This window comes from Micromonospora sp. IBSANI012 (assembly GCF_052814045.1).
On sequence record NZ_CP199933.1, the window covers coordinates 6569115 to 6625903 of the forward strand.

A 56789-nucleotide genomic window follows, 5' to 3' on the forward strand; every position below is an offset into this window, starting at 1 on the left:
GCCACTTCTCCGGCACCGCGGCCATCCAGTTCATCAAGCAGCTGCGCCGGCACCGCCCGGCCTACACCGGGCCGATCTACGCGCCCGGCTTCCTCACCGAGGGCAGCGTGCTCAACGAGGTACGCGGCGTGCTGGTGAACGACAAGGAGGACCGGCTGCTGCCCGGCCCGATCCAGACGGTGTCGAACTACTCGGCCGACCTGAACAACAACGCCAACCGGATCTTCGCCTCCGCGTACCGCAAGACGTTCAACGTCTCGCCCAGCACCTACGCGATGGCCTCGTACGACGCCGCCCAGGTGCTCGACGGGGCGATCCGGATCGCCGGGGCGAACCCGACCCCGCAGCAGGTCAACCTGGCCCTCGGCAAGGTGGGCCAGATCGACAGCCCGCGCGGGGTGTGGCAGTTCAACCAGCCCCGCACGCCGCAGCAGCGGTGGTACCTGCGCACCGTGCAGTTCGACGGCCGGCTGCTGTCCAACGTCATGCTCAACGAGATCGCCACGCTCGGCTGAGCGCCGGGCCCCGTACGCGCCGAGGGCCGGTCTCCCCGCGGGGAGGCCGGCCCTCGGCGTACGCCGTGGTGGCGTCAGTGACGCAGCTCGGCGATGCAGCACTTCACGCTGCCGCCGCCCTTCTTCAGCTCGGCCAGCTCGACCGGCACCGGGTGGTAGCCGGCCGCCTTGAGCTTGCCGGCCAGCCGGGTCGCCTCGCTGTTGAGCACGACGTTGAGCCCGTCGCTGACCAGGTTCAGGCCGAAGGTCATCGCGTCCTCGTCGTCCGCGATCACCGCGTCGGGGAAGAGCTGGGTGAGCACCTTCTGGCTGGCCGCCGAGAAGGCGCCCGGGAAGTAGACGATGTTCTCGTCGTCGATCGAGGCGAGCGCCACGTCGAGGTGGTAGAAGCGCGGGTCGACCAGGCGCAGCGACACCACCGGCCGGCCGAGCGCCTCCTGCGCCTCGGCGTGCGCGGGCAGCTCGGTGCGGAAGCCGTGGCCGGCGAGGACCAGCCCGCCGTGCGCCTCCGGCAGGTACGCGAAGTCGCCCTCGCCCTCGTTGGTCTCGCTCGGCGCAATGAACCGCCAGCCCTGCGACTCGTAGAACGCCCGGTGCGCGGCGGCCTCGGCGGCGCGCTGCTCGTGCTTGAACTGGGCGCCGTAGACCGTCCCGTCCACCACGAAGGCGCCGTTGGCGGCGTAGACCATGTCCGGCAGCCCGGCCTCGGGGGTGAGCAGGTGCACGTCGTGGCCGAGACCGACCAGCGTCTCCCGCAGGCGGTCCCACTGCTTGACCGCCAGCTCCGCGTCGACCGCGGTGGTGACGTCCATCCACGGGTTGATGGCGTACTCGACGGCGAAATGCTCGGGCGAGCACATGAGATATGTCCGCTTTCGCGGCACTCGCTGCTGGTTCACGGTCACCAAGAGTAGGTAGCGTAGAACTTTGGTAACAGCCAGAACTCTTGCTTTCTGAAGGCGGAACGTTGCAGATAGATGCGGTCGACCAGCGAATCATTGCGTTGCTCGTGGCGGACGCCCGCGCGTCGTACGCCGACATCGGCAGCCGGGTGTCACTCTCCGCTCCGGCGGTGAAGAGACGCGTCGACCGGCTCCGCTCCGCCGGGGTGATCCGGGGCTTCACCGCGGTGGTCGATCCGGCCGCCGTCGGCTGGACCACGGAGGCCTTCGTCGAGCTCTTCTGCGCCGGCCGGACCACCCCCGCGCAGATCGGGGTGGCCGCCCGGCGGCACCCGGAGGTGGTCGGGGCGTACACCGTCTCGGGCGAGGCGGACGCCCTGGTGCACCTGCGGGCCGCCGACATCGCCCACCTGGAGGAGGCGCTGGAGCGGCTGCGGGCGGAGTCGTTCGTCACCTCCACCCGGAGCACCATCGTGCTCTCCCGCCTGGTCGAATCCCCCGGCGTCGGCCCGTCCACCGGCTGACCCGCGCTTGACCTCAACCCCACTTCATGTCGTCGACTGGGTCGGACGGCGGCGTGAGGGGGGATCGTGCGGGCGGTGTGGCTGCGGGAGTTCGGCGGGCCGGAGGTGCTGGTGCCGGGAACGGCGCCCGACCCGACGCCCGGGCCGGGGCAGGTGCTGATCGAGGTGGCCCACGTCAACCTCACCTTCGTCGAGACGATGTTCCGGGCCACCGGGTTCGGGCCGTTCCGCGGCCCGTTGCCGGTGATCCCCGGCAACGGGGTCGGCGGCGTGATCGGCGCGGTTGGCCCGGACGTGGACCCCGGGCTCGTCGGCCGGCGGGTGGTCAGCGGCACCGGCGGCTCCGGCGGGTACGCCGAACGGGTCGTGGTGGACCGGGCCGCGCCGGTCGAGGTGCCCGACGCGCTGGCGCTGGACGACGCGGTGGCGCTGCTCGCCGACGGCCGTACCGCGCTGCTGCTGGCCGACGCCGCCGCGCCCAAGCCGGGGGAACGGGTACTGGTCGAGGCCGCCGCCGGTGGGGTGGGCGGCCTACTGGTCCAGCTCGCCGCGCGGGCGGGAGCACGGGTGGTGGGCCTGGCCGGCGGCCCCCGCAAGACGGAACTGGTCCGGGCGGCGGGCGCCGACGTCGTGATCGACTACCGGGAGCCCGACTGGGCCGACCGGGTACGCGCCGCGGCCGGCGGGGTGGACGTCGTCCTCGACGGCGTCGGCGGCGACGTGGGCCAGGCGGCGTTCGACCTGCTCGACCCCGGCGGTCGGATGCTCAGCTTCGGGCTCGCCTCCGGCAGCTGGACCGACGTGCCGACGGACACCGCCACGGCGCGCGGGGTGGCCCTGCTGCGACCGACCGCCGGCCCGGACGAGCTGCGCGCGCTCACCGTACGGGCGCTGGCCGAGGGCGCGGCCGGGCGGCTGCGCCCGCTGATCGGGCAGCGGTTCCCGTTGGAGCGGGCCGCCGAGGCGCACGCCGCGATGCAGTCACGGGCCACCGTCGGCAAGACCCTGCTCGACGTCGGCTGACCGGCCGGCGCACGGGCCGAGCGTGCGCCGACGGGGTCAGAGGTACATGCCCGTCCGGTGCTCGGAGTCCGCCGGCCGGCTCGGCTTGTCGCCCTCGCCGAAGAACCGCTTGCCGCCGAACTCCCCGTGCAGCCGGTCGTCCAGCTCGTCGGCCAGCCCGGTCATCACCTGCACCGCGAGCATCAGGTGGGTGGCCTGGAAGTTGCGGCCGAAGACCGGGATGGAGGCCCAGACGGTGTCGTCGGCGCAGTAGAGCCGGCCGATCGGCATCCGGTTGGTCAGCTCGGAGAGCTTCACGTAGAGGCGCTCGGTCGGCTCCACCTCGGTGAGCACCGGGGAGAGGACGTCGACCAGCGGCGGGTTGTCGCGGACCCGGACGAACACCATCGCCGAGCCGGCCCGGATGTTGATGTCGCCGTCCGAGTCAACCTGGAGCTGGTCGGACTTCGACTTGAGCATGGTCGACACGACCGTGCGGACCCGCTCCTCCAGCGCCAGCACGTCCTCGCCCTCGTCGCTCTTCTGCGCGCTCGCGGCGGCCGCCAGCGCCTCGTCGAGGTCCGCCTCGACGTCGCGGTCCGGACCGAACTCGCTGCGCGCGGTGCCGAGCGGTTCGGCCGGCAGCGGCTCCCCCTCGGCGTCGTGCACGAGGTAGACGAGGAAGGCCGGGTGCGGGGCGCCGTAGACGTCGCGCAGGGTGCGGGAGAGCAGCGCGGCCACCTTGCTGGCGTCGGCGGTCGAGCCCTCCAGGCCGAACTGGTCCCGGGAGCCCTCCAGCACGCCCGGCGGCGACCAGCCCAGCGCGATCATGTCCGCGACGGCGGCCCGGTCCAGCCGGTAGCCCTGCGGCAGGGTGGCGTTGCCGACCGCCCGGGCGGAGACCCGCCCCCCGTCGCCCACGTCCACGCTGATCGAGTAGACGGCGTTGCCGGTGCCGGAGGCCGTCGGGTCGAGGGTCAGCTCGACGTGCGCCCCGGTGGGCAGCCCGCGCAGCCGCTCGGCCAGCGCGCGGGCGAACTCCCGCCACGCCTCGGTCACCTTGGCCCGCAGGTCGGCCGTGCTCGGCTCGTCCAGCAGGACCGACTCGTGCTGCTCCGGCGAGCTGCCGGGCTGATCACCGGTCGGCTTCGAGGGGTGGTCTGCCGTCATGATCGCCTCCGTCCGTCAAGGTCACCCTACCCAGGCCCACCCGGTGTCGAATCCACCGCGACCGGGATCGGACAACGCGGCGGGTGCGACTCAGTCGGGACGGTCGCCACCCAGCTCCACCGGCCAGGTCGCGGCCAGGGCGCTCAGCCGCGCGGCGGCGCCCGCCGGGTCGGCGCCGCGCCCGACCGCCACCCCGAGCAGGTACGCGCTCACCGGCGCGCCCGGCCGCAGCACCTGGTGGGCGACGTCCCTGGCCAGGTCGAGCACCGTCGGCACCGGCACCTCGGCCGGGTCGAGCCCCAGCTCGGCGCAGGCCGCCGTGACCCAGTCGTCCATCACCGTCATCGCGTCCACTCCTCCGCCCGGCGTACGTCGGAGTCAGTGTCGCAGTCGAACCACGGCGGCGGGCCGCTGCCGGACCACGCCAGGTCACGCACCCTCAGCTCGGCGAGCAACTCCCGCATCGAGGCGCCGTCGGGCGTACCGCCCCGACGCCCGACGAGGCGGGCCAGCGCGTCCCGCAACGCTGCGGCCCGCCACACACCGCACAGCGGCTGTCGCCGGCCCCGGTCGTCGAGGAGGCAGACCCCGTCCGGCCCGTCGTCCACGTGACCGCGCGGCGGCGCCCCGTCGGGCTCCGGGTGCAGCGCGCGCAGCAGCACGCCGACCGCCTCCCGGGTGAGCAGCGGCAGGTCGGCGGCGAGCAGGGCGACGGTGGTCGTGTCGGGGGGCAGCAGGACGAGCCCGGCCGCGGTCGCCGCCACCGGGCCACCGCCCGGCGGTCGCTCGCGGGTCACCAGCACGTCGCCGGGGACCGCGTCGGCCGGCCCGACCAGGATCCGCGGGGCCGCGTCGGCGACGGCCGCCAGCACCCGCTCCCGCATCGGCATGCCACCGACCGGCAGCGCCGGCTTGTCCCGCCCGCCCATCCGGCGCGCCGCACCGCCCGCGAGCACCACCGCCGCGTACGCCGTCACCGGGCCACCGTAGCCTCGCGCCGACCCGTCCGTCCGCCCGGCCGGCGTCGTCGTCCGGCTCGCCCGCACGCCGGTCCTCCGCCACCGGCGCGGGATCGGCAGGCCCGCACGCCGGCCGGCGTCGCGGTGCGGGTGGTCGGCCCGTGCGCGCCCGACGCCACCGCCGAAGGGGATCGGCGGGCCCGCGTGCCGGCCGGCGTCGTGGTGCGCGTCGCCGAGCGGGCGGGGGAGGATGGCGGGATGGGACGGGCGACTGACCGGCGGAGCGTGCTCCGCATCGACCTCGACGCGGTGGCCGACGGACGCGCCCCGGTACGCCGGCCGGACACCCTCTCCGTGGAGGAGCCGCTGGAGATCCGGGTCGGCCCGGCCGGACCCGGTCGACGCCGGCCGCTCGCGGTCACCATGCGTACCCCCGGCGACGACATCGACCTGGCGATCGGGTTCCTGCTCACCGAGGGGCTGATCCGGTCGACCGAGGACGTGCTCACCGCCCAGCTCTGCGCCGGGGCGGAAACCCCGAACACCTACAACGTGGTGGACGTGGTGCTCGCCCCGGGCGTGCCGGAGCCCACCACCGACCCGTCGCGCAACTTCTACACCACCAGCTCGTGCGGGGTCTGCGGCAAGGCCAGCATCGAGGCGGTGCGGACCCGGTCGCCGTACCCGGTGGTGGACGACCCGCTCACCGTCCGGGCCGACGTGCTCGCCGCCCTGCCCGACCGGTTGCGCGCGGCCCAGCGGGCCTTCGACCGCACCGGCGGCCTGCACGCGGCGGGGCTTTTCACCGCCGAGGGCGAGCCGGTGGTGCTGCGGGAGGACGTCGGCCGGCACAACGCGGTGGACAAGGTGGTCGGCTGGGCGGTGCGGGAACGTCGCCTCCCGCTGGCCGGGCACCTGCTGCTGGTGTCCGGCCGGGCAAGCTTCGAGCTGACCCAGAAGGCGTGGATGGCCGGCCTACCACTGCTCGCGGCGGTCTCCGCGCCCAGCTCGCTCGCCGCCGACCTGGCCGAGGAGGCCGGGATGACGCTGGTCGGCTTCCTGCGCGGCCGGACGATGAACGTCTACGCCGGCGGGCATCGGGTGCTGGTCGACTGACCGGCGCGAGCGACGCCCCGCCGGACCCGACGTCGGCAGAAGTTCCCCACCACCTCATCCGAGGCCCCGCCGCACGTGTCGTCGGCGGCGGGGACGCCGCCGGACCACGCCCGGCTCTCCGACGGCCGGCCAGCCGTCCAGCTCGGACGGGGGTACGCCGCGGCGGAGCAGGTCGTCGAGGAGCTGGGCCAGGGAGTAGTCGGGGTGGACTGCCAGCGCCCGCTCCAACGCGACCGCGGCCAGCGCGCCCTGGCCGGCGCGCCAGGCGGCGAAGGCCAGCAGGCTCGCCGGCGCGGCGATCAGCTCCTCCTCGGCGCGGCGCAGCACATCGCCCCAGAGGTCGATGTCCTCCTCCCGCCCGTCGGTGCGTTCCCAGGCGTGGTCGCGCACCGGAAGGTGGGTCAGGAGCAGGCTGAGCCAGGCCACCTCGTCGTCGGTGAGCCGCTCGCCCCGGCGGTGCGCCCGCCGGGCGTCCCGCACGGCGGCGACGCCGGCCGCCCGGATCGAGCGACCGCCGAGCAGGTCGGCGGCGGGCGCCTCGGTCAGCAGGGTGAGCAGCCGCCGCTCGGCCCGGACGCCGGCCTGCCGCATCGCCGCCCGGTCCTGCCCGTCGGCGGCGGCCACCTGGGCGGTGAGCGCGGCCCGGTCGGGGAGCGCCACCTGACCGGCGTAGACCGCGGCGGCACTGACCTCGCTGCTGCCCGGGTCGTACGGGGTGCCGTCGGGCGGGCAGCACGCCGCCTCCGCGCAGAGGTACGACCAGTACCGGCCGTCGGTCACCCGCATCGCGTCGAGCACGGTCAGGCCGGCCGTGGTCAGCGCGGCGCGTACCGCGTCGACGGTCGGGGTGACCCGGTCGGCCGGGCCGTACCCGATGACGGTGGCGGCGTCGGCGTCCTGCCGGCCGAGGACGCCGCCGAGGTGATCGGCGGGCAGCTGCGGGTCGGCGCCACGGTCGGGCAGGTCGGCGCGGGCGGCGAAGACGACCCGCTGGGCGCGCATCGCCACCACGACGACGCTGTCGGCGGGGTGGAAGCCGAGCAGGTACGGCACGGCGGCGAGCAGGTCGGCGGGCGAGCGGACGGTGAGCCGGGGGCGGTCGGTCGCGGTCATGCCGGCAGCCTGCGACCCGGGGGACGCGCCCGACAGGCCCTGTGGACGACACGCGGGTTGTCCACAGACACGGAGAGTGTTCCCGCAGGTGACACGGATTTGCCGAGTTTCGGAATCCACCGGTGTCCCACCGAGCGGCTACCTTGCGCTGATGGACCTGGCGTACCTGCGGACGCATCCGGAGCACCTGCCGACGTTCCTGACCCACCAGCGGATCCGGGAGACGCCGGTCTCCGGCGGTGACGTCTGCGCCGCCTCCCGGCTCACCCTGGAAGACGGTCACTCCGTCTTCGCCAAGAGCTGGCCGGAGCGGGCCGACCGACCGGTGCCGGAGGGCTTCTTCGCCACCGAGGCGGCCGGGCTGCGTTGGCTGCGCGCGGCGGGCACGGTGGCCGTACCGGAGGTGGTGGTGGCGCTGCCGGAGCTGCTGGCGCTGGACTGGGTGGAGCCGGGCGAGCCGTCCCCGGAGGCGGCCGAACGGTTCGGCCGGGAGCTGGCCGGGATGCACCGGGCCGGGGCGTCCGCCTTCGGCGCCGACTGGCCCGGCTTCATCGGCCCGCTGCCGCAGGACAACACCCCCGACGAGGGCCCCTGGCCGGACTGGTTCGCCCGGCGTCGGCTGCTGCCTTACCTGGCGCTGTCGGTGGCCGGCGGCGCGCTCGCCGCGGCGGACGCCGCGCTGGTGGAGCAGGTCGTCGCCCGGATCGGCGAGTTCGGCGGCGACGAGCCGCCGGCCCGGGTGCACGGCGACCTGTGGCCGGGGAACGTGCTCTGGGGCGCGGACGACCGGGCCTGGCTGGTCGACCCGGCCGCACACGGCGGGCACCGGGAGACCGACCTGGCCCAGCTGGCCCTCTTCGGCGGCGCGCCGCACCTCGACCGGATCGTCGGCGCCTACCGAGAGGAGTGGCCGCTGGCCGACGGCTGGCGGGAACGACTGCCGCTGCACCAGCTTCACCTGCTGCTGGTGCACACCGCCGCCTTCGGCTCGGCGTACCGGGATGCGGTCACCCGGGCCGCCCGAGCAACGCTGGGCGGGACCGGCCGCGCTACGGTCGACGGGTGACCGTCGCCCCGCCCGCCGAGGGCGCCCTCGTCGACCGGTACGGCCGTGTCGCCCGGGACCTGCGCGTCTCGCTGACCGACAAGTGCAACCTGCGCTGCACGTACTGCATGCCGGCGGAGGGTCTGCCCTGGCTGGCCGGGCCGCAGCTGCTCGGCGACGACGAGATCGTCCGGTTGGTCCGGGTCGCCGTGGAACGGCTCGGGGTGACCGAGGTCCGCTTCACCGGCGGCGAGCCGCTGATCCGGCCGGGGCTGGCCGGCATCGTCGCCGAGGTGGCCGCGCTGGCCCCCCGCCCCCGGATCTCCCTCACCACCAACGGCATCGGCTTGGACCGGCTCGCCCCCACGCTGCGCGCGGCCGGGCTGGACCGGGTGAACGTGTCGCTCGACACCCTGGACCGCGACCGGTTCAGCCGGCTGACCCGGCGGGACCGGCTGGCCGACGTGCTCGCCGGGCTGGCCGGCGCCGCCGCGGCCGGGCTCACCCCGGTGAAGGTCAATTCGGTGCTGATGCGGGGCGTCAACGACGACGAGGCCCCGGCGCTGCTGCGGTTCGCCCTCGACCACGGCTACGAGCTGCGGTTCATCGAGCAGATGCCGCTGGACGCCCAGCACGGCTGGGACCGGGCCACCATGGTCACCGCCGACGAGATCCTGGCCTCGCTGGCCGGCGCGTTCGCCCTGACGCCCGACCCGGCCGAGCGGGGCGCGGCCCCCGCCGAGACCTGGCTGGTCGGCGGCGGGCCGGCCCGGGTCGGCGTGATCGCCAGCGTCACCCGGCCGTTCTGCGGCGACTGCGACCGGACCCGGCTCACCGCCGACGGCCAGATCCGGGCCTGCCTCTTCGCCACCGAGGAGTCCGACCTGCGCGGCGCGCTGCGCGGCGGGGCGGACGACGCGGAGCTGGCCGAGCGCTGGCAGGTGGCGATGCGCGGCAAGCGCGCCGGGCACGGCATCGACGACCCCACCTTCCTGCAACCGGCCCGGCCGATGTCCGCGATCGGAGGCTGAGCCGTGGACCTCACCGTCCGCTACTTCGCCGGGGCCCGGGCCGCCGCCGGCCGCACCGAGGAGACCGCATCCGCCGGCCGGTCCCTGGACGAACTGGTCGGTGAACTCGCCGAGCGCCACGGGCCGGGGCTGGCCGCCGTGCTGGAGGTGGCGAGTTTCCTGGTCGACGGGGTGCGCTGTCATGATCGTGGGACACCGTTGCCCGCCGGGGTCACGATCGACGTGCTGCCCCCCTTCGCGGGCGGCTGAGAAGGGCTGGCATGTTGGCGACTCTGGCGTTCGTGGCCACCCTGGCCCTGATCATCGGCCTGATCCACTTCTACCTGTGGAAGCGGCTGGTCAAGGACACCACCCGTCCCGGGCGGTGGCGGCGGATCGGCGCGGTCGCCGCGCTGCTGCTGGCGCTGCTCGTACCGGCGACGATGGCCGGCACCCGGGCGGTCGGGGCGTTCTGGCTGGCCTGGCCGGGCTACCTCTGGCTGGCGGTGATGTTCTACCTGCTGGTCCTGCTGCTGGTGCTGGAAGTGCCGATGGCGGGCGCCCGGCTGGTGCTGCGCCGCCGGTCGGCGATCGCCGAGTCGACCGCCGCCGCGCCGGAGCCGGTGCTGGTCGGGGCGGCCGGCACCGCTGACCCGCCGGCCGTCGAGGCGGTGGACCAGCCCGACCACGACGCCTCGCGCCGGCTGCTGCTGGCCCGGGGCGCGGCGATCTTCGCCGGGCTCACCGCGGCCGGCGTCACCGGCTACGGCGTCCGGGTGGCGACGGGCCCGCCCGAGCTGGACCGGGTCCGCATCCCGCTGGCGAAGCTGCCGCGCAGCATGGACGGGCTGCGGATCGCCACCGTCTCCGACATCCACCTCGGCCCGCTGCGCGGGCGGGAGCACACCGAGCGGATCGTCGCCGCGATCAACCGGCTCGACGCCGACCTCGTCGCGGTCGTCGGCGACCTGGTCGACGGCTCGGTCGCCGAGCTGGGCGAGGCAGCGGCGCCGCTGCGCGGCCTGCGCTCCCGCTACGGCAACTTCTTCGTCACCGGCAACCACGAGTACTACTCCGGCGTGGAGGAGTGGGTCCAGGAGGTGGACCGGCTCGGCCTACGAGTGCTGCAGAACCAGCGGCAGGAGATCCGCGCCCGGGGTGGCGTGCTGGACCTGGCCGGCGTCAACGACGTGACCGCCGCCGGCACCGGCCTCGCCGCGCCCGCCGACTACGCGGCCGCGCTCGGCGACCGCGACCCGAGCCGCCCGGTGGTGCTGCTGGCCCACCAGCCGGTCGCCGCGCACGAGGCGGCGAAGTTCGGCGTCGACCTCCAGCTCTCCGGGCACACCCACGGCGGCCAGATCGTGCCGTTCAACCTGGCCGTCAAGCTCCAGCAGCCGGTCGTCTCCGGGCTCGGCGAGGTGGACGGCACCAAGGTGTACGTCACCAACGGCGCCGGCTTCTGGGGCCCGCCGGTGCGGGTCGGCGCCCCGCCGCAGATCACCCTGGTGGAGCTGCGCGCCCCATAGCGCGACCGGGCGACGGAGTCCAGCACCGGATTGCTCTTCTCACGCGTACGCGTGGCGGCGGGCGGGTGGTGGACCGGCCGTGACAGGATGCGGCGTGCCTCCGTTCAGCGCCGCACCCCCCGGTGGCGTCCCGCCGTTCGTCGCGGACCTGCACATCCACTCGAAGTACTCGCGCGCGTGCAGCCGCGATCTCACCCTGCCCAACCTCGGCTGGTGGGCGCGGCGCAAGGGCATCGGCGTGCTCGGCACCGGGGACTTCACCCACCCCGCCTGGTACGACCACCTGCGCGAGACGCTGCACCCGGCCGAGCCCGGGCTCTACCGGCTCGCCCCGGAGGCAGAGCGGGACATCGCCCGCCGGCTGCCGCCCCGGCTGGCCAGCGAGGCGGAGACCGACCCGGTCCGGTTCATGCTCAGCGTGGAGATCTCCACGATCTACAAGCGGGACGACCGGACCCGCAAGGTCCACCACCTGATCTACCTGCCCGACCTGGACGCGGTGGCGCGGTTCAACACGGCGCTGGGCCGGATCGGCAACCTCGGCTCGGACGGCCGGCCGATCCTCGGCCTGGACTCCCGGGACCTGCTGGAGATCACCCTGGAGGCCAGCGGCGACGGCTACCTGGTGCCGGCGCACATCTGGACGCCCTGGTTCTCCGCGCTCGGCTCGAAGTCCGGCTTCGACGCGATCGCCGACTGCTACGCCGACCTGGCCGAGCACGTCTTCGCGGTGGAGACCGGCCTCTCCTCCGACCCGGAGATGAACTGGCGGGTCGGCAGCCTGGACGGCTACCAGCTCGTCTCGAACTCCGACGCGCACTCCCCGCCGGCGCTGGCCCGGGAGGCGACGGTCTTCTCCGCCGACCGCGACTACTTCGCGATCCGGGAGGCACTGCGCACCGGCGACGGGCTGGCCGGGACGATCGAGTTCTTCCCGGAGGAGGGGAAGTACCACGCGGACGGGCACCGGCTCTGCGGCGTCAACTGGTCGCCCGAGCGGACCCGGCAGGCCGGTGGACGCTGCCCGGAGTGCGGCAAGCCGCTGACCGTCGGCGTGCTGAGCCGGGTCGAGGAACTGGCCGACCGGCCGGCGGGGCACCGCCCCGCGCACGCCCGCGAGGTCACCCACCTGGTGCCGCTGGCCGAGCTCCTCGGCGAGATCAACAAGGTGGGTGCGCGGAGCAAGAAGGTCGAGGGGAAACTCCACGAGCTGGTCGCCGCGCTCGGCCCGGAGCTGGAGATCCTCACCCGTACCCCGCTGGACGAGATCGGGCGGGTCGGCGGCGAGCTGTTGGCCGAGGGCATCGGCCGGCTGCGCCGCGGCGACGTCCGCCGGGTGCCGGGCTACGACGGCGAGTACGGCGTGATCACCCTCTTCGACCCCGCCGAGCTGGGCGCGAAGGCCACGGGGGCGCAGGCGGAGACGCTCTTCGACGTACCCGTGCCGGCGCAGCGACGGCCCGCCGAGCCGGCGGCGAAGGCGAAGGCCCGTCGCCCGGCGGTGCCGAAGGCCGAGCCGAAGCGGAAGGCCGCGCCGCCGCCTCCCCCGCCGATCGCGCCGGCGCCCTCGCCGCACGAGCCGTTCGAGCCGATGCTCGCCGGCATGGAGGAGGTCGGCACCGGCCTGCTCGACCGGTTGGACGCGATGCAGCGGGTGGCCGCGTCCGCGCCGGGTGGCCCGCTGCTGATCGTGGCCGGCCCCGGTACCGGCAAGACCCGGACGCTCACCCACCGGATCGCGTACCTCTGCGCGGAGCTGAACGTATTCCCCGAGCAGTGCCTGGCGATCACCTTCACCCGGCGGGCCGCCGAGGAGCTGCGGCACCGGCTCGACGGGCTGCTCGGCCCGGTGGCCGAGGACGTCACCGTCGGCACGTTCCACTCGCTCGGGCTGGCCATCCTGCGGGAGAACGCGGCCGCCGCCGGGCTGCCGGCGGACTTCCGGATCGCCGACGACGCCGACCGGGCAACCGCCCGCGCCGAGGCCGGCGACGACCCGGACCGCTACACCGCGCTGCTGCGCAAGCAGGACCTGGTCGACCTGGACGAGCTGCTGACCCTGCCGGTCGCGCTGCTGAAGGCCGACAAGAAGCTGATGCGCGACTACCGCGAGCGCTGGCGGTGGATCTTCGTCGACGAGTACCAGGACGTCGACGCGGTCCAGTACGAGCTGCTGCGCCTGCTCAGCCCCGCCGACGGCAACCTCTGCGCGATCGGCGACCCGGACCAGGCGATCTACTCGTTCCGGGGCGCGGACGTGGGCTACTTCCTGCGTTTCTCGCAGGACTTCACCGACGCCCGACTGGTCCGGCTGAACCGCAACTACCGCTCGTCTGCACCGATCCTGGCCGCCGCCGTGCAGGCCATCGCGCCGTCGTCGCTGGTGCGGGGCCGCCGGCTCGACCCGGCCCGGCTCGACCCGGAGGCCCCGCTGGTCGGCCGCTACCCGGCGGCCTCCGTCGCCGACGAGGCCGACTTCGTGGTACGCACCATCGACGAGCTGGTCGGCGGCCTGTCCCACCGGTCGCTGGACTCGGGCCGGATCGACGGCCGGTCGACCACGCTCTCCTTCTCCGACATCGCGGTGCTCTACCGCACCGACTCGCAGGCCGCCCCGATCGTGGACGCCCTCGCCCGGGCGAACATCCCGGTGCAGAAGCGCTCGCACGACCGGCTGCGGGACCGGCCCGGGGTGACCGCCATCGCCCGGGAGCTGCGGCACGCCGACGGGCTGGACGGTTCGTTGCCGGCCCGCGTCCGGCTGGCCGGCCAGGTGCTGGCGGAGCGCTTCGCCGTGCCGACGCTGGACGGCGTCGCCGCGGTACGCCCCGAGGACGTCCGCACGGCGGTCGACCTGCTCACCCCGCTGGCCCGCCGCTGCGGCGACGACCTCGGGCTGTTCCTGTCCCAGCTCGCCACCGGCGCGGAGGTGGACGCGCTCGACCCGCGCGCCGAGGCGGTCACCCTGCTCACCCTGCACGCCGCCAAGGGACTGGAGTTCCCGGTGGTCTTCCTGGTCGGTGCCGAGGACGGGCTGCTGCCGCTGCGCTGGCCCGGCACCGAGCCGGACGACGACGCGGTCGCCGAGGAGCGGCGGCTCTTCTTCGTCGGCCTGACCCGCGCCCAGGACCGGCTCTACGTCAGCCACGCCGCCCGCCGGGTCCGGCACGGGTCGGAACGGGAGTGCCGGCCGTCGCCGTTCCTCGACGTGATCGACGCCGGGCTCTTCGAGCGCTTCGGCGAGACCGAGCCCCGCCGACCGAAGGACCGCCAGCTCCGCCTGATCTGACCCACGGGGCCGGCGCCGTCCCGCGGCTCGTCGCGCCCACCGGGCGGTGCCCTGCGCCGGGCCGGACATCCTGACGAGCGTTATACCTCAGAGTCATTTTGATACCTGTCAGGTATCACGCTCAGAACGGCACGGGCCTCCGCAGCAGGCTCCGGCGAGCAGCCGGACCAGCCGGGTCAGGCGAGCAGCAGGGCCAGCCGGGTCAGGCGAGCAGCAGGGCCAGCCGGGTCAGGCGAGCAGCAGGGCCAGGTCAGGCGAGCAGCAGGGCCGGCCGGGTCAGGCGAGCAGCACGGCCAGCCAGGCCCCGGCGAGCAGCGCCGGGCCGAACGGCAGGGCGGTGTCCCGGCGTACCCGGCGGGCGGCCAGCAGGGCCAGCACCAGCACGCCGTTGAGCAGGTGAGGCAGGAGCAGCCCGTAGCCCAGGGTCGGCCAGCCGAGCCAGCCGAGCGGCAGGCCGAGGGCGGCGGCGAGCTTGACGTCGCCGAAGCCGAGCCGGGCGCCGGGCAGCAGCGCCAGCAGGACGTACCCGGAGAAGGAGAGCGCGGCCCCGGCGAGGGCGACCGCCAGACGGCCCGGCGTGCCGGCGGCGAGCGCGGCCACCCCGAGGCCGGCGACGCCGCCGAGGGCGGCCGCGCCGACCAGCGGATCGGGCAGCCGCAGGCAGGCCAGGTCGACCACCGCCAGCACCACCCCGAAGGCCGCCACCAACAGGTACGCCGGCAGGGCCGGGTCCAGCCCGAGCGCGGCGGCCAGCCCGGCGAACACCACCGCCCCGACGAGCGCCCAGCCGACCGTCCACCGGGCGGTGGCGGACCAGGCGTTGGCGGACCGGTCCGTGGTGAACCGGCGGGCGAACGTCGGCGCCGCCGCGCCCACGAGCCCGCCACACAGCGCGGCGGCGGTCAGCAGCCCGACGGACACGGGCCGGGACGTTACCGGTGCGCCGGTTCCGCGGCTGCCCCGTCGGCGGGCTCCGCCGCCGGCCGCCGGGGTCGCTCGGTGCTCACCACCAGCGCCACGCCGGCCACGATCACCGCGCCGCCCAGCAGGACCTGCGCGGTGATCGGCTCGGCGACCAGCAGCGCGCCGAGCCCGACCGCGACGGCCGGGTTGACGTAGGCGTACGTGGCGACCAGTGAGATGGGCGCGTGGTGCAGCAGCCAGACGTACGCGGTGAAGGCCACCAGCGAGCCGGCCACCATCAGGTACGCCAGCGCCGCCCAGGACCGGCCCGTCACCTCGCCCGGCGAGAAGTCGCGCAGCTCGCCCCGGGCCAGGGCGAGCACGGCGAGCGCCGCCGCGCCGGCGAACATCTCGTACACGGTGGCGACGAACGGGTCGCCGGGCATGGCCAGCCGACCGGACAGGAACGAGCCGACCGACCAGGAGGTGGCCCCGGCGACCACGGTGAGCGCGCCGGCCAGCGGCACCGCGCCCGTGCCGCCGGTGGGCAGCACCAGCAGCACCAGGCCGAGGAAGCCGAGCGTCACCCCGGCGAAGGTCCAGCCGCGCGGCCGGTCGCCGGTGGCGGTGCGCAGCAGCACCACCAGCAGTGGGACGGTGGCCACCAGCAGCGCGGCGATGCCCGACGGCACCGCCACCCCGGGCGGACCCGCCTCCGCGAGCACCACCAGGCCGTTGCCGCCGGCCAGCAGCAGCACCCCGACCAGGGCGGCTGAGGCGAGCTGACGCCGGTCGACCCGCAACGCCCCCGGACCGCGTCGCACCCGCAGGGCGACGGCGAGCACCAGCCCGGCGGCGGCGAACCGGAGGGCGGCCGAGGCGAGCGGCGGCATGGACTCCACGGCGATCCGGATGCCGAGATAGGTGGAGCCCCACAGGACGTAGACCAGCAGCAGCGCCGTCCAGATCAGGCCGGGCCGGGTGGGTGTCGCACTCGAGGGAGATGAGCTCATCGGTGGACCACGCTACGGTGATCACGGCGTCGGTGTCCCGCCCGGGTGTCCGGCCTCTCAGCACCGAGTACGCAGGAGGCGTGCATGGCGAACTACGGGCCACCGGGTGGCGGCGCCGCGGAGCCGTGGGGCGGGCGACGCCCGGACGACGCGTACGGCGCCGCACCGGATCCGCACGGCCCGCCCGCGTGGGGCGAGTCGCAGGCCCACCAGCCGTACTCGCAGCCCGGATGGGCGGCCACCGAGGTCCACCCGCCCACCGAGCCGTACCGATCGGCCGGCCCCAGCGCGTACCTCGGCGACCCGACGCCACCGCAGTCGAAGCGGGGCCGGGGTCCGCTGATCGCGGTGCTGGCCGTGCTGGCGGTGCTCGTCCTCGGCGGCGCCGCCACGCTCTGGTACCTGGCCGGCCGGGACGACGAACCGGCGTCGAACGCCGCGCCCACCGGCTCCGCGGCGCCGAGCGCGGCGCTGCCCGGGCCGGGCGAGCCGGCGCCCACCACCCCCGCGCCGGCCTCGTCCGCCGATCCGCGCTTCGTGAAGGCGGGGCAGTGCGTCCGCAACGAGGGCCCGGCGGGCGGCAAGCCCAAGCTGCTGATCAGCGAATGCGCCCCGAAGACGTACGAGGTGCTGCGGCGTTTCGACGGGGAGACCAGCGGTGAGAAGGACGCCGAGGCCAAGTGTGCCAAGGTCACGGGCTACACCAACTGGTACTTCTTCGACAGCGAACTGGACACCCTCGACTTCGTCCTCTGCCTGAAGCAGCGCTGATCCCACCCCTGGGGAAGACATGGCATCCTTCGGACCACCCGGTCAGCCGGACGACCCGTACCAGCGACCCGCCTCCGGCCCCGTCGGACCGCCACCACCCGCCCCGGGCGGGGGGGTACCCCCCGCCCGGGCCATTCCCGCCGGCCGGGCCCGTCCCGCAGTTCCACGCGCCACCACCCCCGGGGTACGCGCTGCCGCCCGCGCCCCCGCCCCGGCGGAACGGCGGCCGGATCGCCCTGATCATCGGGCTGGTCGCGGTCCTGCTGCTCTGTCCCTGCCTCGGGCTGACCGGCTTCGCGGTGTGGCGGGCGACCAGCGCCGACGACGCGTCGCCGACGGTGGTCACCTCGGCCGAGCCGTCGGCGGCGGCGACGGAGGAGCCGGGCACCGACCCGAGCACCGCCGAGCCCGACCCGACGGAGGGGATCGACGTGGCGGTGGGCGACTGCGTGGTCAACGACGGCACGGACGAGGAGGCCGAGCTGCGCGAGGTGCCCTGCGGCCCGGACACGTTCGAGGTGCTGCTGCGGATCCCGGAGACCACGGACGGGCAGCGGTGCCGGACCCTCTCGCCGAGGTCGACGGTCAACTACGTGCACGACAACCCGGTCGACCTCTTCGACTACGTGCTCTGCCTGCGGAAACGCTCCTAGTAGGTCAATCTTGCCCTGTCTAGCGTCCATGCTAGACAGGGCAAGATTGTTGTCGAGGCCCGCAGACACGCCGGTAGCTCCGTCTATGCATCTCTAGTCCCCCGGCTAGACGGCCCGATACTCTGCGATGCGTGGATCCGGTCCGCAACCCGTACGCCCCCGGCGCCGGCCAGCGCCCGCCCGAGCTCGCCGGCCGGGGTAGGGAGCTGGACGTCTTCGACGTGGTCCTGGAACGCATCGCCCGGGGTCGCCCCGAGCGCAGTCTGATGCTCACCGGGCTGCGCGGCGTCGGCAAGACGGTGCTGCTCAACACCCTCCGCTCGCAGGCGATCAACCATCTCTGGGGCACCGGCAAGATCGAGGCCAGGCCGGACCAGTCACTGCGCCGGCCGGTGGCCGCCGCGCTGCACATGGCCGTCCGCGAGCTGGCTCCCCGGCACCGCGCCCCGGACCGGATCGATGCCTTCCTCGGCGTGCTCAAGGCGTTCGCCCAGCGCTCCGCGCCCGCCGGGCGTGGTGCCGCCGCCCCCAAGCTGCGCGACCGCTGGCAGCCCGGCATCGACGTGCCGGCGAGCAGCGGCCGGGCCGACTCCGGCGACATCGAGATCGACCTGGTCGAGCTGCTCAGCGACGCGGCCGGGGTGGCCGCCGACGTGGGCACCGGGATCGCCGTCTTCATCGACGAGATGCAGGACCTCGGCCCGGAGGACGTCTCGGCGCTCTGCGCCGCCTGCCACGAGCTGTCCCAGCTCGGCGCGCCGCTGATCGTGGTGGGCGCCGGCCTGCCGCACCTGCCGGCCGTGCTCAGCGCGGCCAAGTCCTACTCCGAACGACTGTTCCGCTACCAGCGCATCGACCGCCTCGACCGGATCGCCGCCGACCAGGCGCTCTGCGCGCCGGCCGAGCGGGAGGAGGTCGAGTACGAGCAGAAGGCCCTCGACCTGCTCTACGAGAAGTCCGGTGGCTATCCCTACTTCGTCCAGGCGTACGGGAAGGCGACCTGGGACCACGCGCCCCGCTCGCCGATCACCGCGGCGGACGTCCGGGTGGCCGCTCCCGAGGCGGAGGCCGAACTGGCGGTCGGCTTCTTCGGCTCCCGGTTCGAGCGGGCCACCCCCGCCGAGCGCGAGTACATGCGCGCGATGGCGACGCTGTCCCTGGTGGAAGGGGAGGCCGACGGCGGCGGCCGGGACGACATGGACGCGGCCGTGCCGACCGCGGAGATCGCCCGGGCGCTCGGGCGCAAGCCGGCGAGCCTCTCCCCGGCCCGGGACGCGCTGATCAAGAAGGGCCTGATCTACTCCGGCGAGCGGGGCACGGTCGCCTTCACCGTCCCGCACTTCGGCCGGTACCTGCGCACCCAACCGGCCTGACCGCGCCGGCTTCTCCGGCGGCACCCGGCGCACCAGTCACGTCGACGGCGCTCCGGTGGCGGTCAGACGCGGGACCAGGGGGCCGGGAACAGCACCTCACCGCGCGGCGGCGGTCCCTCGCCGCTGGTGCTCGGCGGCAGCGGCAGCGCCTGCCACGGCTCCCCCAGACCGGACCACGGGCTGGTCAGTCCCATCCGGTCCGCCCGGACGAACCCGAAGCGCCGGTAGTACGCGGGGTCGCCGAGCACCACCACCAGGCGCTCACCCAGCTCGGTCGCGGCGTCCAGCCCGGCCTGCACCGCCGCCGTGCCGTGCCCGACCCGCTGCCGGTGCGGGGACACCGCGACCGGCCCGAGCGCCAGCGCCGGAGCGCGGACGTCGTCGGACTGTACGAAGACCCGACTGAGCAGGGCGTAGCCGACCACCTCGCCGCCGTACTCGGCCACCATCGCCAGCTCCGGGATCCACGCGCCGCTGTCGCGCAGCTCGTCGACGAGCGCCACCTCGCCGGGGACCGCCACGTCCGGGCGGGCGAAGGCGGCGGCCAGCACCATGCGGACCGGGCCGGTGTCCGCCGGGTCCTCGGGGCGCAGCCGCAGGGTCGTCACCCGGGCGACGTTACCGGTCGACGCGCGTCCATCAGCGACGGTCGCTCGAATCGGCGTGGCGTCACCTCCATGTCGGAAGGTCCGGGATCGGCCGTTGCCGGGGTAGCGGACGCCCGGACGGGGTATGACTGATCCATGAAACCCGTGCGCTCCCTCGCCCGCGTCATGTTGAGCGGCATCTTCGTGGTCAGCGGGGTCCGCAACTTCCAGCACCCCGAGCGCCTCGTGCCGGCCGCCCAGCCGATCACCGACCGGGTCGCTCCGTTGATCTCCAACGTCGCACCGCAGCTTCCCACCGACACCACCACACTGGTCCGCGCCAATTCGGCGGTGCAGTTCGCCGCCGGCCTGATGCTGGCCACCGGGAGGTTCAGCCGGCCGGCCGCGCTCGTGCTCGCCGGCACGCTGGTGCCGGTCACCCTGGCCGGGCACCCCTTCTGGAAGAACGACGACCCGGCGGCGCGCAACAACAACCAGGTCCACTTCCTGAAGAACCTCGGGCTCTTCGGCGGCCTGCTGCTCGCCGCCGCCGATACCGAGGGGAAGCCGGGTCTGCGCTGGCGGGCCGGTCATCGCATCGGCCACTCTCGACGTTCCGTGACCCGTGCGGTGCGTACCGCCCGCCGGGACGCACGCATCGCCGCCCTCTCGGCGTCCGCGGCCCGGCGACTTCCGGGCTGACCTGCGTCAATACGGCCATCACCCCCCGCAAGGCCGCGAATTACCTGAACCACCCGACTGCCGTTAACGCGGTGGAAATGTCAAAAACATGTGTGGGATCGGACACGGTCGCATAACGCGGGAGGCATCAACGTGAGGCGCCGTTCTAGGCTCCGTACCGGACCTGGACGGGTAGGACGACCTTGGTACGGGGGTGGCCACGCCATGCCGGCGATCGTCGGTAGACGGCTGGACCGCCTCGCCCCAGTCCGTCGCGCAACGCGTGGGATCGATCGTAGGACAGTCGTACGGACCGGCATCGTGGCCGCCGTCGCCTATGCCGCATGGCTCGCCATCGGTGCTTTCGGGCGGCCGTACAACTTCTTCGACATGAAGATCTACCACGGCGCGGTGGTGTGGTGGGCGAGCGGTCACGAGCTGTACGAGTTCATCGCGCCGACCACGACCCTCGGTTTCACCTACCCGCCCTTCGCCGCCCTGGTGATGCTGCCGATGGCGCGACTGCCGATCGAGGCGTCTGGCTGGATCAACGCGGCGGGCAGCATCGCTGCCCTCGCTCTCGTGCTGGCCGCGCTGCTGCGCCCGATCGTGGACCGCCTCGCCTGGCCGCTCTGGTTCACCGTGGGCATCGCGACGTCGATGTCCGTCGCCATCGAACCGGTCCGGGAGACCCTCGGGTACGGCCAGGTCAACGTGCTGCTCTTCGGGCTGATCATGGCCGACCTGATCGGGCTGCGCTGGCGATCCCGGCGGGGCACCCACGGCCGCCCGACCGACGGCCCGTTCGTGCGCTTCCTCTACAGCGGGGCGTGGGCCGGCATGGGCATCGGCCTGGCCACCGCCGTCAAGCTGACCCCGGCGCTCTTCATCGTCTACCTGCTGGTCACCCGGCAGTGGCGGACGGCGGCCACCGCCGTCGGCACCACCATCGGCGTGACGCTGGGGACGTTCGCGCTGGTCGGGACGGAGTCGCGGGCCTACTTCGGCGGCGTGCTGTGGCAGACCGAGCGGGTCGGCGCGGCCGACATGACCCCCAACCAGTCGCTGGCCGGCCTGCTCGCCCGGCTGTACGACTCGATCGAGACGCCCGGTCTGCTCTGGCTGTCGTTCTCGGTGCTGATCCTGGCGGTGGGGCTCTCCCGCGCCGCCACCGCGCGGGCCGACGGCGACGAGTTGACCGCGTTCACCCTGGTCGGGCTGACCGCCAACGTGATCAGCCCGATCTCCTGGACGCACCACCTGGTCTGGGTCATCCCGGCGATCGTCGTGCTCGCCGACGCCGCCGTACGCCGTCGCGAGGCGAGCCGGGGCCTGGCGGCGCGCGCCGGCCAGGCGTCGTCGTACGGGGGCCCGCCCGGGGTGAACGGGCTACGCCCGCCGATCTGGTACCCGACACTGACCGGCCTGCGGCACGCCGTCGCGGCGGCGGGGCTCTACCTGCTCTTCCTCGTCTCGCCCATCTGGCCGTACGAGCACCAGCTCCCCGAGGTGTCGCACTACCAGGACGGGCTCTTCGGCGCGCTGATGGAGAACTCCCTCGCGCTGGCGCTGATCGTGCTGGTCGCCGCGCTGCCCTGGCGCCCCGGCGCCGAACCGGCCTTCTACACCGACCGCCTGGCCCGCACCACCGCCACCGCCCGCCGCTGACCGCCCACCGGCCCGCAATTGCAGGGAAAGAGTGGCTGTCCGACGCGGGACAGCCACTCTTTCTCGGTTAGTGCGTGGATCATGACGGGAGCGGTCAGGGGCAGTTGACCCATTCCTCAGTGCCGTCGGTGAAGACCTGGCGCTTCCAGATCGGCAGGCGCGCCTTGACCTCGTCGACCAGGCGGGCGCAGGCTTCGAAGGCCGCAGCGCGGTGCGCGGTGCTGACCGCGGCGACCAGTGCCACGTCTCCGATCTCCAGCCGGCCGATCCGGTGCGACACCGCGACCGCGTACACCCCAGGTTCAGCGGCGATCTCGGCGGCGACCTCGCGCAGCACGTCGGCGGCGCTCGGGTGGCCCTCGTACTCCAGCAGGGTGACCCGACGGCCGTGGTCGTGGTCGCGGACCACGCCCTGGAAAGAGACCACCGCGCCGGCCCGTCGGTCGGCGACCGCGGCCTCGTGCGCGGCGAGGTCGAGCGGCTGGTCGGTGACCGCGAGGACGGCCACCGTCGGGTCGGCGGTCACCACGAGCGCTCCCCGGGCAGCAGCGGCAGCGGTACGACCGGCACCCGCGCCCCGGCCTCGCCGGTGGTGCCCGGACGGATCACCGCGAACCCGTCGGCGCCGGCCAGCCCGCGCAGCATCGCCGAGCCGACGTGGCGCACCGGGTGGGCGGTGCCGGCGGCCCGGTCCAGCCGGACCAGGGCCAGGTGCGTGTGGTCGCCCCGACCGGGCACCGGCTCGGCGAGCGTGGCGTGCGGCAGCACCGGCATCGGTCGGCCGGTCAACCCGGCCAGCAGCGGCGCGACCAGCGAGACCAGGGCGACGATCGCGGACTGCGGGTTGCCCGGCAGCCCGGCGACGAAGCGGACCCGGCCGTCGGCGCCGACAAGCCGGGCCAGCAGCATCGGGAAACCCGGCCGGACCGCCACGGTGTTGACCACGTAGTCCGCGCCGAGCGCCTCCAGGGTGGGATGCAGGTGGTCGACCGGACCGTGCATCGTCCCGCCGGTGGTGCAGACCAGGTCGGCGTTGGTCAGCGCGGACCGCAACGCCGCCACGTGGGCGGAGAGGGTGTCCGCCACCGGGCCGACCACGTCGGAGGAGCGCACCTGGCAGCCGTACCGGCGCAGCCAGGCCGGCACGGCCGGGCCGAGCGCGTCGCGTACCCGGCCGGCGCCGGGCGGGCCGGCGGTCAGCAGCTCGTCGCCGAAGACCAGCAGCGCGGCCCGGGGCTGCCGGCGCACCGGCAGCTGGTCGTGGCCGCAGGAGGCGGCCAGCCCGATCAGCGCCGGGTCGACCGGGGTGCCGGCGGGGAGCAGTTCCTCACCCGCGTACGCCTCCTCGCCCGGCTCCCGCCACTCCGGGTGGGGCCGGGGCGTGCCGGTCACCCGTCCGTCGGCGGTACGGCTCGACTCCTCGATCCGGAGCACGGCGGTTGTGCCCTCGGGGACCATCGCGCCGGTGGCGATCTCGACGGTGGTGCCGTCCGCGGTCAGCGGGGGTGGGGTGTTGCCGGCCAGCACCCGCCCGACCACGTCCCAGGGGCCCTCGCCGCGCACCGCCCAGCCGTCGACGCTGGAGGTCGGGAAGGCGGGCAGGTCGGTCCGCGTGGTCAGCGGCTCGGCGAGGGTGTGCCCGTCGGTGTCGGCCAGCGGCCGGCGGACCGCGGGGAGCGCGGCGGCGAGGCCGACCGCGTACACCCGGGAGCGGGCCTCCTCCCAACCGGCCGGCGGCGGTGCCGCCACCTGCGCCGCGGCGGCGGCGGTTTCCGTGCTCACCGGGGGCCTCCGTTCACCGACTGCGGTGCGCGCCTCACGTCCGCGCGCTCACCGGGCGAGCCTATCGCCGTGGACGCCGGACCGGGCGTCAGTGGTCGCCGCCGCGCAGCTGCTCGACGGCGTGGACGAGGATCGGGCCGAGCACGGCGAGGCCGTCCCGCGCGCCGCCGGTCGACCCGGGCAGGTTGACCACGAGCATCCGGCCCGCCACCCCGGCCAGCCCTCTCGACAGCGCGGAGGTGGGGACCCGGTCGCGGCTGTACGCCCGGATCGCCTCGGCGATGCCGGGGATCTCGTAGTCGAGCAGCGCCCGGGTCACGTCGGGCGTCCGGTCGGTGGGGGTGATCCCGGTGCCGCCGCTGGTCAACACCACGTCGATCCCGTCGGCCAGTGCGCTGCGCAACGCCTCGCCCACCGGCTCGCCGTCGGGCACCACCACCGGCTCGTCGACGGCGCAGCCCAGCTCACGCAGACCCGCGACGAGCAGGGGACCGCTGGTGTCGGCGTAGACGCCGGCGGCGGCGCGGTTGGAGGCCACCACCACCCGGACCCGGATCACGGCCGATCCTCCGGGCGGACCCACTCGCCGGTCTTACCGCCCTCCTTGCGGAGCACCCGCACCGCGTCGACGGAGGCGGCCGGGTCGACCGCCTTGACCATGTCGACCAGGGCCAGCCCGGCCACCGCCACGGCGGTCAGCGCCTCCATCTCCACGCCCGTCCGGTCGGCGGTCCGCGCCGTGGCGGTGATCTCGACGGTGTCCCCGGTGAGCCGCAGGTCGACCGTCACGCCGTGCAGCGCGATCGGATGGCAGAGCGGGATCAGGTCGGGGGTGCGCTTGGCGCCCATGATGCCGGCGAGCCGACCGACCGCCAGCGCGTCGCCCTTGGGCAGGCCGTCGCGGCGGAGCAGGTCGACCACCTCGGCGGTGGTGCGCAGCCGGCCGGCGGCCACGGCGAGCCGGCCGGTGACCGGCTTGGCGGAGACGTCGACCATTCGGGCCGCGCCCGCCGGGTCGACGTGGGTGAGCTGCGCGGGATCGGTCACGACCGAAGCCTATCCGCCGGGTACGACCGGGACGTGGGCCCGCCTGCGCGCAAACGCGCGACGGGACGGGACGGGACCGAACCCGTCCCCCGATTCACGTCCCGCTGTTCATCAGCGGTTTCCCTGATCGTGACTAAACGGTTCAGGTTCGCAAGCGCCCGACGCAAAGGGAGTTCGACGCATCTGCGGCAGCGGGCGGGCGGGTGCGACCGATGAAAAGGCGCAACTTACAGAACGCGAATCACGACGAATGCTCAGTCAGCACATACGCGAGAGTTTCGATACGACTACACTCCGTCGGCCATCGGCCGCTTCCCGCTTCAGTGTGAGGCGTGCGCCACCTCTGGGTACCCGGAAGTAGGGCCCTGCGCCCGATGACCAAACCGATGCGCGTCCACCATTATCTAGCGTTAACAAGAAGCGATAGCCACGCAGCGGTCAGTCTCCGCGGGGAAACGGAACGTCACGACGTCCCGCCCAATTCTCATCTATTGCTCATAGTTACATTTATCCCTCCAAAATTGGCCTAACCGCACTTAGGCTGTGCTGGTCCGAGACACCGACCCGGGGGTCGGGGTGACGACCAGTGAAGGGATCAAGGCGATGTCCGCACACGAGTGGCTGTAGACGATTGTGGCGACGGGATGACCGCACGTAGCCTTGGCCTCTGCTCAGCGAAACCGAGTGGCAGTCGAGGACGCGGTGGCACGACCGGGCGAAGGCAAGACGGAGGCCGAGCGGCAGCTGACGCTGCACGTCGGCCTCGTCTGCGTGGTGGCCGCGGTCGCGGTGGCCTTCTCCGTGCGCCAACTGGTCCACCTCGACCTCTCGGGTGACGACCTCACGCTGTCGCTCACCCTGGTCTTCATGGCCGCCCTCGGTGTGCGGATCAACTGGCGGATCCGCATCCGCGCGACGGTGCACGCGATCTCCTGGAGCGAGACGGCCATCGTCCTCGGCCTGGCGGTCGCACCGGCGCCGCTGGTGGTGCTGACCACCGGAGTCGGCGTGGCGACCGCGCTGCTGTCGATGAAGCCGTCGCCGTTGAAGACGGCGTTCGGTGGCGCCAAGAGCACCCTGCTGGCCGCCGGCGCCGGCGTGACCCTGCACGCGTTGGGCTGGTCGGAGACGGCCGACCTGCGCCACGCCATCGGCATGGTCGGCGTCGCCTACGCCGTCGCGGTGGTCCTCGACGAGGTGCTCACCCTGCCGGTCATCGCACTGGCCACCGGCACCCAGGTCCGCCGGCTCTTCCGGGACGACCTCGGGCTGCGCCTGACGAGCGCACTGGCCCGCTTCGTCCTGATCGCCGCCACCCTGGTCATCCTCCGGGGCGACAACCGACTGCTGCTGGCGGTGCCGCCGCTGGTCCTCAGCCTCCACCTGCTCTACTCCAACCGGGTCAAGGCCCGGACCGAGCAGCAGGCCTGGCAGCGCCTCGCCCGGACCACCGACGCGCTCAACGTCGTCGACCTGGACAAGGTCCTCACCACCGCGGTCACCCAGGCCGGCGAGCTCTTCTCCGCCGACGAGGTGGAAATCGAGCTGCGCGACGGCGGGCGTACGGTCCGCGGCGCCGGCGGCACCATCGGGTACGACGGACCGGCCGGCGAGCCCAGCACGGTCGAGGGTTCCGTACTGCCGACCCGGCTGGAGGGGCACGACGGCAGCGCCGACGTGGGGGTGCTGCGGCTGCGCTTCCGGGGACCGGTCCAGCTCTCCGAGCGGGAGCAGTACACGCTGCGCACCTTCGCCTCGGCGCTCTGCACCGCGGTCCGCAACGCCCAGGCGTACGCCGAGCTGGCCCGGGTGGCCGCCGAACACGCGCACGCCGCCACCCACGACGCGCTCACCGGCCTGGCCAACCGGCGGCAACTGCTGGAGCGCGGCACCGAGCAGCTCAGCACCCGGCACGCCGAGGGGGTGACCGCGCTGGTGCTGATCGACCTCAACCACTTCAAGGAGGTCAACGACACCCTCGGCCACGCCGCCGGCGACCAGGTGCTGATGCAGGTCGCCGATCGGTTGCGGGCCGCCGCGCAGGCCGAGGACCTGGTGGCCCGCCTCGGCGGCGACGAGTTCGCCGTACTGCTGCGCGGGCTGCCCGCCCCGGCGGTCGCCGCGCACCGGGCGGAGGCGCTGATCGGCACCCTGCACCAGCCGTTGGACGTGGACGGCATGCGGATCAGCGTCGAGGCCAGCGGGGGCATCGCCGTGGCCCCGGCCAGTGGCGGCATGCCGGAGCTGCTGCGCCGCGCCGACGTGGCGATGTACCAGGCCAAGCGGGCCGGTCAGCGGGTCTCCACGTACGCGCCGACCCGGGACACCGCCGACCTCGGCCGGCTCACCCTCGGCGGCGAGCTGCCCCGGGCGGTGGCCGACCACGAGTTCACCGTCAACTTCCAGCCCATCGTGGACCTGGCCAGCGGCGAGGTCACCGGCGCGGAGGCGCTGGCCCGCTGGCACCACCCGACCCACGGCATGATCGACCCGCTGCGCTTCCTGGAGGCGGTGGAACGCTCCGGCCTGCTCCCCGCGTTCGCCGAGGCGATCCTCGACCAGGCGCTGCTCGCCGCCGTGAGCTGGCGGGCGGCCGGCTTCGACCTGCCGGTCTCGGTCAACGTCTCCCCCCGCAGCCTGCTCGACGCCCGCTTCCCCGGCGCGGTGCTGGCCCGGCTGCGCGCCCACGACCTCCCGCCCGACCGGCTGGTCCTGGAGCTGACCGAAACGCTGACACTGAGCCAGCTCGACGTGGTCGACCGGGTCCTCAGCCGGCTGCGCGACTCCGGCGTCCGGCTGGCGCTGGACGACTTCGGCACCGGCTACTCGTCGCTCTCCCTGCTCTCCCGCATCCCGGTGCACGAGCTGAAGATCGACCGCAGCTTCGTCACCGCGATGGAGGGCTCGGCGGAGGCCGCGGCGGTCATCCGCTCGACCCTCGACCTCGGCCGCAGCCTCGACCTCACCGTGGTCGCCGAGGGAGTGGAGAGCGAGCCGCAGCGCCGGGCGCTCTGGGAGCTGGGCTGCGCCGCCGGCCAGGGCCACCTCTTCGCCCGTCCGCTGCCGTCCGGCAGCCTCCTCGCCGCCCTGCAACGCGGCTCGGGCGGCCGGCCCGGCACCCTGGTCCCGCCGCTGCACGACACCGGCGCGGTCATCCGCCTCGCCCCCGGCCGCCGCCAGCCCGGCCGGAGCCGCCCGACTGGTCTGCCACACTTGCCGGCGTGACCGCCGCCTCCCGCACCTGGCGCGCCCTGGGCTCCACCGCCGGCGGCCTCGCCCTCGACACCGCCGCCTCCCGCACCTGGCGCGCCCTGGACTCCACCGCCGGCGGCCTCGCCCTCGACCTCGGCCTCTACGCGGTCTCCGCCGCCTTCGCCGCGATCACCGCCGCCACCTCCACCCTGGCACCGCACCGGGCCTGGGGGAGCGTCGCCGCCGTCGGCTACCTGATCGCCGCGCTGCTGGTCGTCGGCCAGCTCCTGCTCCGAAACCGCCGCCCCGAGCTGGCCGGGGTGCCGGCGCGCTCGGCGGTCACCGCGCTGGCCTGGGCGACCACCGCCCTGCTGCCGCTGGTGATCCAGAGCGTCCAGCGGGCGTCGGGGCGTACCGACCGGGCGCAGGAGGAGGTGGTGGTCGTCGAGCACGCCGGCATCCGGCTCGCCGAGCACGGCACCCCCTACCTGGGGCCCGACGCGATCGCCGCGCTCCCCGCCGACGAACGGCTGCTCGGCTACACGCCGTACCAGCCGGGAATGGCGCTGTTCGGGCTGCCCCGGGCCGGCGTGGAGGCTTGGTGGACCGACTCCCGGGTGTGGTTCGCGCTGGTCACCGCGCTGGCGCTGGCCGTCGCGGTGGTCGCGCTGCGCGCCGCCGGCCGGCCCTCGGCCGGCCGCCCCCACCCGGCGGCGGTGCTGCGCGGCGTACAGGCCGCGACCGTGCTGCCGATCTGCGCGCTCACCCTCGCCACCGGCGGCGACGACCTGCCCGTACTCGCGCTCTGCCTGCTGGCGCTGGCGTGCGCCGCCGCCGGCCGGCCCGGCGCGGCCGGCGTGGCGGTCGGGCTCGCCGGCGCGTTGAAGCTCTTCGCCTGGCCGGTCGCCCTGGTCCTGATCTTCTGGGGCGCCACCCGGCGGGCCGGGCTCCGGGTCGCCGTCGGCGCGCTCGGCCTGCCGGTGCTCGCCCTGGTGCCGGCGGTACTGGTCGACCGGGACGCGCTGGTGGAGAACGTGCTGCGGTTCCCGCTCGGCCACGGGCTGGTGACCAGCCCCGCCCAGTCCCCCTTCCCGGGGCACCTGATCGCGACCGGGCTCCCCGGCGGCCGGGTGATCGCCGCGGCGCTGCTCGTCGCCGCCGGCCTGGCGATCGCCGTCCGGCTGCTGCGCCGCCCGCCCGGCACCGCCACCGCCACCGCGCTGATCTGCGGATACGGCCTGCTGGCGGCGATCCTGCTGATGCCCACCACCCGCTTCGGCTACCTGCTCTACCCGCTGGCCCTGCTCGTCTGGGCGCCCGCGCTGGCCGGACAGCCGGCCACCGTTTCGCCGGAGTCGCCGACACCGGCCCTCCCCAGGGCGTAGACCTGAGGACATGAGCAGCACCTACCGCGATCGTGAGGATGCCGGCCGACAGCTCGCCGAACGGCTGACCGGCCTGGTCGGAGAACCCGACGTCATCGTGCTGGGGCTGGTCCGGGGCGGCGTGCCGGTGGCCCGCGTGATCGCCGACCGGCTCGGCGCGCCCCTGGACGTCCTGGTGGTCCGCAAGCTCGGCATGCCCTGGGCGCCCGAGGTCGCCTTCGGCGCACTCGGCCCCGGCGGGGTCCGGGTGCTCAACGACGTGGTCGCCGCCCGGCTCGGCCCCGACGACGTCGCCGACGTGCAACGCCGGGAACAGGCCGAACTCGAACGCCGGGAGGCCCGCTACCGGGCCGGTCGGCCACCGCTGGACCTCAACGGCCGAACCGCCGTGATCGTCGACGACGGACTGGCCACCGGCGCGACGGCCCGGGCCGCCGTCCAGGTCGCCCGCCACCTCGGCGCCCGCCGGGTCGTCGTCGCGGTGCCGGTCGGCTCCCAGGAGGCGTACGAGATGCTGGCCGCCGAGGCCGACCAGGTGATCTGCGCCCAGCGCCCGCCGGAGTTCGGTGCGGTCGGCGCGTACTACGAGGACTTCCACGAGGTCTCCGACGACGAGGTCAACGAGACGTTGATCGCCACCGCCTGAACCTCGCGTCGACCGGGTACGGTCGAGCGATGCAGCTCACCTGTCCCAAGTGTCACGGAGACATGCGCCAGTACGAGCGCAGCGGAGTCGTCATCGACCAGTGCACCGAGTGTCGGGGGATCTTCCTCGACCGCGGTGAACTCGAGAAGCTGTTCGAGGCCGAGGCGAACTGGAACCAGCAGCACGCCGCCCCGGCACCCGGGCAGCCCACGGGCCACGGCCCCGCCCAGCCCGGCCACGTCGCCGGCGGGTACGCCCCTCCTCCGCCGCCGCCCCCGCACCAGCCGGGCTACCCGGCGGTGCCGCCCCCGCCGCCGCACGCGCCGGCGTACCCGCCGCAGCCGGCGTACGGCCACAGCGGGCACCAGCAGCAGCACCACGGCTACCACGGGCACTACAAGCGCAAGAAGCACAAGAGCTTCCTCGACGAGATGTTCGGCTGACCGGCACCGGGGCCGGGGCACCCGCCCCGGCCCTTCCGCCCTGCCGATCCGGGCGACCCGTGGCAGGCTCCCCCTCATGAGGTCGATCGCGCAGCACGAGGCGCTCGCTCAGGCGTACGAGGGGATCACCGCCGTGGTCGCCGGGCGGGACGACGCCGACCTGCAACGACCCACCCGCTGCCGGGGCTGGCTCGTCGCCGACCTGCTCTTCCACGTGCTCTGCGACGCCCAGCGCGCCCTGGTCGCCCTGGCCAGCCCCGCCGACGGGCCGCCCGACGTGGACGACGTCAGCTACTGGCGTTCCTTCCCGCCCGGCGGGGACGGCGACGACGCCGCCCGGCACGCCTGGTGGGCCCGCCGCTCCGCCGCCGCCTTCGACCGCCCCAGCGGAGTGGTCCGGCTCTGGTCCGACACCGCCCCCGCCGCCGTGCGCGCCGCCACCGCCGCCGACCCGGCCGGCTGCGTCAGCACCCAGGGGCACGTGCTGCGCGTACCCGACTTCCTGGCCACGCTGACCACCGAGGCCGTCATCCACCACCTGGACCTGGTGCTCGACCTGCCCGACGCGCCGTCGCCCGGGCCGCTCGCCTGCCGCGTCGCGGTCACCACGGTGGACGGGCTGCTCAGCGACGACGCGGTCCGCCCGAGCGGCTGGGACGACGCCGGGTACCTGCTCAAGGCCGCCGGCCGCGAGCCGCTCACCGACCGGGACCGCGCAGCGCTGGGCGAGGCCGCCGGCTGGTTCCCGCTGCTCGGCTGAACCGGCCGCCGTCAGCCCGGCATCGGCGCGGGCGTCGTCACCGTGCCGCTGGCTCGCTCGCGGGCAGGAACTCGACGGGCTGGCAGGCAGGCGTTCGGCGAGCGACGGTCAGACGATCGCCATGTCGACGAAGCGGGAGAGGTGCAGCTGGGCGGCGACAGTGATGCTGTCGGTGGGCCCATTTCTGTGCTTGGCGACGATGAAGTCCGCCTCGCCGGCGCGGGGCGACTCCTTGTCGTAGTAGTCGTCGCGGTGCAGCAGGATGACGACGTCGGCATCCTGCTCGATCGAGTTGTGGGTGGCGATGCCGTTGGCGATGAAGTTGTGGGTCCCGAGCACGGTCGCGTCGAAGACGTCCTGCTGGCCCAGGGACTCGATCGCGACGATCTCGTCCCAGAAGATGTCGTTGGTGGCGTGCAGATCGAGATCGGCGGCGTCGAGAACGGCAGCGATCTTGGCGAGCCTCGACCGGCTCGGTGCGTGCTTCCACAGCGTGTTTCCGCAGAACTGGGTGCCGAGGGCCTTCGCGAAATCGCGGTGACTCATGCCCTGCTCGACCAGAATCTCGCGAACTCTGGTCCACACCTCGGTCGGCACGGTGTCGACGTTCGTGTTGCTCTCCATCGACTGCAGCGAGGCGAGCAGCTCCACACAGTTGTGGGCCCGCTCACCGTGCACTCCGATCTCACGGAGGAACCGCAGCTGGTCGTCTCGCCCCGAGATGTCGAGGGTGTACTGAGGCCGGTGGTGCGCCACGGGCACCGCCTTGAGCCGAGCCGTGATTCCGTACCGGAGCAGCAGACGAGAGATGTCCTCGAGCATCCGACGACTGGTCGAGGAGTAGTAGACCCGACCGCCCCGGCCCGACTTGTTCAGACAGACCGATCCGTCAGTCGCCCACAGGTGCCTCAGGAAGAGGGTCACCTGTTCCTTCGGCAGGCTGAAGACCGACTGGGGGAGGAACTTCTCATGCGACCTCAGGCCGAACAGACCGAGGCCGTCCAACCACTCGGCAATCGGATTACGCCGACCGCGAGCCAGCCGGTAGGGGGCGGGCAGCCGGAGCGTGGTGACCCGGGCGGCCTCGTAGTCGTCACGAACGGCGGTGATACCGAAGTGCTTCGCGGCCTCGGCAACAGCCTGCAGGTTCTCCTCATCCCGACTGGCATAACGGATCGGCTGACGTCGCACGAATGAGCCGTCGCCGAGCAGATGCGCCAGCAGCACCACCTCGGCCTCTGCCCAGGGCCGGATAGCCAGGGGCGGAGGCACGTGTCTGGGCGTGGCGAGACGGGCTCCAGACGTCAGCTCACCCAGCGGCACCCAACCCGCGAAGGTCAGGAAGGGATGGTTGGCTGTCGCGTCGATCCGCTTCCCGGAGGCCAGGGTCAGGCGGAAAACTTCCCGGTTGCCACTGGGAAAGACATGGGTCATCGTGCGCGGGGCGTATCGGAGGTTCTCGTCGAGCGCCCAGACCGGAATTTCCCTCGTCCCCGCCTCCAGCAGCTCACCTAGAGTGATTTCGGAGTTGTCGTCGGCACGGATGAGCCTGGTGTCGGCGGTAAGGCAGCCCGACTCACGCAGGTCGGACAGCTGGGGGCGCTTGTCGGTGCGCTGCTCGGGGCCACGGTTCAGCTGGCTCACCGCGATCACCGGGCACTCGACCTCCTTGGCCAGCAGCTTCAGGCCACGGGAGAGATCCGCGACCTCCTGCTGGCGGCTCTCGGTCCGCTTCGGCGAGGTCATCAGCTGGAGGTAGTCGACCACGATCATCTTGAGGTCGTGCTTCTGCTTGAGCCGGCGCGCCTTCGCCCGGATCTCCATGAGGTTCATGCTCGGCGTGTCGTCGACGAAGAGCGGCGCCTCGCTGATCTCGCCCATGCAGCGGGCCAGCTTGGTCCAGTCGTCGTCGGAGAGCTGGCCGCTGCGCAGCACGTGCAGCGGAACCCGCGCCTCGGCCGAGAGCAGTCGCATGACGATCTCGACCTTGCTCATTTCCAGCGAGAAGATCGCCGCCGCCTGGTTGGCGCGGATAGCAGCATTTCGGGCAAAGTCCATGCTAGCGGTAGATTTGCCAAGACCAGGCCGGCCGGCCACGATGATGAGCTGCCCCGGGTGCAGGCCGTTGAGCAGCCGGTCCAGGTCGGTGAAGCCGGTCGGCACGCCGGTCATCACCCCGCCCTGCGCCCCGACCGCCTCGATCTCGTCGAGCGTCGGCTGGAGCATGTCGGCCAGCACCGCGAAGTCCTCGCTGACCCGGCGCTCGGTGATCTCGTAGACCGCCTGCTGCGCGAGGTCGACCACGTCGTCGACGTCTCGGCTACCGCCAGCAGCGGTGCCGTAGCCAAGCTGCACGATCCGCGTGCCGGCCTCGACCAGCCGACGAAGCACCGCGCGCTCGCCGACGATCCGGGCGTAGTACGCGGCGTTCGCTGCTGTCGGCACTGCGGCCATGCAGGTGTGCAGATAGGGGGCGCCGCCGATCCGGGCGAGATCGCCGGAGTCGGCCAGGGCGGCCGCGACGGTGATCCCGTCGGCCGGCTCACCCCGGCCGTAAATGTCCAGGATGGCGTCGAAGATGGTGGCGTGCACCGGCCGGTAGAAGTCGCTCGACTTCAGGATCTCCACGACGTCGGCAATGGCGTCCTTGGAGAGCAGCATGCCGCCGATGACGCACTGCTCGGCGGCGACGTCCTGCGGCGGGGTCTTGTCGAACTGCCCGTCGCGCTGCGCGGGGGCGGGCGGCTGCCCGCCGGCCCGGGGCTCCGCCCGCATGTCGTCGGTGACCGACACGGATCCCCCTCCACTGCGTCGGGTCGATACCAGCTCTACCGGCCGGGTGCGACAACTTCCGATCGACCCGGCCGGTCGATCGGGGGCGATCGCGCGACCGGTCGGTGCCCCACGATACGGAACCCGAGGTCAGACCCCAACCAGGCCGGTGGACGAGCCTCGGGACAACCTGTGGATGGAGTGGACGAGCATGTGCGCAGCGTGTGCACAGGTTGTGGAAAACCGGTGGGGAATTCTGGGCCGATCGGCTCTGACCTGCAGAAACATCATCCCCACCCTGTGGACGGGTATTTTCCGGTAAGGCTTTGGGTTCGGATTTCCCGTACTATCTGCTGGGAACGGCTACACCTGGACAGCGGATTGCACTTTCGGTTGAGAAGGGTCACGCTCCGGCCGTGAGTTACCGGGACTGGGAGCGCGGGGAGGGCAGCCCGCGCGAGCGTCAGCCGGTCGCCCCGTGGGACGACTTCGGCGAGGCTGTCCCGGCCGATCCCTACCGGTACGCGGCCGAGGGCTACCGCACCCCCAGCCGACGGCGGGCCGTCGAGCGCGGCCAGCAGGAGCCGGTCGACGCCTACCTGCCGCGCTGGGCCGTGGAGTCGGGTATCGCGCACGCCGACGGCCGGGGCCGGCACGCCGCGCCGGACGACGACGAGTACGACGACCGCCCGATCTCCGGGGGCGGGCGGCGCAGCGAGCGCAGCTGGGGTGAGCCCCGGGCGATCGGCGCCGCGGCCGAGTCCGACCACACCCGGGAGTGGACCTTCGACCGTCCGCAGGATCAGGGGTACGTCGGCAGCCGGCGCGCCGACTCGATGGCGGACGAGCCGGTCTCCGGCACCGCGCCGACGCCCCGTCCGCGCCGGTCGGCGTCGCGCCGTCCCCAGGTGATCTGGTCGGGTGTAGAGGAGTCCGACGAGGAGTCGGGCGCGGCCGCGCGGGAGGTGGAGCGGCCGACCCGGCGCAGCCGGCGCGCCTCGGCCGACGCCTGGTCCCGCCCGGCGGTCGACCCGTGGAGCCGTGCCGAGCCGGTGGCGGAGCCGGAACCGGAGTACCGGCCGGCGGTGGACCCGTGGGACGCCTCCGGGGTGCACGCCTGGCAGCGCTCGGGCCCCGAGGACCGCTGGGACGCCGCCGGTGGCGCCGCCCGATGGGATCAGGGCGACAGCACCGGCCAGTGGGACCGGTTCACCGACGCCGGCCAGTGGGACCGCGGCGACCTGGCCCGGCGGGACCGGTACGAGGAGCCGAGCCGGTGGGAGGACCGCACCGACGTCAGCCGCTGGGACCGTACCGAGCCGTCCCGGTCGGCGGAGCCGGTGACCGGTGAGGGTTGGTCGTGGCCGGAGCAGCCGGACGGGTTCTGGTCGGGCACGCGGCTGGCCGGGGACGATCCGCGGTGGATGGACCCGCCGTCGTCGGCGCCCCGGTCGCCGGCGATCGCCTACACCGCGCCGCGACCGCGCCCGTCTCCCCGTCGTCGGGTGGAGCCGGCCACGCCGGTCGCCGCGCCGTCGTGGCGTGACCGGATCGATTCGGTCGGCGGCGGGGTGTGGAACCGCCGCCTGGAGGACGACCTGCTGGACCCGGATCCGGGTGGTCCGCTGCGTCCGCTGCTCTACACCGCCGCCTGCTATCTGGTGCCGGCGGCGCTGGTCTTCGGGTGGCTGCTGACCCTGGACGGCCAGGCGCCGGCGGGGTGCGTGACGGACATCAGCGGCGGCGGCTGCGACTCGCCGCGGGCGCACGCCTTCGCGTCGCTGGTGGCCGGGGCGCCGCGCTTCGGGCTGGCGCTGGTGAGCAGCCTCGTCGTCGCGGGGCTGCTGCGCCGGGTGGGCACGACCTGGCGGTCGGCGACGGTGGCGCTGGCCGCGGCGGTGGTCGGCGGGGGCCTTTCCACCGTCATGATCAGCGCGGTGACCGGTCAGCCGATCGGCTGAGTCCGCCGCTACGAGGGCATGCGAAAGGGCCCGCACCGGAGTCCGGTGCGGGCCCTTTCGTCGTGCGGTGGGTGTCAGCCCTGAACGACGTTGAGGTCGAACTTGGCGGTCACCTCGGGGTGCAGCTTGATCCGCACCGGGTAGGAGCCGGTCGACTTGATGTGACCGGGCAGCTCCAGCCGACGACGGTCGAGGGTCGGGCCGCCGGCCGCCTTGACGGCGTCGACGATCTCGGCCGGGGTGACCGAGCCGAAGAGCCGACCGCCGTCACCGGCGCGGGCCTTCAGGTTGACCTTCAGACCCTCGAGCTGGTCCTTGACCTCGTTGGCGTGGCCGAGGTCGCGGATCTCGCGGGCCGAGCGGGCCCGCTTGATGACCGTGACCTGCTTCTCCGCACCCTTGGTCCAGCTGATCGCGAAGCCCTGCGGCAGCAGGTAGTTACGGCCGTAGCCGTTCTTGACCTCGACGATGTCGCCGGGGGCACCGAGACCGGAAACTTCCTGGGTCAGGATGATCTTCATGTCGGTGCCTCCTCTCAGCGGGCCGTGGCGGTGTACGGCAGGAGCGCCATCTCACGGGCGTTCTTGACCGCACGGGCGATCTGCCGCTGCTGCTGCGAGGTCACGCCGGTCACCCGCCGAGCGCGGATCTTGCCGCGGTCGGAGATGAACTTGCGCAGCAGCGCGGTGTCCTTGTAGTCGATGTAGGTGATCCCGTCCTTGTCGAGCGGGTTCACCTTCTTCTTCGGCTTGCGAAGTGCCGCAGCCTTGGCCATTGCTCGTGCTCCTGGTTTGCGATCGCGGGCGCTCGGCGCCATTAGAACGGGGGCTCCTCGTCGAAGTTTCCGCCGCCCGAACCGGAGCGCGACGGAGACGGCGCGGCCGAAGCCCAGGGGTCGTCGAAGTTGCCTCCGCCGCCACCCTGGCCACCACCGCCACCAGAACCGAAGCCACCGCCGCCGCCAGCCGAGCGCGACATCTTCTGCACCTTCGCCGTGGCGTAGCGCAGCGACGGGCCGATCTCGTCGACCTCGAGCTCGATGACGGTGCGCTTCTCACCCTCGCGGGTCTCGTACGACCGCTGACGCAGCCGACCCGAGACGATCACGCGGGCGCCCCGCTGGAGCGACTCGGCGACGTGCTCCGCCGCCTGCCGCCACACGGTGCAGGCCAGGAAGAGCGGCTCGCCGTCCTTCCATTCGCCGGAGGCCTTGTCCATGAACCGGGGCGTCGAAGCGACCCGGAACTTGGCGACCGCCGCACCGGACGGGGTGAACCGCAACTCGGGGTCATCGGTCAGGTTGCCGATGACCGTGATGGTGGTGTCTCCTGCCATGACCATCTCCTCGCGCACTCATCAGGTCTGTCGTACAGGCTCTCAGAGCCCTCCGACAGCACCGATGAGGCTGATCCGGGCGAACCGGGATTTGAATGCTTAGCGCATCTCCGGCCGGATGACCTTGGTGCGCAGCACGGACTCGTTGAGCCGCAGCTGACGGTCCAGCTCGGCCACCGCCTCCGGCGTCGCCTGCAGGTCGATGACGGCGTAGATGCCTTCGGCCTTCTTGTTGATCTCGTACGCGAGGCGCCGGCGGCCCCACACGTCGGTCTTCTCCACCGAGCCACCCGCGGTCCGGATCACGTTCAGGTACGTGTCGAGCGACGGGGCGACGGTGCGCTCCTCGAGGCTGGGGTCGAGGATCACCATGACTTCGTAATGACGCAAGACGTGCTCACCTCCTGTGGGCTGTGCGGCCACGGTCCTTCCGTGGCAGGAGGTCGTGCGTCGCTGCCGCCTCCGGGATCGGGGGGACCCGGCCGGACGCGGACAACCGGACCAGAATACCCGGTCCGGACGATCATGCCCGGGCAGGTCGGACCGGCCGGCCGGGCGTGGCGACAGGGGCCCGCCCCCCGACGCCCGAAGGCCGGTGGCGGACCCCTGTCCACATGGACCGCGGGGCGTCCCGTCCGCATTCCTTGGGTGGGACCTGGGGAGGAACGACCACACCGATGAGGTTGGATCGAGGACGCCCCGCGGAGCTCTTTCCTGTTGTTATCCGACGGTACAACGGCTCTCGTCACTGGTTGGTGGAAATACCACTATTAGTCCGAGATTCCTGTTGGTGGTCGGTGGATCGGGTCGGGCGGGTCCCGCCCCGACGTGCCGGGCCGCACGACGGGGGTGACCCCGCACCGGGATCGACCGCGGTGCCCCTGGCCATATCGGCCGGAAGAGCCCGGCATCGATCCCACCCGGGTAAACGAACGCCCGCCCCGACGGTGACGCGAGCGGGCCGCATCCGGTGCCCCGACTCCCCGCCTCCGTCACCCCGGGCGTCGGGGATGCGACGTAGGCTCGCCTGCATGCGTATCGGAGCCCACGTCGACCAGGCCGACCCGTTGGCGGAGGCGGCCGCCCGCTCCGCCGAGGCGGTGCAGTTCTTCCTCTCCGACCCGCAGGGTTGGAAGGCCCCGAAACCCCGCGAGGACGCGGCCCGGCTGCGCGCCGCCGAGGTGGACCTCTACGTCCACGCCCCGTACGTGATCAACGTGGCCACCCTGAACAACCGGATCCGGATCCCCAGCCGCAAGCTGCTGCTCGGGCACGCGGCCGCGGCGGCGGAGGTCGGCGCCAAGGGGCTGATCGTGCACGGTGGGCACGTCAACGCCGGTGACGACCTCGCCGTCGGCTTCGACAACTGGCGCAAGACCTTCGCGTACGCGGCGGACTCCGGCGGCTTCCCGGTGCCGGTGCTGATCGAGAACACCGCCGGCGGTGACAACGCCTGCGCCCGACGGCTCGACGCGCTGGCCCGGCTCTGGGACGCCGTCGGCGACCACGAGGTCGGCTTCTGCCTGGACACCTGCCACGCCTACGCGGGCGGCGAGGAACTGCTCGACCTGGTCGACCGGGTCAAGGCGATCACCGGACGCATCGACCTGGTCCACGCCAACAACTCCAAGGGCGGCTTCAACTCCGGGCAGGACCGGCACGACAACCTCGACGGCGGCACCATCGACCCGGATCTGGTGGTCGCGGTGATCCGCGCCGCCGGCGCGCCGGTGATCGTGGAGACGCCCGGCGGGGTCGCGGGTCAGGGGGCGGACATCGCCTTCCTGCGGGACAATCTCGGCACGGGGGCCTGACCCGGATGACCACGAACGCGACCGGCGGCGCCCAGCCGACCGGGCAGACCGACGGGCCCGACGAGCAGGGCGGCACGCCCCCGGGCGCCACTGGTGAAGACGGCGCCGCCAACGCGACGGCCACCACGAAGACCCCGGGTACGAGCGACGCCACCGACGCGAAGTCCACGACCACGGACACCGCGAAGACCGCGACCGGTGACGCCGGAACGCGCGACCCCGCCGGCGCGAAGCCCACGACCACCGGCGACAGCGGAAAAGACGACCCCGCCGACGCGAAGCCTGCGACCACGGACACCGCGAAGACCACCGGCGACGCCGGAACGGACGACGCCACCGACGCCAAGGCCGCGACCACGGACACCGCCGAGGCCACCAGCGGCGACGGCGGAAAAGACGATGCCACCGACGCCAAGGCCAAGGCCACGGACACCGCGAAGGCCACCACCGGCGACACCGGGAAGGGCGACGCCACCGACGCCAAGGCCGGGAGCGACGGCGACGAGAAGAAGGACGGCGGCGGAGAGGCGCGGGACCGCTGGTCGGCGTTCGCTCCGGCGCCCGACCCGGTGCCGGGGCGTCCCCGCCGAACGGCGCGCGCCGTCGGTCGGCTCCTGGTCCACGAGTGGACGTTGGCCACCCTGGCCGCGCTGGCCCTCGCCGTCGGCATGACCTGGCCGACGCTGCGCTACCCGCTCTACACGCTGCCGCAGGACTATTGGGACCCGAGCCTGCAGGCCTGGCAGATGGCCTGGTCGGGGCACGCCCTGCGGACCGAGCCCGGGCAGTTGTTCCACTCCAACACGTTCTTCCCGGAGCAGTGGAGCTTCGCCTTCTCCGACATGCTGCTCGGTTACGCCCCGGCCGGCATGCTCGGCACCGGTCCCGAGGCGGCCGTGCTGCGCTACAACATCATGTTCGTGCTGGCCCACGCGCTGGCCACGCTCGGGGCGTACGCGCTGGCCCGGCAGCTGGGAGCGGGCCGCGCGGGGGCCGCGGTGGCCGGGGTCAGCTACACGTACGCCCCGTGGCTGCTCGCCCAGGCGGGGCACCTGCACATCGTCTCCAACGGCGGTATCCCGCTGGCGCTGGCCATGCTGGCCCGGGGTCACGGCTGGTCGCTGCGGTACGGCTACCGCCCGGAACGGCGGCACGAGGGTTGGACGTACACCGGGTGGCTGGTGGCGGCCTGGCAGCTCAGCCTGGGCTTCGGGATCGGCCTGCCGTTCGCGTACGTCCTGGCCGGCATCGTGCTGGTCGCGGCCACGACCTGGTTTTTGCGGCGCTGGGTGGTCCGGCCGGTGAAGCGTCCGTTCGGCACCCGACTGCTCGTCGCGGACCTGGTCGGTGGGCTGATCTTCGCCGGCGTGGGCGCGCTGCTGGCCATCCCGTACTTCAAGGTCGCGGAGCTGCACCCCAACGCGGCGCGCACGCTCGGCGACATCGGGATCTACTCGCCGCCGGCGCTGGGCTTCTTCACCGCCCCGGCGGAGTCCCGGGTGTGGGGCGAGCTGCACGAGGCGGCGCGCGCGACGCTGCCCTGGCACCCCGAGATGACGCTGCTGCCCGGCTTCGTGCTCTACGCGCTGGCCGCGGGGGGCCTGTTCTTCTCGGTCTGGAAGCTGCGGCAGCGGCTGCTGCTGCTCGCCGGGGTGCTGGTCACCATGGTGCTGGCCATGGGCACCCGGTTCTTCGACGGCACCTTCACCTACGGCCTGCTCTTCGAGCACCTCCCGGGCTGGAACGGGCTGCGCACCCCGGGGCGGATGATGCTCTGGACGACGCTGCTGCTCGGCCTGCTCGCGGCCGGTGCGGTGAGTGCCTTCGCCGACCGGGTCGGCGAGATCGCCGCCGAGCGTGCCCCGTACCGGCCGTCGCCGTGGCTGCGGGTGGCCACGGTGGTGCCGGTGCTGCTCGTCCTGCTGGAGGGGTTGAACGTCACCCCGCACCCGGTGGTCCCCGAGCAGCCGGTGGCGATGCGGACCGTGGACGGCCCGATGCTGGTGCTGCCGAGCAGCCAGAACCTCGACCAGCCGGTGATGCTCTGGTCCACCAGCACCTTCCCGGACCTGGTCAACGGCGGCAGCGGCTTCACCCCCACCCAGCTCGACGAGGTGCGCCGGGTGACGCTGGCCTTCCCCGACCAGACCAGCGTCGACTACCTGCGCACGCTCGGCGTCCGCAATGTGGTGCTGCTACGCGACCAGATCGTCGGCACCCCGTGGGAGGTCACCGTCAACGCGCCGGTCGACCAGCTCGGCATCACCCGCGAGGAGGTCGGCGACGCCGTCGTGTTCCGTCTCTGAGCGCGGCACGGGGCGGGTTCTGCGGGGGAGCCCGACCGGCTCCGGGCGGTCAAGCTTGATCCCTGCGCCGGTCGGGCTCCCCCGCAAAACCTGACTACCCGAGGCCGTCTTGGACTTGCGCGTCGTCAGGTGGGGACGGTGGTCGAAAGAGGCTGCGGAGAGCGGGCGGCGGTGTGGCGGTCGGCGAGCCAGGGGGCGTCGGGGGCGCCGTCGAGGATGCCGCCGTCCGGGTCGTCGGCGTAGGTGCGCCGCACCGCGTCGCGTTCCGGGTGCAGGATGTCCCGGATCACCAGCACGCAGAGCAGCACGACCGTGCCCAGCCGGAGCGTCGAGGCCAGCACGAACACGCCCTCGGGGAAGACCGGCCGGCTGGTCGCCGCGCCGAGCAGCTCGCCGTAGAAGGCGGCGAAGTAGCAGACCTCGGCGAGCTGCCAGGCGAGGAAGGCCCCCCAGCGGGGGCGGGCCAGTACCGCCAGCGGCAGCAGCCAGAGCACGAACTGCTGCGACCAGACCTTGCTGAAGATCAGGAACGCGGCGACCACCAGGAAGGCGAGCTGGGCCAGTCGGGGTCGGCGGGGGGCCAGCAGTGCCAGCGCGGCCACGCCGAGGCAGGCCAGGATGAACAGGGCGTACGACAGGGTGTTGAGCGTCGGGATGTGCGTGTTCAACCACTGGAACGGCCCCTGGTCGCCGGCCACGCCGGTGTTCACCTTGCCGTCGAAGTACCGCCCGATGTACCAGAGCGTGCCCCAGTCGATGGGTCGGGTGTCGTTCAGCTCGAAGAAGCGGTACCAGTTCTCCCGGTACGGGATCGCCACCGGCAGGTTGACCGCCAACAGCACCACCACCGCGGTGCCGATGGCGGTCAGCGCGGCGCGCACCCGGGCGGCCCGCAACGCGAGCAGCAGGATGGGCCAGAACAGGAACAGCGGCCACAGCTTGGCGGCGCCGCCGAGGCCGAGCAGCAGCCCGGCGAGCGCGGGTCGGCGTCGGGCCCACGCGGCCAGGCCGAAGGCGGCCAGTCCGATGGCGAGGAAGTCCCAGTTGACCGTGGCGGTGAGCAGCAGTGCCGGGGCCAGCGCGAAGAGCGCGGCGTCCCAGGGTCGTCGGCGGCGCAGGGCGAGGATCACCGCGACGGTGGCGACCGCCAGCGCGCAGAGCGTCAGCGCGTTGAGGTTGTAGAACCACTGGCCCTGGTTGAGCTGCGGGTCGTCGGCGCCCAAGCTGTGCACCGGCAGGCCGAGCGCGCCCATGAAGTAGCCGGTGAGCACCGGGTACTCGACCGGGTGGTCCCGGTAGGGGACCTTGCCCTCGTTGAGCCCCTCGGCGTAGTAGAGGGCGAGCACGTCGGTGTAGCAGAGCCGGGTGTACTGCACGTTGTTCTGCCAGGCGCCGTCCTGGCAGGGCGACTTCTGCACCCAGTGCAGCGCCAGGGTGAGGCAGGCCAGCGCGAGGACGATCCGCGCGGCGGTCCAGAAGCGCCCTTCCCGGCCGGCGGGCCGGTCCAGCGCGACCGCGTGGTCGCCGAGCGGGCCGCCGATCAGCTCGGAGGCGCCTCGGACGAAACCGTCCGACCGGGACGGGTGGTCGCTGGTCCCGGCGTCGTCGAGGCCGGCCGTCGACTGGGTGCTCATGAAGAGGCATCCTGCCGTACGTCCGGGGTCGCCGTCCCGTCCCGCAGCGCCACAACCCGAAAATCAGCGCGGGACCCGCTCGTGGAACGTCGACGGCGGCCGGACCCGAGGTCCGGCCGCCGTCGACGGTGTCAGGGGTGGTTACTCCCGGAGACGGGGTGACAGGGTCGGTAGGAGACCGCCGCCGTTGCCGCCGTTGCCGCCACCGGGTCCGCGGGGATCGGTCGGCGTGCCCGGGCCCTGGTTGCCGCCGTTGTCGCCACCACCCGGCGGGCAGAACAGGCCGAGCGGTCCGCAGTCCTGCGGCTGGCCGGGGACAGGCGGCGGCGGAGGAGGCGGGGTGCCGTTGCCCGCTTCCTTGTCACCCATGTTCGCGGCCGGCGGGAAGTCGAGCTTGTCCTCGCCCTTGAGCGAGTCGTCCATCACCCGCTCCCAGATGTCACCGGGCATGAGGGAACCGCTGATGTTCCGGCCGTCCTTCATCTTGATGGCTTCCCGCTTGCCCTTGTTGCCCACCCAGACGGCGGTGGCGAGCTGCGGGGTGTAGCCGATCATCCAGGCGTCGCCGTTCTCGTTGGTGCCCTCCTTGAGCTCCCACGTACCGGTCTTGGCGGTCGCCTTCCGGCCGCCGTCCAGCACGTGGTTGACCTTGGCCGGATAATCCTCGAGCACGTTGGTGACGTCGGCGACCACGTTGGGGTCGATCCGCTTCTGCGGCTTGAGCTGCTCGCCGCCGAGCTTCTCCCACTTGCCGGTGTCCTTGTTCTGCTTCTCCGCGGAGACCAGGAAGTGGGCCTTGTTGTAGACGCCCTTGTTGGCGAAGGTGGCGATGCCGTTGGCGTGGTCGAGCACGGTGATGGGGTACTGGCCGTAGGCGACCACGTGGTAGAAGGGGTCGGGCGCCAGGTCCTTGGGGTCTTCCTTGGTGAGGTCGTGCCCCTTCGGCGGGTTGGTGTTGGTCTGCCACATCATGCTGACGCCGGCCTTCTTGGCCATCCCGACGATCTTCTCCGGCCCGATGGCGAGGCTGACGTGGTAGAAGGGCACGTTCAGCGACTTCAGGGTCGATTCCCGCAGCGTGCAGGAGTCGCCGCAGCTGGGGTTGTCGGTACCGGCGTTGCTGACTCGGAACTTGACGCCGTCAGGGGTGAAGGCCTTGCCCTTCCAGCGCGACTCGACGGACTTCCCGTCCTCGATCGCCGCCGCCAGCGTGTAGATCTTGAAACTCGAACCGGGTGAGTGCCCACCGGTCACGTTGCCGCTCGCGTCGGTGTTCTTGCCGGCGTAGTCGGTGCCCGTGCCGTCGTCACCGCCGTAGTAGCCGAGCACCCGGCCGTTACTCGGGTCGATCGACACCACGGCCGCCATCAGGTTCTTCCGCGCGCCGTCCAGCTCCGAGCCCTTGGTGCTGCGCTGGGCGGCGTCGGTGATCGCCTTCTGGACCTTCATGTCGATGGTGGTCCGAATCCGGTACCCGCCCTGCTTGAGCATGGTCGAGCAGAGCGGCTGGCGATCCGTCGCCGCGGCCTCGTTGTCGGTGCAGAGCTTCTTCTCCCGCATCTCCGGCACGAGGTAGTTGATGACGTTGCCGATCGGGTTGTTGACCCCGAACTTGATGCCGGCACTCGACTGCTTCGGGCTCTTCAACGTCTTCGTCGGGTAACCGGCGGGACGCGGCGGGTGGTTCGGCGAGTCGATCCAGCCCTCGCTGGCCATGTTGTTGATGACGTAGTCCCACCGGATCTTGGCGTCGGTCGGGTTGACCGCCGGGTCGTACCCCTTGTGGGTGGGGCTCGGCTCCGGCTGCTTGATCAACGCCGCCAGCACCGCGGCCTCCGCCACGTCGACCTTGGAGACGGACTTGCCGAAGTAGGCCTGCGCGGCCGCCTCGATGCCGTACGCGTTCCGGCCGAAGTAGATGGTGTTCAGGTAGTGCTCCATGATCTGTTCCTTGGTGAACTGATCATTGAGCTTGGAGGCGACGATCGCCTCCTTCACCTTCCGGGCGTACGAGTCGTCCTGGAGGTTCTCGTAGGCGTTGCGGGCGTACTGCTGGGTGATCGTCGAGGCGCCCTGCTTGTCACCGCCGCTGAGGTTGTTCCAGGCGGCCCGGGCGATGCCCTTGTAGTCCACGCCGGAGTGGCGGTAGAAGTTCTTGTCCTCGGCGGCGGCCACCGCGTCCCGCACGTGCGGCGGGATCTGGTTGATCGAGACGAAGGTCCGGTTCTGCTCACCCACCTTGGCGATGGGCGTCTTGTTGTCGGCAGCGTAGATCGTGGTGGCCAACGGCAGGTTGATCTGGTTGGGCAGCACCACGTTGGTCGAGTAGTAGGTGAACCCGATCACGCCGATGCCGGCGAGCATGATGAAGACCGCGAAGCCCGCGATCAGCATGTTGACCCGCCTGCGCTTCTTCGCCCGGGCCACCGCGCCCGGATCGCCGGGCCCGGGTCCGCCACCGCGGCCGCCGCGTCCCGGGCCGTTGGGGCCGCCCGGACCGCCGGGGCCACCGCCGGAGACGGGCGCCACGCCCGCGCGGGCCACCGCCGCCCGACCGCCGACGGCGGCCGATCCGACGCTCGCCCGCCCGGCGGAGCCCACGCCCACCGGGGCGCGGCCGGCCTGGCCGGGGGCCGGGGACACCGGAACGGACGCCCGTCCCGCGCCGGCCCGGCCACCCGGTGCCGGGGAGACCGGCACGGAGGCCCGTCCCGCGCCCGCGCGGCCCACCGAGGCCGAACCGGCCGCTCCCGCCGCGCGTGGCGGCACCGACGCCGAGGCCCGGCCGGCGGGCGCGCCGCCGATCGAGGCCCGGCCGGCCGGAGCCGCGCCGGGGTCACCGTTCGAGCCCGGTACCTGGGCCCGCGCACGCGGGGAACTGGGATCGCCGTACGAGTTCATTCCTCACACCCTGCCGGTCGCGGTGGGACGCGGGGGCGCCACCACCGGGTTGCCGTGAGTTGACACACGTGACGTCCGCTCGCGGTGCGACCGGAGCGACGCCGTCAGATACGTATTATTCGGACCTATCGGGCCGTTGAGCTGCCGGGCGGGGTGTCCGTCGTCGACGGCACCGGTAGCGACCGGTCCAGCCAGGTTCACCGTTGCGCCTCTCGCCTTCGCTCTCGTGCCGGACCGGCCCCGTTGGCGGTCACGCCGCCCACCGCGCCCTGCTCCGACCCGCCCTCGGCCAGCCCGTCCCGGCCGAGCAGGAACTGCTCGACGAGATGGTTCCAGTCACAGCCGAGGCACACCTCCACCACGAAGACCTGGAACTCACGCAGCGTCATCGCCAGCACGGGCAACTCGGCCAACGTGCGCGCCTGGCCGGCGGACTGCTTGAGTTCGTCCCCGTAAATGTAGTGGACGTGGATGAGGTTCTCGCTCCGACAGATCGGGCAGCGCTCCTCGGTCGGCTCGCCGTGGAACCGGGCGGCGTTCTTCAGGTACGGCGAGGCGTCGCAGACGTCGTACGTACCGACCCGACCGGCGAGGAGCTCACGCAGCACCGCCCGCTTCTTCAGCGAGTAGTCCACCACCTGGCGCTGCGTACGCATGCGGTGAAGGGTACGCGGTCCGGCCGGGTGAGGCGACCGCCGTCACGATGAGTGACAAGAACATCCCGGAACGGGGGTTTGCCCTGATCGCTGGTGAGGTACTAACGTGCGATGTATCGGTCCGATACATCGAGGCGGTTAACGGCCCAGCGCCGGGGTAGGAAGGATGGCCCGTGCTCGAGCTCGCCATCCTCGGCCTTCTGCAGGAGGCTCCGATGCACGGCTACGAGCTCCGCAAGGAGCTCGCCGCCAAGCTGGGAGCCATCCGGGCGGCGATCAGCTACGGCTCGCTCTACCCGACCCTGCGCCGGCTGCAGGCGGCGGGCTGGATCACCGAAGCCGCCGAGACACCCGCGACCGCCGAGGAGGTTCCCGCGCTGACCAGCCGACGAGGTCGGGTGGTCTACAAAATCACCGCGGAGGGCAAAGAACGCTTCGCCCAGCTGATCGCGCAGGCCGGGCCCGAGACGTACGACGACACGGGCTTCGGTGTGCACTTCGCGTTCTTCGCCCGGACCGACCAGGCGACCCGACTCCGAATTCTGGAGGGTCGCCGACGCACGATCGAGGAGCGTCGCGAAGGTCTTCGTGACGTGCTGGGCCGGGCGGCCGAGCGCCTCGACGCGTACACCCTGGAACTGCAACGCCATGGGCTCGACGCCTGTGAGCGCGAGGTCCGCTGGCTGGAGGAGCTCATCGCCAACGAGCGCTCCGGCCGTGCCCCGACGGTCCCGAAACCCGGGACGGCCGGCGGCCGACGAGACAACAACAGCCCGCCCCCGCCTGGAGCGTCCAGGAAAGAGCGGCCGTGATGAAGAAGAAGGAGGCAGACGCTATGGGCTCCGTCCGCGTCGCCATCGTCGGTGTGGGTAACTGCGCCTCGTCCCTCGTACAGGGCGTGGAGTACTACCGGAACGCCGACCCGAACGACCGCGTCCCGGGTCTCATGCACGTCACCTTCGGCGACTACCACGTATCGGACGTGGAGTTTGTCGCGGCGTTCGACGTGGACGCCAAGAAGGTGGGCATGGACCTCGCCGAGGCGATCGTGGCCAGCGAGAACAACACCATCAAGCTGTGCGACGTGCCGCCGACCGGCATCACCGTGCAGCGCGGCCCGACCTTCGACGGCCTGGGCCAGTACTACCGCGAGATCGTCGAGGAGTCCGACGCCGAGCCGGTCGACGTGGCCAAGGCGCTGCGGGACGCGCAGGTCGACGTGGTCGTCTCCTACCTGCCGGTGGGCTCGGAGCAGGCCGACAAGTTCTACGCCCAGGCCGCGATCGACGCCGGTTGCGCGTTCGTCAACGCCCTGCCGGTCTTCATCGCCTCCGACCCCGAGTGGGCCAAGAAGTTCGAGGACGCGGGCCTGCCGATCGTCGGTGACGACATCAAGAGCCAGGTCGGCGCGACCATCGTGCACCGGGCGCTGGCGAAGCTGTTCGAGGACCGCGGGGTGGAGCTGCTGCGCACGTACCAGCTCAACTTCGGCGGGAACATGGACTTCATGAACATGCTGGAGCGCAACCGCCTGGTGTCGAAGAAGATCTCCAAGACCCAGTCGGTGACCTCCCAGATCCCGCACGAGATGAGCAAGAGCGACGTGCACATCGGCCCGTCGGACCACGTGCCGTGGCTCGACGACCGCAAGTGGGCCTACATCCGCCTGGAGGGCCGCTCCTTCGGTGACACCCCGCTCAACGCCGAGCTCAAGCTCGAGGTGTGGGACTCGCCGAACTCCGCCGGTGTGATCATCGACGCCGTCCGCGCCGCGAAGATCGCCCTGGACCGCAAGATCGGCGGCCCGATCCTGTCCGCCTCGTCGTACTTCATGAAGTCCCCGCCGGTGCAGTACGCCGACCACGACGCGCACGCCGCCGTCGAGTCCTTCATCAAGGGCGAGGTCGAGCGCTGACGCGCTGACCAGCAGCACGGCCGAGGGCCGGGTCCATTCGGACCCGGCCCTCGTCGCGTACGTGCAGGCCTACTTGGCCCAGGACGGCTTGGTCCGCCGGGCCAGCTGCGTCCGCCGGTCCTCCGCCGCCAGTGGGTCGTCGGTGGGCAGGATCGCCGGGTTGACCCGGCCGGCCGCGACGACGAACGCCACCACGTCGAGGATCACGTGGGTGGTCTGCTGCGCGTGCACGGAGATGTAGTCGATCACCGGGCTGATCCCGGTCAGGAAGAAGTTCGACAGCGTCTGGCCGGCCTGAAAGTTGATCGTCGAGAACGCCGTCGGACGCTGAGCCGAGTGCGGGTAGACCTGCAGGAACCCGGCGGCGAGCGCGCCGGTGACGGTCACATTGCCGTACACGGCCTGACCGGAGTAGACGAATTCATCCAGGTTGACCTGGATCGTGCGGCCGCGCAGCAGCCGGCCCGAGCTGTCCAGGTTGCCGGCCGGGTTCACGATGCGGGCCCGACCGGCGGCGGTCCGGGTGTCGATCACCCGCTGCGGCACGACCGGCACCAGCTGGTTGGTGTTCGTCTCCGTCCGGATGTACTCGACGAAGTTGCCCGTCTCGGGCGGCAGGCCCTCGCCGGTGACCGCCCAGATCGTCCCGGAACGATCCATCGCGACCGAGCCCATCTCGGACTTCTGGTTGATGCTCTCCCCGTTCGGGGTCAGCCGCAGGGCCGGGCTGGCGACCTCGACACCCTCCATGTTGGTGATGGTGGGGTTCTCCAGTCGGAGGGTGGCCGAGGTGGCCGAGCCGCCGCGCAGCGTGGTGGGCGTGCCCGCCTCGTTGACCTGCCCCTGGAGTACCGGCTGACCCGGTGCGGCCTGAGCCGGGCCGGCGGCGGCCGCGCCCACCGCTGCGGTGCCGGCGAGGCCAGCGGCGACAGTGCCCGCCCGACGCAGCAGGTGGCGACGGCCGATGGCGCTGTCCTGGTCCTTGTTCACGATGGTGTCCCCCGTGTGGTGGTGGCGGATGACGCCCCGGTCGTACCGGTGATCGAGACGTCGTATGCCGGGGGAACGCCTGATCGGACGATCAGGTTGCAGTCGGGCGCCGTAATTTTTCAGACTCAGGACCAGGCATGGCGCAGGGCGACCCCGGCCTCCAACTCCAGCAGCCGCACCTTGCGCGGCAGCCCACCGCCGAAGCCGACCAGCTTGCCGCCCGCGCCGACGATCCGGTGGCACGGCACGAGCACCGGGATCGGGTTGCGGTTGCAGGCCACCCCGACCGCCCGGGCGGCGCCGGGGTCGCCGACCAGCCGGGCCACCTCGCCGTAGGTGAGCGTCTCCCCGTACGGGATGCGGGTCATCTCCCGCCACACCGCCCGCTCGAACTCGGAGCCGCGCCGCGCCGCCACCGGCACGCCGAAGTCGGTCAGCTCCCCGGCGAAGTACGCGCGCAGCTCCGCCACCGCCCGCCGGGCCAACTCGTCACCGGGCTCGTCGACCGCCGACTCCACCCGGCCGAAGTGCGCGCCGCACACCGCCTCGTCGTCGGTGGCCACGGAGAACTCCCCGATCGGCGAGTCGAGCACGGTCCAGCGCATGCCGCCATTCTTCCCCGCCGGTACGACGGCCGGGCGTTCGGCATGACGACCCTCGGGAGAGCCGACGAAGCCCGCCCGACGGACCGACCCACGCCTGAGGCAAACTTTTCCGCCCCACCGGCGTCTGAGTTACGGAGGTGGGCGGTGACCGAGGGGACCGACGGAGAGTTCACCGCGTTCGTGAACGAGCGCGGCGACGCGTTGCTGCGCGTCGCGTACGCGCTCGCCGGCAACCAGCACGCCGCCGAGGACCTGCTGCAGAACGCGCTGGCCAAGGCGTACGCCCGCTGGCCCCGGATCCGCGGCGACGCCGAGCCGTACGTGCGGCGGATCCTGTACCACGACCAGGTCTCCGGCTGGCGGCGGTTGTCCCGCCGCCGGGAGGTGCCGGTGGCCGAGCTGCCGGAGCGGGCCGGCGGCCGGGACAGCGGCCACGACAGCGACCTGCGGTTGCTGCTGCGCGACGCGCTGCGGGAGCTGCCACCTCGGCAGCGTGCGGTGCTGACGCTGCGGTACCTGGAGAACCTGAGCGTCGAGCAGACCGCCGCGGTGCTGGGCTGCCGGACGGGCACCGTGGCCAGTCAGGCGTCCCGCGCGCTGGCCCGGCTCCGGGAACTGGTGCCGACCTTCGACGACCTCGCCACCCGCCCGGAGGTGCACCGATGAGCAGGCCGACGGAGGACGCGCTGCGGGCGGCCGTACAGGATCTCGTCGGCCAGGCGCGGCCGGCGCCCGACCTGGCGGCGGTGGCGATCGCCCGGGGTCGCCGGCTGCGGGCCCGGCGGCGGGCCACGGCAGGCGCCGCCGTGCTGGTGGCGGTGCTTGCGGTGACCGTGCCGTTCGTGCTGCTCCGGCCGGCGCCGCCGACCCGTCCCGCCGTGCCGGCACCGCAGCCCACGCCGTCCGTGCACCCGACACCGGGCACCGGCTGGAAGGACTCGCCACTGGCCCTGCCGGGCGGCTGGCGGGTCACCGGCGGCGTCAGTGGCGGCAGTGGCTACCTGCTCGACCGCAGCCGCGACCGCTACGTCCGCACCCAGGGGTACGACGAGGTGTGGCCGGCCCCGATCGGCACCGTCACCGCCGTCGCGGACGAGGACCGACCCGGGCAGATCGGCCTCATCGACAGCCGGAAGGCGACCGTGCGCTGGTACCGCGCACCGGGGGCGGACCCCCAGTGGTCGCCGGACGGGCGTCGGCTCGTCCTGACCCGGTTCCGCCAGGGCGCCCACCACATCGGCATCCTCGCCCTGGACGGGACGTTCCGGGAGTACGCGGTGGACCGGACCCGGTACTTCTGCACCGACCGCTGCCTCTTCACCTGGGCGCGGAACGGGCGGGAGGTGGCGCTGCCGCTGACCGACGCGTTCAAGCCCCGGTCGGAGAGCGAACGGCATCCGCGCTGGGGGGTGCAGTTCTTCTCCGCCGACGACGGCAGGCCCACCCGGTTCGTGACGATTCCCGGAGACCCCGCCGGACCGTGGGCGTTCTCGCCCGACGGGCAGTGGGCGGTCGTGCAGGGCCAGCGCGATCCGCTGCTGGTCGACGCGGTGACCGGGACCGTCGTCCGGACCCTGCCGTCGGCCGAGGTCGCCTGGGTCTCGAACGACCGGCTGCTCTACCGCCGGCCGTCCGGCAGTGGCGACTTCGTGCTCGCCGACACCGAGGGCCGGGAGCTGGAACGGCAGCCGCTGCCCCGGGAACTGGTCGACCGGGACGTCACCGTGGCCCCGAAATAATCAGGCCGGAATGTTGCATGACGTCGATACCGTGCAGGTCGTGGCCACGGGGACCTTCATCTTTCTGATCATCGGTGGGGCGGGCGTCGCCGTGCTGGCGCTCTCCCTGCTCGGCGCCGAGTTGCTCCACTTCGGTCACGCCGACGTCGACGGTCCGGTCTCGGTCGAGGCGGTCGCCGGTTTCCTCGGCGCGTTCGGCTTCGGCGCCGCGATCGTCAACGAGCTGGTCGGCGGCCGTACCCCGGGGATGATCGCGGCGGCGGCGGCCGGTGGCGCGCTCGCCGCCGTGCCCACCGCGTGGCTCGCGGCCCGGCTGAGCCGGGCGGCGCGGGACATGCGGACCGACCCCACTCCGACCCGGGACGACCTGGTCGGCGCGCTCGGCCTGGTGGTCACCCCGGTGCCCGCCGTCGGTTACGGCGAGGTCCGGGTACGCGTCGCCGGCCAGCCGGTGAAGCTCAACGCCCGCGCCGACCACCCGATCCCGGTCGGCGCGCAGATCTTCGTGGTGCAGGCGCTGAGCGAGACCAGCGTCCACGTCGAGACCTACTGACCACCCTCTCCTCACCCCCCTTTCGCAGAGACGGAACTGCCCATGCCCCTTGTCATCGCCGTCGGCGGCGCGGTCCTGCTGGCGCTCGTCCTGGTGCTCTTCGTACTCTCCCGGATCAAGGTCGCCGGCCCCAACGAGGCGTTCATCGTCACCGGTCGCAAGGGCCGGACCACGCAGACCGCCGACGGTGGCCGCTCCACCGACATGTCCGGCCAGAAGGTGGTGCTCGGCGCCTCGGTCTTCGTGCTGCCGGTGGTGCAGAAGCTCCAGTCGCTCGACCTGTCCAGCCGCCGCATCGACGTGGGCATCCGGGGCGCGGTGAGCAAGCAGGGCATCCGCACCGACCTGCACGGTGTGGCGATCGTCAAGGTCGGCGGCACCGAGGACGCCATCCGCGCCGCCGCCCAGCGCTTCCTGCACCAGCAGGACGAGATCGACAACTTCACCCGCGAGGTGCTGGCCGGCGCGCTGCGCTCGATCGTCGGCCGGCTCACCGTCGAGGAGGTCATCCGGGACCGGGCGGCGTTCGCCAGCGCGGTGGCCGAGGAGGCCGAGCACTCGATGACCAACCAGGGGCTGGTGCTGGACACCTTCCAGCTCCAGGACATCCTCGCCGAGGGCTCCTACCTGCAGGACCTGGGCCGGCCGGAGGCCGCCCGGGTGCTCAAGGACGCCGCCATCGCCGAGGCGCGCGCCCGCCAGCAGGCCGAGCAGGAGCGGCTGCTCGCCGAGGAGGCGATCGCCGAAGCGAACCGGAACCTGTCGCTCAAGCAGGCCGGGATCCAGGCCGAGATCGACGCGGCCAAGGCCCGGTCCGCGGCGGCCGGCCCGCTGGCCCAGGCCGAGCGGGACCAGGCGATCCTCTCCGAGCAGCAGAAGGTGGCCGAGCGCAACGCCGAGCTGAAGCAGCGCCAGCTCGACACCGAGGTGCGCAAGCCGGCCGACGCGGCGCGCTACAAGGTGGAGCAGGAGGCCGAGGCGGCCCGCAACGCGGCGGTGCTCAACGCCGACGCGCAGCGGCAGGCCGTCATCGCCGCCGCCCAGGCCGCCGCCGAGCAGTCCCGGCTCACCGGTGAGGGCGAGCGGGCCCGCCGGGCCGCGCTCGCCGAGGCGAACGCGATCGAGGGCGCCAAGGAGGGTGAGGCGGAGCAGCGCCGGCGCTCGGCGATCGCCGAGGCGGTCGAGCGGGAGGGCCAGGCGGAGGCCGCGGCCATCCTGGCCAAGGGGCAGGCCGAGGCCGACGCGATGGCCCGCAAGGCGGAGGCGTTCGCCGCGTACGGCGAGGCGGCCGTGCTGGACCTGCTGGTCAAGGTGCTGCCGCAGGTGGTCGAGGCGGCCAGCGCCCCGATCGGGGCGATCGACAAGATGACCGTCATCTCCACCGACGGCGCGTCGTCGCTGACGAAGTCGGTGGCCGGCAACGTGGCGCAGGGCCTCCAGCTCGGCTCCGACCTCACCGGCATCGACCTGCCCGGCCTGCTCGCCAGGCTCGGCTCGGCGTCCACCGGCGGTTCGGGGTCGGCGGGCAACGGCAAGGCCGCGGTCGACGGCAGCGCGGTCGAGACCCGCTGACCAGCTGACGAGGGCGCCGTCCACCGGGACGGCGCCCTCGGCGTCAGCTCTGGTCGATGACGCCCTGCTCGCGGGCCCAGCGCAACAGCTCCGCCTCGGCCTCGTCCCGCTCCAGCGGGCCGCGCTCCAGGCGCAACTCCTTGAGGTACTGCCAGGCCCGCCCGACCAACGGCCCCGGCGGTACGCCGAGCAGCTCCATGATCGCGTTGCCGTCCAGGTCGGGGCGGACCCGGGCGAGGTCCTCCGCGGCGGCGATCCGGGCGATCCGCTCCTCCAGCGCGTCGTAGTCCGCCGCGAGCTGGGCCGCCTTGCGGCGGTTGCGGGTGGTGCAGTCCGAGCGGGTCAGCTTGTGCAGCCGGGGCAGCAGGTCACCGGCGTCGGTGACGTACCGGCGCACCGCCGAGTCGGTCCACTCGCCCCGGCCGTACCCGTAGAACCGCAGGTGCAGGGCGACCAGGGCGACCACCTGCGCGGTGACGTCCTTGGGGTAGCGCAGCGCCTTCATCCGCGCCTTGGTCAGCCGCGCGCCGACCACCTCGTGGTGGTGGAAGCTGACCCGGCCGTCCGGCCCGACCGACTTGGTGGCCGGCTTGCCCACGTCGTGCATGAGCGCGGCCATCCGGAGCACGAAGTCGCAGCCGTCGGTCTCGAAGGAGACCGCGTTGCTGACCACGGTCAGGGTGTGCTCGTAGACGTCCTTGTGCTGGGCGTGCTCGTCGATCTCCAGCTTGAGCCCGGTCAGCTCGGGCAGGAAGCGCTCGGCCAGCCCGGTGTCGACCAGCAGCCGCAGCCCGGTGATCGGGTCGGCGCCGCAGAGCAGCTTGCTGAACTCGTCCCGGATCCGCTCGGCGGTGATCCGGTCCAAGTCGGCGGCCATCCGGCTCATCGCCTCGTGCACGTCGGGGTGCACGGCGAAGCGCAGCTGGGCGGCGAAGCGGGCCGCCCGCAGCATCCGCAGCGGGTCGTCCCCGAAGGACTCCCGGGGCGTGCCGGGGGTACGGATCACCTTGGCCGCGAGGTCGTCCAATCCGCCGTGCGGGTCGGTGAACCGGTGATCGGGCAGGCTGACCGCCATCGCGTTGATGGTGAAGTCCCGCCGCCGCAGGTCCTCGGTGAGGCTGGTCCCGTACTCGACGATCGGGTTGCGGCTGACCTGGTCGTACGCCTCGGCGCGGAAGGTGGTGATCTCCAGCCGGAGCCCGTCGCGCTGAAGCCCGATGGTGCCGAACTCGCGACCGGTCTCCCAGATCGACTCGGCCCAGCCCTTGATGATCCGCAGCGTCTCGTCCGGGTGGGCGTCGGTGCAGAAGTCCAGGTCCTCGCCGAGTCGGCCGAGCAGGGCGTCGCGGACGGAACCCCCCACCAGGTGCAACTCGTGCCCGGCGCGCGCGAAGCGACGACCGAGCTCGTCGGCGACCGGGGACACGCGGAGCAGTTCGGCGACGGCGTTGCGCTGCGCGGCGGTGAGCTCGCGGCGGTCGGCGGCGTGGGATGCGGAGGCAGCTTCGGACATGGGATCGCCAGCCTATCGGGCCGGGGCGGGATCTGATCCGCCGGGCGCGGGTATGGGGACGGCGTTGACTAAGGTCTTGGGCGTGCGGGCCGGTCGTCCGGCTCCGACGTACCCCCTTGGAGGCAGGAGATGAGCGGCGGGCTCTACCGCAGCGCGAACGCCACGCCGGACGGTGCGATCCCGCCGACCGACGAGGCGACCTTCATCTCCGCCGAGCCGCTGAACCAGCCGGCGGTGGAGGCCACCGCGCCGCCGCCGGAGCAGGTGGGGGAGGCCAGCGCCGCGGCGAACAGCGCGGTGATGGCGGTCGGCAGCCTGATCAGTCGGGGTACGGGCTTCATCCGCAACCTGATGATCGGCGCGGCGCTGGGCAACCTGGTCGGCAACGCGTACACCACCGCCCAGTTCCTGCCGAACCAGGTGTACGAGTTCCTGCTCGGCGGCGTGCTCACCAGCGTGCTGATCCCGGTGCTGGTCCGCCGGCGCAAGGCCGACCCGGACCGGGGCGAGGCGTACGCGCAGCGGCTGCTCACCCTGGCGGTGATCGCGCTGGCCGCCGCCGCGCTGCTCGCGGTGCTCACGGCGCCGGTGCTGACCACCCTCTACGCCAGCGGCAAGGACGCGGACTACACCGACCTCGTCACGTACCTGTCGTACCTGATGCTGCCGATGCTGTTCTTCACCGGCGTCAGCGCGCTGATCGCCGCGGTGCTGAACACCCGGGGGCACTTCGCCGCGCCGATGTGGGCGCCGATCCTCAACAACCTGGTGGTCATCAGCACCTTCGGGCTCTACATCCTGGTCTTCGGGGCGAAGGCGCTCAAGCCCGGCGAGCTGGGCGTGGGCCAGATCCTGCTGGTCGGCGGCGGCACCCTGCTCGGCGTGGCGGTGCAGGCCGCCGGGCTGCTGCCGGCGCTGCGCAAGGTCGGCTTCCGGTGGCAGTGGCGGTTCGACTTCCGCGAGCTGGGGCTGCGCGAGCTGGCCCAGCTCGGCGCCTGGATGTTCTGCTACGTCGCGGTCAACCAGCTCGGCCTCTTCGTGGTGGTCAACCTGCTCACCCGGGCGGCGGGCGAGGACAGCGCCGGCATCCTGATCTACAACAACGTCTTCCTGCTGCTGATGATGGCGCACGGCATCATCGCCGTCTCGATCATCACCGCGCTGATGCCGCGGATGAGCGCCGCCGCCGCGGACGGGCGCTTCCGCGACGTCACCGCCGACCTGTCCCGGGGCACCCGGATGGTGACGGCGGTGCTCGCCCCGATCGCGGTCTGCTACGCGGTCCTGGCCGGGCCGATCTCCCGGGTGGTATTCCAGTACGGCGCCTTCGACGGCGACAACGCCCGCGCCACCTCGACGGTGCTGCTGGTCGCGGCCGTGGGCCTGGTGCCGTTCGCGATCAGCCAGCTCTTCACCTTCGCCTTCTACGCGCTGCCGGACACCCG

At 73.1% G+C, this 56789-nt stretch carries 51 protein-coding genes and 1 pseudogene (2 of these 52 cut by a window edge); 29 read left to right on the forward strand and 23 right to left on the reverse strand.

Annotated features, from left to right (window positions below; translation table 11 throughout):
- Positions 1-515, forward strand: the final stretch of a protein-coding gene (locus ACTWM8_RS30440) for an ABC transporter substrate-binding protein (RefSeq protein WP_446211931.1). It extends 712 nt beyond the left edge of the window; only the last 515 of its 1227 coding nucleotides appear in the window; the start codon falls outside the window, past its left edge; its stop codon occupies positions 513-515.
- A gap of 74 nt (positions 516-589) precedes the next feature.
- Here ACTWM8_RS30440 and ddaH read toward each other — a convergent pair whose 3' ends face one another.
- Complete coding sequence (gene ddaH, locus ACTWM8_RS30445; protein WP_446214720.1) at positions 590-1375, reverse strand: dimethylargininase; 786 nt, start codon at positions 1373-1375, stop codon at positions 590-592.
- Between the two features lie 107 nt (positions 1376-1482).
- On the opposite strand from ddaH, the gene ACTWM8_RS30450 reads away from it, so the two are divergent.
- Together ACTWM8_RS30450 and ACTWM8_RS30455 are read left to right on the forward strand one after the other, a co-directional pair.
- The gene (locus tag ACTWM8_RS30450) at positions 1483-1941 is read left to right on the forward strand and encodes an Lrp/AsnC family transcriptional regulator (protein ID WP_088959726.1); all 459 of its coding nucleotides are present in this window, start codon (positions 1483-1485) and stop codon (positions 1939-1941) included.
- A 66-nt stretch (positions 1942-2007) separates the two neighbouring features.
- The gene (locus ACTWM8_RS30455) at positions 2008-2964 is read left to right on the forward strand and encodes a zinc-binding dehydrogenase (protein WP_446211932.1); all 957 of its coding nucleotides are present in this window, start codon (positions 2008-2010) and stop codon (positions 2962-2964) included.
- Between the two features lie 36 nt (positions 2965-3000).
- Here the strand turns inward: ACTWM8_RS30455 and ACTWM8_RS30460 are convergent, their stop codons facing one another.
- From ACTWM8_RS30460 to mobA, 3 genes are all read right to left on the reverse strand, one after another.
- Positions 3001-4113, reverse strand: coding sequence for a T3SS (YopN, CesT) and YbjN peptide-binding chaperone 1 (locus ACTWM8_RS30460; RefSeq protein WP_446211933.1), 1113 nt, complete (start codon positions 4111-4113; stop codon positions 3001-3003).
- 90 nt (positions 4114-4203) lie between these two features.
- Entirely contained in the window at positions 4204-4458 is a 255-nt protein-coding gene (locus ACTWM8_RS30465) for a DUF6457 domain-containing protein (protein WP_377609339.1), read from the reverse strand.
- The gene (gene mobA, locus ACTWM8_RS30470) at positions 4455-5090 is read right to left on the reverse strand and encodes a molybdenum cofactor guanylyltransferase (protein WP_446211934.1); all 636 of its coding nucleotides are present in this window, start codon (positions 5088-5090) and stop codon (positions 4455-4457) included. The genes ACTWM8_RS30465 and mobA overlap by 4 nt, the downstream gene beginning before the upstream one ends.
- A 240-nt stretch (positions 5091-5330) precedes the next feature.
- Here mobA and fdhD point away from each other — a divergent pair, with 240 nt between their 5' ends.
- The gene (gene fdhD / locus ACTWM8_RS30475; protein WP_446211935.1) at positions 5331-6188 is read left to right on the forward strand and encodes a formate dehydrogenase accessory sulfurtransferase FdhD; all 858 of its coding nucleotides are present in this window, start codon (positions 5331-5333) and stop codon (positions 6186-6188) included.
- Between the two features lie 54 nt (positions 6189-6242).
- Here fdhD and ACTWM8_RS30480 read toward each other — a convergent pair whose 3' ends face one another.
- Positions 6243-7301: a DUF4192 domain-containing protein gene (locus tag ACTWM8_RS30480; RefSeq protein WP_446211936.1), complete on the reverse strand. Its 1059-nt coding sequence runs from the start codon at positions 7299-7301 to the stop codon at positions 6243-6245.
- A 151-nt stretch (positions 7302-7452) separates the two neighbouring features.
- On the opposite strand from ACTWM8_RS30480, the gene ACTWM8_RS30485 reads away from it, so the two are divergent.
- The 5 genes from ACTWM8_RS30485 to ACTWM8_RS30505 all read left to right on the forward strand — a co-directional run bounded on the left by ACTWM8_RS30485 (position 7453) and on the right by ACTWM8_RS30505 (position 14174).
- The gene (locus ACTWM8_RS30485; RefSeq protein ID WP_446211937.1) at positions 7453-8367 is read left to right on the forward strand and encodes a fructosamine kinase family protein; all 915 of its coding nucleotides are present in this window, start codon (positions 7453-7455) and stop codon (positions 8365-8367) included.
- The gene (moaA, locus tag ACTWM8_RS30490) at positions 8364-9377 is read left to right on the forward strand and encodes a GTP 3',8-cyclase MoaA (protein ID WP_446211938.1); all 1014 of its coding nucleotides are present in this window, start codon (positions 8364-8366) and stop codon (positions 9375-9377) included. Before ACTWM8_RS30485 ends, moaA begins: the two co-directional genes overlap by 4 nt.
- A 3-nt stretch (positions 9378-9380) precedes the next feature.
- Positions 9381-9626: a MoaD/ThiS family protein gene (locus ACTWM8_RS30495; RefSeq protein ID WP_154941116.1), complete on the forward strand. Its 246-nt coding sequence runs from the start codon at positions 9381-9383 to the stop codon at positions 9624-9626.
- Positions 9627-9637: 11 nt separating this feature from the next.
- Positions 9638-10885 carry a metallophosphoesterase gene (locus ACTWM8_RS30500; protein ID WP_446211939.1) on the forward strand — a complete coding sequence of 416 codons (1248 nt, stop codon included), beginning with the start codon at positions 9638-9640 and terminating at the stop codon, positions 10883-10885.
- 94 nt (positions 10886-10979) lie between these two features.
- The gene (locus ACTWM8_RS30505; protein WP_446211940.1) at positions 10980-14174 is read left to right on the forward strand and encodes a UvrD-helicase domain-containing protein; all 3195 of its coding nucleotides are present in this window, start codon (positions 10980-10982) and stop codon (positions 14172-14174) included.
- Between the two features lie 276 nt (positions 14175-14450).
- Here ACTWM8_RS30505 and ACTWM8_RS30510 read toward each other — a convergent pair whose 3' ends face one another.
- Entirely contained in the window at positions 14451-15095 is a 645-nt protein-coding gene (locus ACTWM8_RS30510) for a prepilin peptidase (protein ID WP_446211941.1), read from the reverse strand.
- A gap of 11 nt (positions 15096-15106) precedes the next feature.
- On the reverse strand, positions 15107-16090 hold the full coding sequence (locus ACTWM8_RS30515) for an EamA family transporter (RefSeq protein WP_446211942.1): 984 nt from the start codon (positions 16088-16090) through the stop codon (positions 15107-15109).
- 282 nt (positions 16091-16372) lie between these two features.
- Between ACTWM8_RS30515 and ACTWM8_RS30520 the strand changes: the two are divergent.
- The 3 genes and pseudogenes from ACTWM8_RS30520 to ACTWM8_RS30530 all read left to right on the forward strand — a co-directional run.
- Positions 16373-16861 (forward strand): annotated as a pseudogene (locus ACTWM8_RS30520) (LppU/SCO3897 family protein); the annotation flags it as partial.
- Positions 16862-17160: 299 nt separating this feature from the next.
- Positions 17161-17514, forward strand: a complete 354-nt coding sequence (locus ACTWM8_RS30525; protein WP_446211943.1) for an LppU/SCO3897 family protein — start codon at positions 17161-17163, stop codon at positions 17512-17514.
- A 131-nt stretch (positions 17515-17645) separates the two neighbouring features.
- Positions 17646-18887, forward strand: coding sequence for an ATP-binding protein (locus ACTWM8_RS30530; RefSeq protein ID WP_154941106.1), 1242 nt, complete (start codon positions 17646-17648; stop codon positions 18885-18887).
- A gap of 62 nt (positions 18888-18949) precedes the next feature.
- Here the strand turns inward: ACTWM8_RS30530 and ACTWM8_RS30535 are convergent, their stop codons facing one another.
- Positions 18950-19495, reverse strand: a complete 546-nt coding sequence (locus ACTWM8_RS30535) for a GNAT family N-acetyltransferase (protein ID WP_446211944.1) — start codon at positions 19493-19495, stop codon at positions 18950-18952.
- A gap of 135 nt (positions 19496-19630) precedes the next feature.
- On the opposite strand from ACTWM8_RS30535, the gene ACTWM8_RS30540 reads away from it, so the two are divergent.
- Both ACTWM8_RS30540 and ACTWM8_RS30545 read left to right on the forward strand, forming a co-directional pair.
- A complete protein-coding gene (locus ACTWM8_RS30540) occupies positions 19631-20176 on the forward strand; it encodes a DoxX family protein (protein WP_446211945.1) in 546 nt (181 codons plus the stop codon).
- A 204-nt stretch (positions 20177-20380) separates the two neighbouring features.
- Positions 20381-21823, forward strand: coding sequence for a glycosyltransferase 87 family protein (locus ACTWM8_RS30545; RefSeq protein WP_446211946.1), 1443 nt, complete (start codon positions 20381-20383; stop codon positions 21821-21823).
- Positions 21824-21917: 94 nt separating this feature from the next.
- Here ACTWM8_RS30545 and ACTWM8_RS30550 read toward each other — a convergent pair whose 3' ends face one another.
- The 4 genes from ACTWM8_RS30550 to moaC form a co-directional block, all read right to left on the reverse strand.
- A complete protein-coding gene (locus ACTWM8_RS30550; protein ID WP_446211947.1) occupies positions 21918-22349 on the reverse strand; it encodes a molybdenum cofactor biosynthesis protein MoaE in 432 nt (143 codons plus the stop codon).
- The gene (locus tag ACTWM8_RS30555) at positions 22346-23605 is read right to left on the reverse strand and encodes a molybdopterin molybdotransferase MoeA (protein ID WP_446211948.1); all 1260 of its coding nucleotides are present in this window, start codon (positions 23603-23605) and stop codon (positions 22346-22348) included. The genes ACTWM8_RS30550 and ACTWM8_RS30555 overlap by 4 nt, the downstream gene beginning before the upstream one ends.
- Positions 23606-23693: 88 nt before the next feature.
- On the reverse strand, positions 23694-24164 hold the full coding sequence (locus tag ACTWM8_RS30560; protein WP_446211949.1) for a MogA/MoaB family molybdenum cofactor biosynthesis protein: 471 nt from the start codon (positions 24162-24164) through the stop codon (positions 23694-23696).
- The gene (gene moaC / locus ACTWM8_RS30565) at positions 24161-24652 is read right to left on the reverse strand and encodes a cyclic pyranopterin monophosphate synthase MoaC (protein WP_088959707.1); all 492 of its coding nucleotides are present in this window, start codon (positions 24650-24652) and stop codon (positions 24161-24163) included. Before moaC ends, ACTWM8_RS30560 begins: the two co-directional genes overlap by 4 nt.
- A 684-nt stretch (positions 24653-25336) precedes the next feature.
- Between moaC and ACTWM8_RS30570 the strand changes: the two genes are divergently transcribed.
- From ACTWM8_RS30570 to ACTWM8_RS30590, 5 genes are all read left to right on the forward strand, one after another.
- Positions 25337-27877, forward strand: a complete 2541-nt coding sequence (locus ACTWM8_RS30570; RefSeq protein WP_446211950.1) for a putative bifunctional diguanylate cyclase/phosphodiesterase — start codon at positions 25337-25339, stop codon at positions 27875-27877.
- Between the two features lie 26 nt (positions 27878-27903).
- Positions 27904-29229 (forward strand): glycosyltransferase 87 family protein, encoded by a 1326-nt coding sequence (locus ACTWM8_RS30575; protein ID WP_446214721.1) that lies wholly within the window; start codon positions 27904-27906, stop codon positions 29227-29229.
- 10 nt (positions 29230-29239) lie between these two features.
- Entirely contained in the window at positions 29240-29875 is a 636-nt protein-coding gene (locus tag ACTWM8_RS30580; protein WP_446211951.1) for a phosphoribosyltransferase, read from the forward strand.
- A 29-nt stretch (positions 29876-29904) separates the two neighbouring features.
- Positions 29905-30318 carry a TFIIB-type zinc ribbon-containing protein gene (locus tag ACTWM8_RS30585; protein WP_334569948.1) on the forward strand — a complete coding sequence of 138 codons (414 nt, stop codon included), beginning with the start codon at positions 29905-29907 and terminating at the stop codon, positions 30316-30318.
- Between the two features lie 76 nt (positions 30319-30394).
- A complete protein-coding gene (locus tag ACTWM8_RS30590) occupies positions 30395-31078 on the forward strand; it encodes a maleylpyruvate isomerase N-terminal domain-containing protein (protein ID WP_446211952.1) in 684 nt (227 codons plus the stop codon).
- A gap of 108 nt (positions 31079-31186) precedes the next feature.
- Here the strand turns inward: ACTWM8_RS30590 and ACTWM8_RS30595 are convergent, their stop codons facing one another.
- A complete protein-coding gene (locus tag ACTWM8_RS30595; protein WP_446214722.1) occupies positions 31187-33853 on the reverse strand; it encodes a replicative DNA helicase in 2667 nt (888 codons plus the stop codon).
- Positions 33854-34266: 413 nt separating this feature from the next.
- On the opposite strand from ACTWM8_RS30595, the gene ACTWM8_RS30600 reads away from it, so the two are divergent.
- A complete protein-coding gene (locus ACTWM8_RS30600; protein ID WP_446211953.1) occupies positions 34267-35811 on the forward strand; it encodes a hypothetical protein in 1545 nt (514 codons plus the stop codon).
- Positions 35812-35885: 74 nt separating this feature from the next.
- Here ACTWM8_RS30600 and rplI read toward each other — a convergent pair whose 3' ends face one another.
- The 4 genes from rplI to rpsF all read right to left on the reverse strand — a co-directional run bounded on the left by rplI (position 35886) and on the right by rpsF (position 37536).
- Positions 35886-36332: a 50S ribosomal protein L9 gene (gene rplI, locus ACTWM8_RS30605; RefSeq protein ID WP_179802406.1), complete on the reverse strand. Its 447-nt coding sequence runs from the start codon at positions 36330-36332 to the stop codon at positions 35886-35888.
- Positions 36333-36346: 14 nt separating this feature from the next.
- On the reverse strand, positions 36347-36586 hold the full coding sequence (rpsR, locus tag ACTWM8_RS30610) for a 30S ribosomal protein S18 (protein ID WP_007073789.1): 240 nt from the start codon (positions 36584-36586) through the stop codon (positions 36347-36349).
- A gap of 41 nt (positions 36587-36627) precedes the next feature.
- A complete protein-coding gene (locus tag ACTWM8_RS30615; RefSeq protein ID WP_446211954.1) occupies positions 36628-37164 on the reverse strand; it encodes a single-stranded DNA-binding protein in 537 nt (178 codons plus the stop codon).
- Positions 37165-37245: 81 nt separating this feature from the next.
- Complete coding sequence (gene rpsF / locus ACTWM8_RS30620) at positions 37246-37536, reverse strand: 30S ribosomal protein S6 (protein ID WP_120328341.1); 291 nt, start codon at positions 37534-37536, stop codon at positions 37246-37248.
- A gap of 641 nt (positions 37537-38177) precedes the next feature.
- On the opposite strand from rpsF, the gene ACTWM8_RS30625 reads away from it, so the two are divergent.
- Together ACTWM8_RS30625 and ACTWM8_RS30630 are read left to right on the forward strand one after the other, a co-directional pair.
- The gene (locus ACTWM8_RS30625) at positions 38178-38960 is read left to right on the forward strand and encodes a deoxyribonuclease IV (RefSeq protein WP_446211955.1); all 783 of its coding nucleotides are present in this window, start codon (positions 38178-38180) and stop codon (positions 38958-38960) included.
- A gap of 5 nt (positions 38961-38965) precedes the next feature.
- Positions 38966-41266 carry a hypothetical protein gene (locus ACTWM8_RS30630; protein ID WP_446211956.1) on the forward strand — a complete coding sequence of 767 codons (2301 nt, stop codon included), beginning with the start codon at positions 38966-38968 and terminating at the stop codon, positions 41264-41266.
- A gap of 125 nt (positions 41267-41391) precedes the next feature.
- Here ACTWM8_RS30630 and ACTWM8_RS30635 read toward each other — a convergent pair whose 3' ends face one another.
- The 3 genes from ACTWM8_RS30635 to ACTWM8_RS30645 form a co-directional block, all read right to left on the reverse strand.
- On the reverse strand, positions 41392-42900 hold the full coding sequence (locus ACTWM8_RS30635) for a glycosyltransferase family 87 protein (protein ID WP_446211957.1): 1509 nt from the start codon (positions 42898-42900) through the stop codon (positions 41392-41394).
- A gap of 141 nt (positions 42901-43041) precedes the next feature.
- The gene (locus ACTWM8_RS30640) at positions 43042-45801 is read right to left on the reverse strand and encodes a transglycosylase domain-containing protein (protein ID WP_446211958.1); all 2760 of its coding nucleotides are present in this window, start codon (positions 45799-45801) and stop codon (positions 43042-43044) included.
- 197 nt (positions 45802-45998) lie between these two features.
- Complete coding sequence (locus ACTWM8_RS30645; protein WP_446211959.1) at positions 45999-46457, reverse strand: DUF5318 domain-containing protein; 459 nt, start codon at positions 46455-46457, stop codon at positions 45999-46001.
- A 173-nt stretch (positions 46458-46630) separates the two neighbouring features.
- Between ACTWM8_RS30645 and ACTWM8_RS30650 the strand changes: the two genes are divergently transcribed.
- A complete protein-coding gene (locus ACTWM8_RS30650) occupies positions 46631-47269 on the forward strand; it encodes a PadR family transcriptional regulator (RefSeq protein WP_446211960.1) in 639 nt (212 codons plus the stop codon).
- Positions 47270-47292: 23 nt separating this feature from the next.
- Entirely contained in the window at positions 47293-48372 is a 1080-nt protein-coding gene (locus ACTWM8_RS30655; RefSeq protein ID WP_446211961.1) for an inositol-3-phosphate synthase, read from the forward strand.
- A 69-nt stretch (positions 48373-48441) separates the two neighbouring features.
- Here the strand turns inward: ACTWM8_RS30655 and ACTWM8_RS30660 are convergent, their stop codons facing one another.
- Together ACTWM8_RS30660 and ACTWM8_RS30665 are read right to left on the reverse strand one after the other, a co-directional pair.
- Positions 48442-49362, reverse strand: a complete 921-nt coding sequence (locus ACTWM8_RS30660) for a hypothetical protein (RefSeq protein WP_446211962.1) — start codon at positions 49360-49362, stop codon at positions 48442-48444.
- Between the two features lie 125 nt (positions 49363-49487).
- Positions 49488-49967 carry a methylated-DNA--[protein]-cysteine S-methyltransferase gene (locus ACTWM8_RS30665; protein WP_446211963.1) on the reverse strand — a complete coding sequence of 160 codons (480 nt, stop codon included), beginning with the start codon at positions 49965-49967 and terminating at the stop codon, positions 49488-49490.
- Positions 49968-50111: 144 nt separating this feature from the next.
- Here ACTWM8_RS30665 and ACTWM8_RS30670 point away from each other — a divergent pair, with 144 nt between their 5' ends.
- Genes ACTWM8_RS30670 through ACTWM8_RS30685 form a run of 4 tightly spaced genes read left to right on the forward strand, consistent with a single transcriptional unit; the run spans position 50112 to position 53831 of the window.
- A complete protein-coding gene (locus tag ACTWM8_RS30670; protein ID WP_446211964.1) occupies positions 50112-50633 on the forward strand; it encodes a SigE family RNA polymerase sigma factor in 522 nt (173 codons plus the stop codon).
- Complete coding sequence (locus ACTWM8_RS30675; protein WP_446211965.1) at positions 50630-51706, forward strand: TolB family protein; 1077 nt, start codon at positions 50630-50632, stop codon at positions 51704-51706. Before ACTWM8_RS30670 ends, ACTWM8_RS30675 begins: the two co-directional genes overlap by 4 nt.
- Before the next feature lie 10 nt (positions 51707-51716).
- Positions 51717-52259: a hypothetical protein gene (locus ACTWM8_RS30680; RefSeq protein WP_154941060.1), complete on the forward strand. Its 543-nt coding sequence runs from the start codon at positions 51717-51719 to the stop codon at positions 52257-52259.
- Between the two features lie 42 nt (positions 52260-52301).
- Positions 52302-53831: a flotillin family protein gene (locus tag ACTWM8_RS30685; protein WP_446211966.1), complete on the forward strand. Its 1530-nt coding sequence runs from the start codon at positions 52302-52304 to the stop codon at positions 53829-53831.
- A 43-nt stretch (positions 53832-53874) separates the two neighbouring features.
- Here ACTWM8_RS30685 and ACTWM8_RS30690 read toward each other — a convergent pair whose 3' ends face one another.
- The gene (locus tag ACTWM8_RS30690) at positions 53875-55344 is read right to left on the reverse strand and encodes a CCA tRNA nucleotidyltransferase (RefSeq protein ID WP_446211967.1); all 1470 of its coding nucleotides are present in this window, start codon (positions 55342-55344) and stop codon (positions 53875-53877) included.
- 129 nt (positions 55345-55473) lie between these two features.
- Between ACTWM8_RS30690 and murJ the strand changes: the two genes are divergently transcribed.
- Positions 55474-56789: the 5' portion of a murein biosynthesis integral membrane protein MurJ gene (murJ, locus tag ACTWM8_RS30695; protein ID WP_446211968.1), read on the forward strand. 427 nt of this gene lie beyond the right edge of the window; only the first 1316 of its 1743 coding nucleotides appear in the window; it begins with the start codon at positions 55474-55476; the stop codon falls past the right edge of the window.

What these genes read in the sequence shown, in the direction of transcription:
- ddaH (WP_446214720.1), bottom strand. Translation starts at nt 1,375, where the DNA reads ATGTGCTCGCCCGAGCATTTCGCCGTCGAGTACGCCATCAACCCGTGG.
- ACTWM8_RS30460 (WP_446211933.1), bottom strand. Translation starts at nt 4,113, where the DNA reads ATGACGGCAGACCACCCCTCGAAGCCGACCGGTGATCAGCCCGGCAGC.
- ACTWM8_RS30465 (WP_377609339.1), bottom strand. Translation starts at nt 4,458, where the DNA reads ATGACGGTGATGGACGACTGGGTCACGGCGGCCTGCGCCGAGCTGGGG.
- fdhD (WP_446211935.1), top strand. Translation starts at nt 5,331, where the DNA reads ATGGGACGGGCGACTGACCGGCGGAGCGTGCTCCGCATCGACCTCGAC.
- ACTWM8_RS30480 (WP_446211936.1), bottom strand. Translation starts at nt 7,301, where the DNA reads ATGACCGCGACCGACCGCCCCCGGCTCACCGTCCGCTCGCCCGCCGAC.
- ACTWM8_RS30485 (WP_446211937.1), top strand. Translation starts at nt 7,453, where the DNA reads ATGGACCTGGCGTACCTGCGGACGCATCCGGAGCACCTGCCGACGTTC.
- ACTWM8_RS30500 (WP_446211939.1), top strand. Translation starts at nt 9,638, where the DNA reads ATGTTGGCGACTCTGGCGTTCGTGGCCACCCTGGCCCTGATCATCGGC.
- ACTWM8_RS30515 (WP_446211942.1), bottom strand. Translation starts at nt 16,090, where the DNA reads ATGAGCTCATCTCCCTCGAGTGCGACACCCACCCGGCCCGGCCTGATC.
- ACTWM8_RS30540 (WP_446211945.1), top strand. Translation starts at nt 19,631, where the DNA reads ATGAAACCCGTGCGCTCCCTCGCCCGCGTCATGTTGAGCGGCATCTTC.
- ACTWM8_RS30545 (WP_446211946.1), top strand. Translation starts at nt 20,381, where the DNA reads ATGCCGGCGATCGTCGGTAGACGGCTGGACCGCCTCGCCCCAGTCCGT.
- ACTWM8_RS30580 (WP_446211951.1), top strand. Translation starts at nt 29,240, where the DNA reads ATGAGCAGCACCTACCGCGATCGTGAGGATGCCGGCCGACAGCTCGCC.
- ACTWM8_RS30585 (WP_334569948.1), top strand. Translation starts at nt 29,905, where the DNA reads ATGCAGCTCACCTGTCCCAAGTGTCACGGAGACATGCGCCAGTACGAG.
- ACTWM8_RS30590 (WP_446211952.1), top strand. Translation starts at nt 30,395, where the DNA reads ATGAGGTCGATCGCGCAGCACGAGGCGCTCGCTCAGGCGTACGAGGGG.
- ACTWM8_RS30595 (WP_446214722.1), bottom strand. Translation starts at nt 33,853, where the DNA reads ATGCGGGCGGAGCCCCGGGCCGGCGGGCAGCCGCCCGCCCCCGCGCAG.
- rplI (WP_179802406.1), bottom strand. Translation starts at nt 36,332, where the DNA reads ATGAAGATCATCCTGACCCAGGAAGTTTCCGGTCTCGGTGCCCCCGGC.
- rpsR (WP_007073789.1), bottom strand. Translation starts at nt 36,586, where the DNA reads ATGGCCAAGGCTGCGGCACTTCGCAAGCCGAAGAAGAAGGTGAACCCG.
- ACTWM8_RS30625 (WP_446211955.1), top strand. Translation starts at nt 38,178, where the DNA reads ATGCGTATCGGAGCCCACGTCGACCAGGCCGACCCGTTGGCGGAGGCG.
- ACTWM8_RS30630 (WP_446211956.1), top strand. Translation starts at nt 38,966, where the DNA reads ATGACCACGAACGCGACCGGCGGCGCCCAGCCGACCGGGCAGACCGAC.
- ACTWM8_RS30635 (WP_446211957.1), bottom strand. Translation starts at nt 42,900, where the DNA reads ATGAGCACCCAGTCGACGGCCGGCCTCGACGACGCCGGGACCAGCGAC.
- ACTWM8_RS30640 (WP_446211958.1), bottom strand. Translation starts at nt 45,801, where the DNA reads ATGAACTCGTACGGCGATCCCAGTTCCCCGCGTGCGCGGGCCCAGGTA.
- ACTWM8_RS30645 (WP_446211959.1), bottom strand. Translation starts at nt 46,457, where the DNA reads ATGCGTACGCAGCGCCAGGTGGTGGACTACTCGCTGAAGAAGCGGGCG.
- ACTWM8_RS30655 (WP_446211961.1), top strand. Translation starts at nt 47,293, where the DNA reads ATGGGCTCCGTCCGCGTCGCCATCGTCGGTGTGGGTAACTGCGCCTCG.
- ACTWM8_RS30665 (WP_446211963.1), bottom strand. Translation starts at nt 49,967, where the DNA reads ATGCGCTGGACCGTGCTCGACTCGCCGATCGGGGAGTTCTCCGTGGCC.
- ACTWM8_RS30675 (WP_446211965.1), top strand. Translation starts at nt 50,630, where the DNA reads ATGAGCAGGCCGACGGAGGACGCGCTGCGGGCGGCCGTACAGGATCTC.
- ACTWM8_RS30680 (WP_154941060.1), top strand. Translation starts at nt 51,717, where the DNA reads ATGTTGCATGACGTCGATACCGTGCAGGTCGTGGCCACGGGGACCTTC.
- ACTWM8_RS30685 (WP_446211966.1), top strand. Translation starts at nt 52,302, where the DNA reads ATGCCCCTTGTCATCGCCGTCGGCGGCGCGGTCCTGCTGGCGCTCGTC.
- ACTWM8_RS30690 (WP_446211967.1), bottom strand. Translation starts at nt 55,344, where the DNA reads ATGTCCGAAGCTGCCTCCGCATCCCACGCCGCCGACCGCCGCGAGCTC.